This is a genomic window from Sphingobium sp. WTD-1 (assembly GCF_030128825.1).
Taxonomy (GTDB): Bacteria; Pseudomonadota; Alphaproteobacteria; order Sphingomonadales; family Sphingomonadaceae; genus Sphingobium.
The window spans coordinates 731,460-788,440 of sequence record NZ_CP119127.1; the positions used below are offsets into that span (position 1 = coordinate 731,460).

Annotated in this window: 49 protein-coding genes (2 of these 49 cut by a window edge); 25 read left to right on the forward strand and 24 right to left on the reverse strand. The window is 65.7% G+C overall.

Annotation, left to right across the window (positions count from 1 at the left end; genetic code table 11):
- From N6H05_RS03735 to N6H05_RS03755, 5 genes are all read left to right on the forward strand, one after another.
- A protein-coding gene (locus N6H05_RS03735; RefSeq protein ID WP_284112759.1) for a glycosyl hydrolase 115 family protein crosses the window boundary here: on the forward strand, positions 1-254 show its 3' end. The gene continues 2,179 nt to the left of window position 1, outside the view; the window shows 254 of its 2,433 coding nt (coding positions 2,180-2,433); its start codon lies off the left edge, out of view; the stop codon is at positions 252-254.
- Positions 255-362: 108 nt separating this feature from the next.
- Entirely contained in the window at positions 363-1,877 is a 1,515-nt protein-coding gene (locus N6H05_RS03740; protein ID WP_017500972.1) for an MFS transporter, read from the forward strand.
- Positions 1,878-1,906: 29 nt separating this feature from the next.
- Positions 1,907-3,097, forward strand: coding sequence for an SGNH/GDSL hydrolase family protein (locus N6H05_RS03745; RefSeq protein ID WP_284112760.1), 1,191 nt, complete (start codon positions 1,907-1,909; stop codon positions 3,095-3,097).
- Positions 3,094-4,059, forward strand: a complete 966-nt coding sequence (locus tag N6H05_RS03750; protein WP_284112761.1) for a glycoside hydrolase family protein — start codon at positions 3,094-3,096, stop codon at positions 4,057-4,059. Before N6H05_RS03745 ends, N6H05_RS03750 begins: the two co-directional genes overlap by 4 nt.
- Before the next feature lie 46 nt (positions 4,060-4,105).
- Positions 4,106-5,155 carry a LacI family DNA-binding transcriptional regulator gene (locus N6H05_RS03755; RefSeq protein ID WP_099230609.1) on the forward strand — a complete coding sequence of 350 codons (1,050 nt, stop codon included), beginning with the start codon at positions 4,106-4,108 and terminating at the stop codon, positions 5,153-5,155.
- A 92-nt stretch (positions 5,156-5,247) separates the two neighbouring features.
- Here N6H05_RS03755 and N6H05_RS03760 read toward each other — a convergent pair whose 3' ends face one another.
- From N6H05_RS03760 to rhmD, 7 genes are all read right to left on the reverse strand, one after another.
- Positions 5,248-6,066, reverse strand: coding sequence for an alpha/beta hydrolase (locus N6H05_RS03760; protein WP_284112763.1), 819 nt, complete (start codon positions 6,064-6,066; stop codon positions 5,248-5,250).
- Entirely contained in the window at positions 6,053-7,093 is a 1,041-nt protein-coding gene (locus N6H05_RS03765; protein WP_284112764.1) for a glycoside hydrolase family 43 protein, read from the reverse strand. The genes N6H05_RS03760 and N6H05_RS03765 overlap by 14 nt, the downstream gene beginning before the upstream one ends.
- Positions 7,093-8,157 carry an L-rhamnose/proton symporter RhaT gene (gene rhaT / locus N6H05_RS03770; protein WP_284112765.1) on the reverse strand — a complete coding sequence of 355 codons (1,065 nt, stop codon included), beginning with the start codon at positions 8,155-8,157 and terminating at the stop codon, positions 7,093-7,095. Before rhaT ends, N6H05_RS03765 begins: the two co-directional genes overlap by 1 nt.
- Positions 8,154-9,056, reverse strand: a complete 903-nt coding sequence (locus N6H05_RS03775; protein ID WP_284112766.1) for an amidohydrolase family protein — start codon at positions 9,054-9,056, stop codon at positions 8,154-8,156. Before N6H05_RS03775 ends, rhaT begins: the two co-directional genes overlap by 4 nt.
- Before the next feature lie 181 nt (positions 9,057-9,237).
- Entirely contained in the window at positions 9,238-9,987 is a 750-nt protein-coding gene (locus N6H05_RS03780; protein ID WP_004209347.1) for an SDR family NAD(P)-dependent oxidoreductase, read from the reverse strand.
- Positions 9,984-10,841, reverse strand: a complete 858-nt coding sequence (locus N6H05_RS03785; protein ID WP_284112767.1) for a 2,4-didehydro-3-deoxy-L-rhamnonate hydrolase — start codon at positions 10,839-10,841, stop codon at positions 9,984-9,986. The genes N6H05_RS03780 and N6H05_RS03785 overlap by 4 nt, the downstream gene beginning before the upstream one ends.
- Positions 10,842-10,868: 27 nt before the next feature.
- Positions 10,869-12,089 (reverse strand): L-rhamnonate dehydratase, encoded by a 1,221-nt coding sequence (rhmD, locus tag N6H05_RS03790; RefSeq protein ID WP_004209345.1) that lies wholly within the window; start codon positions 12,087-12,089, stop codon positions 10,869-10,871.
- A 134-nt stretch (positions 12,090-12,223) separates the two neighbouring features.
- Here rhmD and N6H05_RS03795 point away from each other — a divergent pair, with 134 nt between their 5' ends.
- The 12 genes from N6H05_RS03795 to N6H05_RS03850 all read left to right on the forward strand — a co-directional run bounded on the left by N6H05_RS03795 (position 12,224) and on the right by N6H05_RS03850 (position 24,837).
- Positions 12,224-13,051 carry an IclR family transcriptional regulator gene (locus tag N6H05_RS03795; RefSeq protein WP_284112769.1) on the forward strand — a complete coding sequence of 276 codons (828 nt, stop codon included), beginning with the start codon at positions 12,224-12,226 and terminating at the stop codon, positions 13,049-13,051.
- Positions 13,052-13,068: 17 nt separating this feature from the next.
- On the forward strand, positions 13,069-13,833 hold the full coding sequence (gene lra1, locus N6H05_RS03800) for an L-rhamnose 1-dehydrogenase Lra1 (protein ID WP_099230597.1): 765 nt from the start codon (positions 13,069-13,071) through the stop codon (positions 13,831-13,833).
- Positions 13,834-13,897: 64 nt separating this feature from the next.
- Entirely contained in the window at positions 13,898-14,704 is an 807-nt protein-coding gene (locus N6H05_RS03805) for a rhamnogalacturonan acetylesterase (protein ID WP_099230595.1), read from the forward strand.
- The gene (locus N6H05_RS03810) at positions 14,701-15,672 is read left to right on the forward strand and encodes an alpha/beta hydrolase (RefSeq protein ID WP_279727237.1); all 972 of its coding nucleotides are present in this window, start codon (positions 14,701-14,703) and stop codon (positions 15,670-15,672) included. Before N6H05_RS03805 ends, N6H05_RS03810 begins: the two co-directional genes overlap by 4 nt.
- Entirely contained in the window at positions 15,669-16,427 is a 759-nt protein-coding gene (locus N6H05_RS03815; RefSeq protein WP_284112770.1) for a (Fe-S)-binding protein, read from the forward strand. Before N6H05_RS03810 ends, N6H05_RS03815 begins: the two co-directional genes overlap by 4 nt.
- Positions 16,424-17,839 (forward strand): lactate utilization protein B, encoded by a 1,416-nt coding sequence (locus N6H05_RS03820; RefSeq protein ID WP_284112771.1) that lies wholly within the window; start codon positions 16,424-16,426, stop codon positions 17,837-17,839. Before N6H05_RS03815 ends, N6H05_RS03820 begins: the two co-directional genes overlap by 4 nt.
- Positions 17,836-18,474, forward strand: coding sequence for a LutC/YkgG family protein (locus tag N6H05_RS03825; protein ID WP_284112772.1), 639 nt, complete (start codon positions 17,836-17,838; stop codon positions 18,472-18,474). The genes N6H05_RS03820 and N6H05_RS03825 overlap by 4 nt, the downstream gene beginning before the upstream one ends.
- Positions 18,475-18,553: 79 nt before the next feature.
- Entirely contained in the window at positions 18,554-19,393 is an 840-nt protein-coding gene (gene kduI, locus N6H05_RS03830; RefSeq protein WP_017500956.1) for a 5-dehydro-4-deoxy-D-glucuronate isomerase, read from the forward strand.
- A gap of 49 nt (positions 19,394-19,442) precedes the next feature.
- Positions 19,443-20,198, forward strand: coding sequence for a 2-dehydro-3-deoxy-D-gluconate 5-dehydrogenase KduD (gene kduD, locus N6H05_RS03835; RefSeq protein ID WP_284112773.1), 756 nt, complete (start codon positions 19,443-19,445; stop codon positions 20,196-20,198).
- A 93-nt stretch (positions 20,199-20,291) separates the two neighbouring features.
- Positions 20,292-22,688, forward strand: a complete 2,397-nt coding sequence (locus tag N6H05_RS03840; protein WP_284112774.1) for a beta-galactosidase — start codon at positions 20,292-20,294, stop codon at positions 22,686-22,688.
- Complete coding sequence (locus tag N6H05_RS03845) at positions 22,685-23,896, forward strand: glycosyl hydrolase 53 family protein (protein ID WP_284112775.1); 1,212 nt, start codon at positions 22,685-22,687, stop codon at positions 23,894-23,896. The genes N6H05_RS03840 and N6H05_RS03845 overlap by 4 nt, the downstream gene beginning before the upstream one ends.
- A complete protein-coding gene (locus tag N6H05_RS03850) occupies positions 23,896-24,837 on the forward strand; it encodes a glycoside hydrolase family 43 protein (RefSeq protein WP_284112776.1) in 942 nt (313 codons plus the stop codon). Before N6H05_RS03845 ends, N6H05_RS03850 begins: the two co-directional genes overlap by 1 nt.
- On the opposite strand, the gene N6H05_RS03855 is transcribed toward N6H05_RS03850, so the two are convergent.
- The 7 genes from N6H05_RS03855 to N6H05_RS03885 all read right to left on the reverse strand — a co-directional run bounded on the left by N6H05_RS03855 (position 24,793) and on the right by N6H05_RS03885 (position 33,206).
- Positions 24,793-26,235: an efflux transporter outer membrane subunit gene (locus tag N6H05_RS03855; RefSeq protein ID WP_284112777.1), complete on the reverse strand. Its 1,443-nt coding sequence runs from the start codon at positions 26,233-26,235 to the stop codon at positions 24,793-24,795. The two genes, N6H05_RS03850 and N6H05_RS03855, sit on opposite strands and share 45 nt — an antisense overlap.
- The gene (locus tag N6H05_RS03860; RefSeq protein ID WP_010337503.1) at positions 26,228-27,130 is read right to left on the reverse strand and encodes an efflux RND transporter periplasmic adaptor subunit; all 903 of its coding nucleotides are present in this window, start codon (positions 27,128-27,130) and stop codon (positions 26,228-26,230) included. The genes N6H05_RS03855 and N6H05_RS03860 overlap by 8 nt, the downstream gene beginning before the upstream one ends.
- On the reverse strand, positions 27,127-27,342 hold the full coding sequence (locus tag N6H05_RS03865) for a DUF1656 domain-containing protein (protein ID WP_004209328.1): 216 nt from the start codon (positions 27,340-27,342) through the stop codon (positions 27,127-27,129). The genes N6H05_RS03860 and N6H05_RS03865 overlap by 4 nt, the downstream gene beginning before the upstream one ends.
- Positions 27,339-29,447 (reverse strand): FUSC family protein, encoded by a 2,109-nt coding sequence (locus N6H05_RS03870; RefSeq protein ID WP_284112778.1) that lies wholly within the window; start codon positions 29,445-29,447, stop codon positions 27,339-27,341. Before N6H05_RS03870 ends, N6H05_RS03865 begins: the two co-directional genes overlap by 4 nt.
- Complete coding sequence (locus tag N6H05_RS03875) at positions 29,444-29,854, reverse strand: MarR family winged helix-turn-helix transcriptional regulator (protein ID WP_251007672.1); 411 nt, start codon at positions 29,852-29,854, stop codon at positions 29,444-29,446. Before N6H05_RS03875 ends, N6H05_RS03870 begins: the two co-directional genes overlap by 4 nt.
- 143 nt (positions 29,855-29,997) lie before the next feature.
- On the reverse strand, positions 29,998-30,300 hold the full coding sequence (locus N6H05_RS03880; protein ID WP_004209325.1) for a hypothetical protein: 303 nt from the start codon (positions 30,298-30,300) through the stop codon (positions 29,998-30,000).
- Positions 30,301-30,323: 23 nt separating this feature from the next.
- Positions 30,324-33,206 carry a M16 family metallopeptidase gene (locus N6H05_RS03885; RefSeq protein WP_284112779.1) on the reverse strand — a complete coding sequence of 961 codons (2,883 nt, stop codon included), beginning with the start codon at positions 33,204-33,206 and terminating at the stop codon, positions 30,324-30,326.
- A 186-nt stretch (positions 33,207-33,392) separates the two neighbouring features.
- Here N6H05_RS03885 and N6H05_RS03890 point away from each other — a divergent pair, with 186 nt between their 5' ends.
- The 3 genes from N6H05_RS03890 (at position 33,393) to N6H05_RS03900 (ending at position 38,463) form a co-directional block, all read left to right on the forward strand.
- Positions 33,393-35,060 carry a M28 family metallopeptidase gene (locus N6H05_RS03890; protein ID WP_284112780.1) on the forward strand — a complete coding sequence of 556 codons (1,668 nt, stop codon included), beginning with the start codon at positions 33,393-33,395 and terminating at the stop codon, positions 35,058-35,060.
- A gap of 95 nt (positions 35,061-35,155) precedes the next feature.
- Entirely contained in the window at positions 35,156-37,735 is a 2,580-nt protein-coding gene (clpB, locus tag N6H05_RS03895) for an ATP-dependent chaperone ClpB (RefSeq protein ID WP_284112782.1), read from the forward strand.
- Positions 37,732-38,463, forward strand: coding sequence for a 2OG-Fe(II) oxygenase (locus tag N6H05_RS03900; protein WP_284112783.1), 732 nt, complete (start codon positions 37,732-37,734; stop codon positions 38,461-38,463). The genes clpB and N6H05_RS03900 overlap by 4 nt, the downstream gene beginning before the upstream one ends.
- Before the next feature lie 116 nt (positions 38,464-38,579).
- Here N6H05_RS03900 and N6H05_RS03905 read toward each other — a convergent pair whose 3' ends face one another.
- The 3 genes from N6H05_RS03905 to N6H05_RS03915 all read right to left on the reverse strand — a co-directional run bounded on the left by N6H05_RS03905 (position 38,580) and on the right by N6H05_RS03915 (position 43,635).
- Positions 38,580-41,555, reverse strand: coding sequence for a TonB-dependent receptor plug domain-containing protein (locus N6H05_RS03905; protein WP_284112784.1), 2,976 nt, complete (start codon positions 41,553-41,555; stop codon positions 38,580-38,582).
- Between the two features lie 483 nt (positions 41,556-42,038).
- Entirely contained in the window at positions 42,039-42,296 is a 258-nt protein-coding gene (locus tag N6H05_RS03910; RefSeq protein ID WP_234792514.1) for a hypothetical protein, read from the reverse strand.
- A 55-nt stretch (positions 42,297-42,351) separates the two neighbouring features.
- Positions 42,352-43,635 carry an aspartyl/asparaginyl beta-hydroxylase domain-containing protein gene (locus N6H05_RS03915; protein WP_069338769.1) on the reverse strand — a complete coding sequence of 428 codons (1,284 nt, stop codon included), beginning with the start codon at positions 43,633-43,635 and terminating at the stop codon, positions 42,352-42,354.
- Between the two features lie 88 nt (positions 43,636-43,723).
- Here N6H05_RS03915 and N6H05_RS03920 point away from each other — a divergent pair, with 88 nt between their 5' ends.
- A complete protein-coding gene (locus N6H05_RS03920) occupies positions 43,724-44,758 on the forward strand; it encodes a hypothetical protein (protein ID WP_284112786.1) in 1,035 nt (344 codons plus the stop codon).
- A gap of 165 nt (positions 44,759-44,923) precedes the next feature.
- On the opposite strand, the gene N6H05_RS03925 is transcribed toward N6H05_RS03920, so the two are convergent.
- The gene (locus N6H05_RS03925) at positions 44,924-47,932 is read right to left on the reverse strand and encodes a TonB-dependent receptor domain-containing protein (RefSeq protein WP_069338767.1); all 3,009 of its coding nucleotides are present in this window, start codon (positions 47,930-47,932) and stop codon (positions 44,924-44,926) included.
- Between the two features lie 393 nt (positions 47,933-48,325).
- Between N6H05_RS03925 and N6H05_RS03930 the strand changes: the two genes are divergently transcribed.
- The gene (locus tag N6H05_RS03930; protein ID WP_284112787.1) at positions 48,326-48,871 is read left to right on the forward strand and encodes a hypothetical protein; all 546 of its coding nucleotides are present in this window, start codon (positions 48,326-48,328) and stop codon (positions 48,869-48,871) included.
- 3 nt (positions 48,872-48,874) lie between these two features.
- Here the strand turns inward: N6H05_RS03930 and N6H05_RS03935 are convergent, their stop codons facing one another.
- From N6H05_RS03935 to xseA, 3 genes are read right to left on the reverse strand one after another with little or no spacing between them, the layout of a single operon-like run.
- On the reverse strand, positions 48,875-49,729 hold the full coding sequence (locus N6H05_RS03935) for a M23 family metallopeptidase (RefSeq protein WP_502958957.1): 855 nt from the start codon (positions 49,727-49,729) through the stop codon (positions 48,875-48,877).
- Positions 49,726-49,938, reverse strand: a complete 213-nt coding sequence (locus tag N6H05_RS03940; protein WP_037508030.1) for a DUF2093 domain-containing protein — start codon at positions 49,936-49,938, stop codon at positions 49,726-49,728. Before N6H05_RS03940 ends, N6H05_RS03935 begins: the two co-directional genes overlap by 4 nt.
- A 23-nt stretch (positions 49,939-49,961) precedes the next feature.
- The gene (xseA, locus tag N6H05_RS03945) at positions 49,962-51,452 is read right to left on the reverse strand and encodes an exodeoxyribonuclease VII large subunit (RefSeq protein WP_284112788.1); all 1,491 of its coding nucleotides are present in this window, start codon (positions 51,450-51,452) and stop codon (positions 49,962-49,964) included.
- Between the two features lie 7 nt (positions 51,453-51,459).
- Here xseA and purD point away from each other — a divergent pair, with 7 nt between their 5' ends.
- Positions 51,460-52,737: a phosphoribosylamine--glycine ligase gene (gene purD, locus N6H05_RS03950; RefSeq protein ID WP_284112789.1), complete on the forward strand. Its 1,278-nt coding sequence runs from the start codon at positions 51,460-51,462 to the stop codon at positions 52,735-52,737.
- Positions 52,738-52,835: 98 nt separating this feature from the next.
- Positions 52,836-53,405, forward strand: coding sequence for a helix-hairpin-helix domain-containing protein (locus tag N6H05_RS03955; protein WP_069338763.1), 570 nt, complete (start codon positions 52,836-52,838; stop codon positions 53,403-53,405).
- Here the strand turns inward: N6H05_RS03955 and N6H05_RS03960 are convergent.
- Complete coding sequence (locus N6H05_RS03960; protein ID WP_284112790.1) at positions 53,402-54,364, reverse strand: acyltransferase family protein; 963 nt, start codon at positions 54,362-54,364, stop codon at positions 53,402-53,404. The two genes, N6H05_RS03955 and N6H05_RS03960, sit on opposite strands and share 4 nt — an antisense overlap.
- A 150-nt stretch (positions 54,365-54,514) precedes the next feature.
- On the opposite strand from N6H05_RS03960, the gene N6H05_RS03965 reads away from it, so the two are divergent.
- Entirely contained in the window at positions 54,515-55,213 is a 699-nt protein-coding gene (locus N6H05_RS03965; RefSeq protein WP_284112791.1) for a GDSL-type esterase/lipase family protein, read from the forward strand.
- Here the strand turns inward: N6H05_RS03965 and N6H05_RS03970 are convergent, their stop codons facing one another.
- Together N6H05_RS03970 and N6H05_RS03975 are read right to left on the reverse strand one after the other, a co-directional pair.
- Positions 55,214-56,011, reverse strand: a complete 798-nt coding sequence (locus N6H05_RS03970; protein ID WP_026109305.1) for a 3'(2'),5'-bisphosphate nucleotidase CysQ — start codon at positions 56,009-56,011, stop codon at positions 55,214-55,216.
- A protein-coding gene (locus N6H05_RS03975) for a TldD/PmbA family protein (protein WP_284112792.1) crosses the window boundary here: on the reverse strand, positions 55,998-56,981 show its 3' portion. It continues 363 nt past the right edge of the window; only the last 984 of its 1,347 coding nucleotides appear in the window; the start codon falls outside the window, past its right edge — the gene reads right to left on this strand; the stop codon is at positions 55,998-56,000. The genes N6H05_RS03970 and N6H05_RS03975 overlap by 14 nt, the downstream gene beginning before the upstream one ends.

Genomic DNA, 56,981 nt, shown 5'->3' on the forward strand with positions numbered 1-56,981 from the left:
ACCGGGATGGCGACGCGCTGCACATGACCATTGGCATCGACGGCGTGACGCAGGCGCTGGAGAGTCGGCGCGAGACCGGTAGTCGCGACTGGGCGATGGGGGTGCTGGACAATCGGGCGACCATGACGTTAACGCAACGACTGAACGGCGGGCAGCATGTCGTGACGCTGGAGCGCGCCGATCCCGGCGTGCTGATCGAGGCGATCCGCTTCGTGCCGGCGACCGCAGAAAAGGCCGAGAACGGCTTGCATTAGTCTCATATCGTGTGATAGCCGTTCACTATGTGGCATATATCTCATATGCCCGCGCGCGTCAGAACAAGAGCCCAAGCGCCGATCATTGCCCTAGGCGGAGGACCTGAATTGCCCGAGACTGCCCCATCCACCGCGCGTCCCGTCCGCCTGCAAAATTACCTCGCCTATGGCTCCAACGACGTGCTGGGCGCGGGATCGATGGCGGTCATTTCCGGCTGGGTGCTGATCTTCTACACGCAATTCTGTGGTCTTAGCGCCGGGCAGGCCGCGACCATCTTTGCCGTCGCGCGCATCCTGGACGCCTTCGCCTCGCCGATGATCGGCTATATTTCCGACCATTTCGGCGGCACCTGGCTGGGCCGCAAGTTCGGCCGCCGCCGTTTCTTCATCCTGGCCGCGATCCCGCTGCTGCCGAGCTTCGCCTTGATGTGGCTGCCGGGTCAGGGCTTCTGGTATTATCTGGTCAGCTATGTGCTGTTCGAGCTGGTCTATGCGATGGAGATCATTCCGTTCGAGACCCTGGCGGCTGAAATGTCGACCGACTATCGCACCAAGGCGAAGTTCGCCGGGTCGCGCATATTGTTCGGCCAGGCATCGGCGATCCTGGCCGGCTTCCTGCCGCTGTGGCTGATCAACGCGCTGGGCCGGGACAGCGCCGACACCTTCTTCTACATGGGCATCATCTTTGCCGCCCTGTTCATGGTGACGGCAGGGCTGCTCTACCTGTTCAGCTGGGAACGGCATCTGCCTGGATCAGCCGAGGCGATCGGCCAGCATCCGGTCGGCGCGGGTGGGCCGGGACAGGCGCTGAAGGCGCTCTACCGCAACCTGTTTTCCACCATGCGCATCCGCGCCTTCCGCCTGCATCTGGGCATGTATCTGGGTGGCTATATCAGCCAGGACATTTTCAACGCGGCCTTCACCTTCTTCGTGATCTTCGCACTCGCCGGATCGACGGCGATCGCATCGGGCCTGCTGGGCACCATGTATATCGTCCAGTTCGTGGCGGTGATCATCGCCATCAACCTGGCGCTGCGGGCGTCGCCGGCCAAGGCCTATCAGGTCGCCGCCGCCGACTTCGCGGTCGGCTGCCTGACGCTGATCGGCCTGTGGTTTGCGGGCGTGCCGGCGACCAGCCCGTGGATCTGGCTGCCGATCATCCTGTGCGGCCTGGGCCGCGGCGCGCTCAACTATATTCCATGGGCAACCTATAATTATATGGCCGATGTCGACGAGATCGTGACCGGGCAGCGCCGCGAAGGCAGCTTCGCCGGGGTCATGACCTTCGTCCGCAAGGCGACGCAGGCGGCGGCCGTCGCCGGCGTGGGCTTCATCATGCAGGCTGGCGGCTTCGTGTCGGGCGCGGCGGAACAGAGCCATGGCGCGATCCTGACCATGGCGTTGCTGCTGGGCGTCGGCACGGTCGGCTGCCTGGGGCTGGGCATCTGGGTGTCGACCAAATTCCGCCTGAGCCCGGCGACGCACGACATATTGATGCGCGAGATCGAGCATCTGCGCAGCGGCGCGCGCACGCCGACGTCGCCGGTCGCGGCCGAAGTGGTCGAGGATCTGTCGGGCTGGCGCTATGACCAGCTGTGGGGCCGCAATCCGGTCGCGCAATAAGGGCCGGTCAGACAATAAGGGAGAGGGACATGGGCAAGAGGATGCTGTTGGGTGCGGCGCTGCTGGCGATGGTCGCCGCGACGCCGGCGCAGGCCCAATATTGGTCGCGCAGCTGGATGGCGGCGCCCTTGGTCAACCGCGCCCCGCCCGAGAAGCATCCCGATCTCAACGACCGCACCGTCCGCCAGGTGGTGCGCCTGTCGAACGGCGGGCAGCGTATCCGCATCCGCCTGTCGAACGAAATGTCGGTCAATCCGCTGCTGGTGGGGAGCGTGCATGTCGCGCTGGCCGGCGAGAATGGCGCGATCGTGCCGGGCAGCGACCATGTCGTGACCTTCAACCAGGCGCAGGGCGCGACCATCCCCGCGCGGGCGCCGCTGTTGAGCGATCCCATCGACCTGGCGGTCAAGCCGCTGACGCGGATCAGCATTTCCATCCATCTGCCGCAGGGCGCGGCGGATGCGACCGTGCATAGCTATTCGGCGGCGACGACCTGGACCGCGCCGGGCGACCAGACCGGCGCGCAGACGCTGACCAGCCCGACCGTCATCGGGCCGCGCGTGGTGATTTCCGCGGTCGAGGTCGACAATGCGAAGCGCGGCACGGCGATCGTGACGCTGGGCGATTCCATCACCGATGGCGTGCGCGCCACCCCCGACAGCAACCGGCGCTGGCCCGACCTGCTGGCCGAACGGCTGCAGAAGGCTGGCCGCAAGAGCGTCGGCGTCGCCAATGCCGGGATCAGCGCCAACCGGCTGCTAAGCGAGGCGGATGGCTATAATGCGCTGGCGCGGTTCGACAGCGACGTGCTGGCAGTGCCGGGCGTCACCCATGTCGTCATCCTGGAAGGGGTGAATGATCTGGGCGGGGCCGCGCGCGACAAGCGCCCGATGCTGACGCCGCAGACCGTGATCGGCGCCTATCGCCAGATGATCGCGCGGGCGCATGACCGCAATATCAAGGTCATTTTGGCGACCATCCTGCCCTATAAGGGCGCAGGATACTGGAGTGCCGAGGGCGATGCCGTGCGTATCGCCGTCAATGACTGGATCCGCACGACCAAGGAGGCCGACGGCTTCGTCGACCTGGCCAGGGCGGTGGCCGATCCGGCCGATCCGTCGCGCATGGCCAAGCCCTATGATGTCGGCGACGCGCTGCACCCCAATGACGAGGGGTTCCGCGTCATGGCCGATGCGTTCGACCTGAGGCTGTTCAAATGATCGCGTCGCTGCTGTTGATGGCCGCCGCCGCGAGCGGGCCGGTGGCGCCCAAGCCGCTGCTGCGCGACCCGGTGCATGATGGTGCGGCCGATGCGTCGACCGTCTATGACCGCAAGAGCGGCGAATGGGTGATGTTCTACACCAATCGCCGCGCCGACCTGCCCATGGAGGACGCCAAGGATGTCCGCTGGGTCCATGGCACGGCGATCGGCACGGCGCGGTCGAAGGATGGCGCCAGGTGGCGCTACAGCGGCACGGCGACGATCCCGACCAGCTGCACCGGCGAGACGCTGTGGGCGCCCGAGGTGCAGTGGCTGGAAGGCCAGTGGCATATGTGGCTGACGGTGGTGCCGGGCATCTATCGCGACTGGAATGCGCCGCGCTTCATCGTCCATCTGACCAGCCCGGACCTCAAGAGCTGGACCTGTGGCGAGCGGCTCGATCTCGGCTCCGACCGGGTGATCGATGCCAGCATATTGGCGTTGCCGGGCGGGGGCTATCGGCTGTTCTTCAACGACGAGCGGATGAACAAGGCGATCCGCACCGCCGACAGCAGCGACCTCATCCACTGGACCGTCAAGGACCGGCTGACCGACACGCCGGGCGAAGGCCCCAAGGCGTTTGCCTGGAAGGGCAAATATTGGCTGATCTCCGACGCGTGGAAGGGGTTGCTGGTGATGCGCTCCGACGACGGGACACACTGGACGCGCCAGCCGGACTATATATTGGCCACGCCCGGCAAGGCACCGACCGACCGGGCCAAGGGCCAGCATCCCGACATCATCGTGTCGCGCGACCGGGCCTATATCATCTATTTCGTCCATCAGGAGGGCGAGGACGAGGCGAAGGCCAATCCCGACTGGAAGCGCCGGTCGGTGCTGCAGATCGCCGAACTGACCGAGAAGGACGGGATCGTCAGCGTCGATCGCGATGCGCCGGCGCATATACGACTAAAGCCCTGATCGCCGCGATTTTCCTTGCCCGTAAAAGTGGCTAGGAAGATGGACGATGCAGAAAGCCGCGAAGAAGAAGCCGCCCACGATCCGCGAAGTCGCCGCCCGTGCCGGCGTGTCGATGATGACCGCGTCGCGCGCGATCAACGGCAAGGCGCTGGTCAGCGCCAAGTCGCAACAGGCGGTCGAGCAGGCGGTCAAGGATCTGGGCTATGTGCCCAATGCGTCGGCGCGCGCGCTGGTGGGCAGTGCCGACCGGCGGGTGGCGTTGCTGCACAGCAATTCGACGACATCGGCCTATCTGGGCGAGCTGCTGCTCGGCGCGCTGGGCGAGGCACCGCAGCGCCATCTGCATCTGGTGGTCGAGCAATGCGCGCCCGGCGCCTTTGCCAAGGAGATCGTCGATCAGGTGTCGAAGGCGCATGTCGCCGGCGTCATCCTGCCGCCGCCGCTGTGCGACTGGGCCGAACTGGTCGAGGCGTTGCAGGCGCGCGACATCGCCGTGGTCGGCATCGCGCCCGATGGCGACGTGCCCGGCATGCTGGCGGTGGGGACGGACGACCGCCATGCCGCCTATGACCTGACCCGGCACCTCATCGACCTTGGCCATCGGCAGATCGGCTTCATCTCCGGCAATATCCGCCACCGCGCCAGCGCCCGGCGCCTGCAGGGCTTTCGCGACTGCCTGGCCGACCGGGGCATAAAACTGGACGAGCGCTGGATCGTGCCGGGCGACTTTTCCTACCGATCAGGGCTGGATGCGGCCGAGCAATTGCTGAGCCTCGACACGCCGCCCAGCGCCATCTTTGCCTGCAATGACGATATGGCGGCGGCGGCGATCACGGTGGCGCATCAGCGGCGGATCAACGTGCCGGGCGACATCACCATCTGCGGGTTCGACGACACCCCGCTGGCGAGCGCGATCTGGCCGGCGCTGACGACGATCCGCCAGCCGATCCGCGACATGGCGCGCGAGGCGATCGGCCTGCTGGGCGCCCATTTCAGCAGCCAGGACGATGGGGCCGGCGAAGAGGCGCTGGGCCGGGTGAAGCTGGATTATCAGCTGATCCGGCGCCAGTCGGATGCCGTGCCCTCACGGCATTGATTACAAGCTGCCAGGATGCTGACGCATCGGCAGCTTGAAACACTCAGGCGCCGCGCGGGCTGATCAAAGCCCGCTTAAGGTGACAGCGAAGTTTACAGGAAGCCGACCTGCCTGAGCCAGGCTTCGCACAGGCGCGGCCAGAGCGAGACGGGCTGATCCGGCGTGTCGAGCGCGAAGCCATGGGGGGCGTCGGCGAAGATGTGCAGCTCCGCGCTGCCGCCCGCATCCTGCCAGGCGCGGCTGAGGCGATGGGCGTTTTCGACCGGCACCACCGGATCATTGCCGGCATAGACGATGAAGGCCCGCGGCGGGCCGGGCCGCAATTGCACGTCGGGCTGGAGCGCATCGTAGAGCGCCTGCTTTTCCACCGGCGGCAGCGGCGGCTTGTCGGCGACGATGGTGCGGCCTTTGGCATTGGTGGAAATGGGCGCATAGCCGATCACCATGACATCGGGCCGCTGCGGCGCGACATCGCCCCAGTCCGCCGGATAATGCGCGGCGAGGCAGGCGGCGAGATGGCCGCCCGAGGAGAGGCCGACGACGCCGACGCCATCAGGCGTCAGGCCGGAGGCGCGGATCATCCGCATCGCGGCGAGCGCATCGTCGAGCGGCGCGGACGGGCCGGTGCCGGCATGGGGGAAGCGGTGGATGAGGACGAAGGCATGATAGCCGAGCGATGTCAGCCATTGCGCGACCTGTACCCCTTCGCGTCCGGCCATCAGCGCGACATAGCCGCCGCCGCCCAGGACGAGCATGGCGCGGCCATTGGGCCGGTCCGGCGCATAGCCGAGCAGCACCGGCCGATCGACGGCGGTGACGATCGCCTGTTCGGGCGCGGCATTGGCGTCTTCCAGCGCGAAGGCGCCGCTTGGCGCGTCGCGCAGCGGCCAGACCAGATCAGCAGCGAGCATTGGATACTCCCATCGGGCAGCCATGGGTGGGATAGGCTTCGCCATCCAGTTCCACGGCCTCGCGCACGACCTCCAGTCGATCGCCGGCGTCGCGCATCTCGTAGAATTTGGCGATCGCCCGCTTGAACGGGCGGTGGAGGACCAGCATCAGCTTGCCATCAAAGGCATGGAACAGCATGCCACGGCCGCTGTCCTGCATGATGAGCGGGCCAAGCTGTTCCCACGGACCGGCGATGGTGCCCGACTTTGAGCGGGCCTGCGCCTGGACATAGCCGCCCTTCCCCCAGCTCGACCAGAGCATCAGCAGCGTGCCGGTCTTGGTGCGATAGAGTTCGGGGCCGTCGGTGACATAGCCCATGTCCCCTTCGGGCTGTTTCTGGCCGATCACCCAGTCGGCCTCATTGGCGCGGAACAGCAATTGCGGCTTGCCGGCGGGCGAGAGATCGTCCTTCAGCGGCAGCGCCTCCATCGTACCGACGCCCATCTGCAGCCATTCATGGGCATAGACCATCCAGGGCTTACCAGCCGGGTCGACATAGAGGCTGCCGTCGAGCGTCATGGCATTGGGCGTAGTGACCGGCTCACCCTTGTGGATAAGCTGATAGGGGCCATCGACCCGGTCGGCCACCGCCAGCAAGGTGGCGCGGCGATAATTGGGGCGCTTGCCGCTGGCCGGGACCGGTGCCTTGTCATTGTGGAAGGTGGCGAAGAGATAATAGCGCCCCTTCCAGCGATGCACCTCCGGCGCCCAGCCGCCGTCATTGGCCCAGCTGTCCTTCGGCAGGGCGAAGGCCAGTTTGGGTGTCTGCCAATGGGCGAGATCGGTGCTGGCATAGGCCATGATGCCGATGCGCGGATCGCCGGTGACGGCCGGGTCATTCTTCGAGAAGAGCCAGTAGGTTCGGCTGCCCTGCTCCGCCACGACGAAGGGATCATGGATGCGCAGATGCGATGTCAGCAGCGGCGCGTCGGCCGCCGCCACCGGGGCGGCGAGCGTCAGCAGCAGGGCGGCGAGCCAGCGACGCATCAGCTCGCCAGCCTGTTGCCATAGCCGATGATGAGGGTGGCAAGGATCAGCAGGCCGACCCCGCTCCACACCATGCGGCGCACCGCCGGCGCGGCATCCTTCCACTCGCGGAAGGCAAAGCCCCAGCAGGTTCCGAAGATGATGATCGAGGCCATGTGCAGCGTCCAGCTGGAGAAGCCGAAGCGGCCCATCTGGCTTTCACCCATGGTGTAGAAGAAGAACTGGAAATACCAGGCCGTGCCCGCCACCGCGCAGAGCAGGAAATTGGGCAGGAGCTTGGGGCGCTGGCCGCTGGCGTCGGGTGCCCCGGCCCATTGGCCCGCCGACTTGTTCCTGGCGATCAGCCAGCCGCACCAGAGCGCGTTGGTGATGAGGCCACCGAACATGACGAGGCAGAGGGTGGGAAGGCCGGTCCACAGGGGGCCGGTGCCGGCGGCGGCCGACAGCGCCTTGACCGGCTCACCGGCGGCGAGGCCGAAGGCAAAGCAGCTCGACATGATGCCGGAGAAGATGGCGACGGCGATGCCCTTCCTAAAATCGAACTCGGCGACGACGGCCGCCTTCTGTTCGGTCGAGAGTGCCGCATCCTTGCGGGCGCCGGCACGGGCGACGACGACGATGCCGAGCACGGTGACGGCCAGGCCCAGCAGGACGATCTGGCCGTGCAGGGTGCCGGCAATTTCCGTCATGAAGCTGCCGTCGAAGATCGGCGGGATGAGCGTGCCGAAAACGGTGCACAGGCCCAGCACCACCGCCATGCCAAGCGAGAGGCCGAGATAGCGCATGGTGAGGCCATAGGTGAGGCCGCCAAAGCCCCAGAGAAAGCCGAAGAAGATGCACCAGCGGACCACCGACGAAGGCACCTGCGCCATCACGCCCATCAGGTCGTTGGTCTGGACCGAGGCGAAGAACCAGGGCGCGATCACCCAGGAGAAGATGCCGCCGGTCAGCCAGAAAATCTCCCAGTTCCAGCGCTTCACGCCGCGGAAGGGGACATAGAAGCTGGCCGAGGCGAAGCCGCCGAGCCAGTGGAAGAGGACGCCGAGCAGGGGATTGGGGGTCATAGCGCAAGTCCCAGACGATAGAGGCGATTGGCGTTGCCGGCGAACATGGCGCGGCGATCGGCTTCGGGGAAATCCGACACGATGGCGTGATAGGCTTCCATATAACGGTCGATCGGGCCGAACAGCTTGTCGGTCGGCGTGTCGCTGGCAAAGGCGCAACGATCGACCCCGAACATGTCGATCGCCTCATGCACCAGCGGCGCGATGCCGGCCATGGTCCAGTCGCGGCGGATGAAGCCCATGCCCGACAGCTTGACCGCGACATGGGGCAGCGCGGCAAGCGCCTTCATGCCCCGGCGCCAGTCGTTGAGGCCATCCGGGTCGGTCAGGACCGGCATGCCCATATGGTTGATGATGACCGGGATGTCCGGGTGGCGCTCGATCAGCGGGACGAGGCCGGGCATCTGCCCCGGATAGCATTGCAGGTCGAAGGAGAGGCCATGTTTGGCGAGCAGGCCATAGCCCGCCTGCCATTGCGGATCGACGGTGAGGTCGACCGGGCCATAGGTGCGCTGGGGATCGGCATGCCAGTTGACGATATGGCGGATGCCCCTGACGCGGGGATGGGCGGCCTGCGCGGCCAGCAGCGCATCGACATCCGGGTCGTGGAGGGCGGCGAAGGCGACGAAGCCGGTGGGAAGGCCATCGACGGCAGCGAGCGTGTCGAGCCACTGGGTCTCGCGCAGCGCGCTTTCCGCGGCCGCGCCGGCATCGACATGGACCGCGCCGATGACGTTCCAGCGGGTAAGGTCTTCGCGATATTGGGCGACGCCATAGTCATGGGCGATCGGCTCGACGCTGCCATTGGGGCCATCGTCCGAAAAGGGCGGGCTCAGCCAGTCGTAGCGGATATGATTGAGATCCCACAGATGGATATGGGCATCGACAAAGGGGATCATGCGTCCTCTCCAGAAACATAAAGTCCGTTCGCCCTGAGCCTGTCGAAGGGTTGGCTGAGCGAAGTCGAAGCCTTCGCCATGCTCAGGCGGGGGCTTCGACTTCGCTCAGCCCGAACGGGGTAGGATGTCTTGCGGCGCGCCGGGCTCTTGGATGGCCGGTCGCGCCGCGTAGAGTTTTGAATCAGAAGGTGGTGCGGCCGCCCGAGGTGTCGAAGGTCGACGCCGTGGTGAAGCTGCATTCCTCGCTGGCCATGAAGCAGACCATGGCGGCCGATTCCTCGACCAGGCCAAGGCGACCCATCGGGATCTTCGAGCGCATATAGTCGACCTGGCTCTGCGGCAGCTGTTCCAGGATCGGGCTTTCGAAGGTGGCCGGGGTCAGCGCATTGGCGATCACGCCCTTGCCCGCCAGTTCCTTGCCGATGCTCTTGGTGAGGCCGATGACCCCCGCCTTGCTGGCCGAATAGGCGCTGGCATTGGGATTGCCTTCCTTGCCCGCGACCGAGGCGAGGTTGACGATCCGGCCATAGCCGTTTTCGAGCATGAAGGGCACGACTTCCCGGTTGCAGTAGAAGAGGCCGTTCAGGTTGATGTCGATCACCCGCTGCCAGCTGTCGACCGGATAGTCCCACACCGTGGCGGTCGCGCCGGTGATGCCGGCCGAGCAGACGAGGACGTCGATCTTGCCCAGCGCATCCGCGCTGGCCTTGGCGGCGGCGGCGACGGCAGCCTGATCGGAGACGTCGAGCGCAACCACATGGGTCGCGCCGACTTCATCCTTGGCAGCGGCGAGGGCGTCGGCGTTCAGATCCCACAGGACCACCTTGCCGCCTTCTTCGACGATGCGCTTGGCGACCAGCTTGCCCAGGCCCGAGGCGCCACCGGTGACGATGGCGCAGCGACCTTCATAGCGTCCGGAAAAGACGCTCATCCGAGCACCTCGTCACCCAGGTGGCGCCATTCCACGACATTCTGCTTCTGACTGCCGAGCTTGGCGATGCCCAGTTCCATGACGTCGCCGGCCTTGAGATAGACGGCCTGCGGCTTCTTGCCCTCGCCCACGCCCGGAGGGGTGCCGGTGATCATCAGGTCACCGGGGTAGAGGGTGATATATTCGCTGACATAGGAGATGAGCTGGGCGACGTTGAAGATCATCGTCCTGGTGTTGCCGGTCTGCATCCGCGCGCCATTGACGTCGAGATACATGTCGAGATCCTGCGGGTTGCCGATTTCGTCGGCGGTCACCAGCCAGGGGCCGACCGGGCAGAAGGTGTCATGGCCCTTGCCCTTGCTCCACTGGGTGCCGCGCTGCTTCTGGTTGAAGCGTTCCGACACGTCGTTGACGAGGACATAGCCCGCGACCTTCGACAGCGCCTCTTCTTCCGACACGAAGCGGCAGGTTTCGCCGATGACCACGCCCAGCTCGACTTCCCAGTCGCCATGGGTCGCGCCCTTGGGCAGCATCACTTCGTCATTGGGACCGTTGAGCGACGACAGCGCCTTCATGAACATCATCGGCTCGGTCGGGATCGGAAGGTTGGATTCGATCGCATGATCCTCATAGTTGAGGCCGATGGCGACGATCTTGCCAATGCCCTTGACCGGCACGCCATAGCGCGGGTCGCCATCGACGACGGGGAGCGACGCGATGTCGACGCCCTTGGCGGCGGCGAGGCTCTCGATCGTCAGGTCGGCGACGACGCCGGACAGGTCACGAATCTTGCCTTCGGCATCGATCACGCCGGGCTTTTCCTGGCCACGCTGGCCGAAACGAACAAATTTCATGGGATCAGTCTTTCTCTGTTCAGGCAATCAGTGGGTATAGGGACGGTGCATCGCGATATCGGGGTTGAGGTCGACGCCGAAGCCCGGCTTGTCGAGCGCGGTCACCTTCATGCGGCCATTTTCCGGCACCGGTTCACCCAGCAATTGCGGGTGGAACATCGGCACCACCTCCGTCGGCCCCGGATGCATCATCAGGAACTCGGCGAAGGGCGAGTTGTGGCGGGTGATGACGAAATGATAGCTGTAGACCGACGAGCCATGCGGCACGACCATCTTGCCATGGGCGTCGGCCAGCGCGCTGATCTTGAGCAGTTCGGTCACGCCGCCGCACCAGCCGACGTCGGGCTGGATGATGTCGCAGCAATCCATTTCCATCAGCATGCGGAAGCCCCAGCGGGTCGCTTCATGCTCGCCGGTGGTGACCAGCATGCCCTTGGGCACGTTGCGCTTGAGCTGCTGGTAGCCCCAATAATCGTCCGGGCTGATCGCTTCCTCGATCCACTTGAGACCCAGCTCATGCGCGGCGATGGCGAGGCGGGTGGCATAGTCGACGTCTAGCGCCATCCAGCAGTCCCACATCAGCCAGAAATCATCGCCGACCTTCGAGCGCATGTCGGCCAGTTCGGCGATATTCTTCTTCAGGCCCTCAATGCCTTCGGCCGGGCCGTGGTGCAGCGCCATCTTGCCGCCGATGAAGCCGAATTCCTTCGCCTTGTCCGGGCGCGCGCCGGTGGCGTAGAATTGCAGTTCGTCGCGCACGGCGCCACCGAGCAGATGATAGACCGGTTCCTGGCGCAGCTTGCCGAGCAGATCCCAGAGCGCAAGGTCGACGCCGGAGATGGCGTTGATGACCAGGCCCTTGCGGCCATAATATTGGGTCGAGAAATACATCTGGTCCCAGATCTTCTCATAGTCGGTCGGCGACCGGCCTTCGAGGAAACGGGCGAGATGCTTTTCGACGATATAGGCGGCGGGCTCGCCACCGGTCGTCACGGCGAAACCGATGGTGCCGTCCTCCGCCTCGATCTCCACCACCAAGGTGCCGAGCACATTGATGCCGAAGCTCTGCCGCGACTGGCGATATTCGGGATATTTCGACATCGGCGTCGCGATGTGATCGTCGATCCAGTGGCCTTCGCCCTGGTCATGATAATCGGCACCGCCGCCGCGCACGGTGAAGGCGCGGACATGCTTGATCTTCGGCAACGTCACGATGGGCACGCTGAAACTCCCTTGGGCCAGACCCATCGCAAGGGGATGGGCAATAACACTTCCACCATATGGACAAAATGCGCACAACGTGGGGCAATTGAGGGGAAGAATCGCGTCCAGCCTCTCCTACACCCTTGTTTTTCTCATTTTGTGGGATAGAGTGTTAGTAGATGAGACAAAATACGTCAAACCCGGAATCGGGTCCGCGAGAGGAAAAGTCGAAGACGCAGGGGTCGCAGACCCTTCAGCGCGGGCTGGACCTGCTCGACCAGGTGATCGACGGGCCGGTGAAGCTCGCCGACCTGTCCGAGCGCATGGGCCTGACGCGCTCCACCACCCATCGCCTCGCCAATGCGCTGGTCGAGCGCGGTTTCCTGACCTTCCTGCCGCGCGAGGGCTATCAGCTTGGCCCCAAGCTGCTGCAGCTCGGCTTCCTGGCGCAGAGCCAGGCCGACGTGGTGCAGATTGCCCGCCCCCATCTGGAAGCGCTGGCCGCCGCGAGCGAGGATGTGGTGCATCTGGGCCGGCTGGACGGCGATCAGGCGCTTTATCTGGACAAGATCCCCGGCCGCCGCCGGGTCGAGATTTCGAGCCGGATCGGCGATCGCCATCCGCTGACATCGACGGGCCTTGGCAAGGCGCTGATGCTGGACGATCCGGAAGCGGGCTGGACCCGACTGCTGGAAAGCGAGCGGGAGAACGGCACCCATGATGCCGACCCGGCGCAGTGGCTGGAGCGGATGCGCGGCTATGTCGCGGCCGGGCGCGCGTTCGACCTGGAAGAGAATGAGGACCAGATACGCTGCGTTGCCGCGCCGATCCGTGATGCATCCGGCGCGATCGTCGCCGCCATCAGCCTGTCGAGCGCCGCCCAATATATGGATGACGAGCGCATGGCATCGCTGAGCGACGAGGTCCGCGCCGCCGCGCAGAAGGTCAGCGCCGATCTGGGCTGGACCCCCGGCGTCAAATCCCCCCGCCGCCCGGTGCGGCGCTAATCCAAGGAAATGCTCGCATGAAGCTGCTTGAAGGCAAGACCGTCCTCGTCACCGGCGCATCGACCGGCATCGGCCGGGCGGCCGCCATCGGCGCCGCCCAGCATGGCGCCGACGTCGTCATCAACTACGCCCATAGCGACGGCCCGGCCGCCAGCTGCGTCGCCGAGATCGAGGCGCTGGGCCAGCGCGCGATCGCGGTGAAGGGCGATGTCGCCGATCCGCAAACCGCGCAGGACTTCGTTGCCAAGGCGGTCGAGGCGTTCGGCAAGGTCGACGTGATGGTCAGCAATGCCGGCATCTGCCCGTTCCATGGCTTCCTCGACATGCCGGTCGACGTGGTGGAGCGCACCTTCAAGGTGAACCTGCACGGCGCCTATTTCATGGTGCAGGCGGCCGCGCAGCAGATGGTGAAGCAGGGCCATGGCGGGTCGATCGTCGCCGTCTCCTCCATCTCCGCGCTGGTCGGCGGCGAGTATCAGACGCATTACACCCCGACCAAGGCGGGCGTGCATTCGCTGATGCAGTCCACGGCGATTGCGCTCGGCAAATATGGCATCCGTTGCAACAGCGTGCTGCCCGGCACCATACTGACCGAGATCAACAAGGATGATCTGGCCGATGTCGAGAAGCGCGAATATATGGAAAAGCGCACCCCGCTCGGCCGCCTGGGCGCGCCCGAAGACCTGGCCGGGCCGATCGTCTTCCTGGCGTCGGACATGGCCGCCTATGTCACCGGCGCGGCGCTGCTGGTCGACGGCGGCATGTATGTGAACCTGCAATAAGATATTGAGCGCCGTCATTCCCGCGAAAGCGGGGATGACGGTATTCAGGAAACAGGACATGCCGATGAGGATCGTCACCAAAGCCGCCGCCGCCCTCGCCCTGCTGGCCACGCCCTTGCCGGCGCTGGCGACGCAGCCGGGTGACACGATCCTGATCGCCAGCGATTCGACCGCGGCCAATTACAAGAAGGGCAATTATCCCCAGACCGGCTGGGGCATGATGCTGGGCTGCGGCCTGTCGCCCGAGGTGCGGGTGTCCAACCATGCGATGGGCGGGCGGTCGACCCGCACCTTCATCGAGGAAGGGCGCTGGACCAAATTGATGAGCGAGCTGATGCCCGGCGACACGGTGCTGATCCAGTTCGGCCATAATGACGCCTATCGCGCCAAGCCGCAGCGCTGGGCGCCGGCGCAGACCGACTATCGCAACAATCTGCTGCGCTTCATCTGGGACGTGCGCAGCGCGGGCGGCACGCCGGTGCTGGTGACGCCGGTGACGCGGCGCAGCTATGGCGCCGACGGCAAGGCCAAGGCCGACTTCGCCGAATATTCCGCGGTGATGCGCGAGCTGGCGGCGAACGCGCATGTGCCGATCATCGATCTGGAAGCGCTGTCGCGTGCCTGGGTCGACCGGGCCGGGCCGGACAAGGCGAAGGCCTATTTCCTCCATTACAAGGCGGAGGACAAGATGCCCGGCTTCCCCAAGGGGATCGATGACGATACCCATTTCAGCGAACTGGGCGCGCGCAATGTCGCCGATCTGGTCGCCGGTGGCCTCAAGGCGCTGAACCTGCCGATTTCGGCCAAGGTACTGGCGAGCCGGCCGGCACTCGATCGGACCACGCCGCTGGGAAGGACCGAATGCCAATGACCATGCTTGACCGTCGCGGCCTGTTGACCGGCGCTGCCGTTGCCGCCGCGCTTGCGCCGATGGGCGAGGCACTGGCGCAGAGCTTTCCGCTGCCCCAGGGATTCGTCCGCTTTCCGATCTGGCCGGGCAAGGCGCCGGGCAGCGAGCATGTGACGGTGAAGGAAGTGGAGACGCTGCGCCGACCCGACAGCGGGCCTGACGATGGCGTGTTCGCCCATATCGTGACCCCGACCCTGACCCTGTTGCGGCCGGCAAAACCCAATGGCGCGGCGATCATGCTGATCCCCGGCGGCGGCTATAGCCGGGTGGCGATCGGCCATGAGGGCTATTCGATCGCGCGCCGCTTTGCCGAGGCCGGCTATGTCTGCTTCGTGCTGCTCTATCGCCTGCCCGCCGATGGCTGGGCCGCCGGGGCCGAGGCGCCGCTGCAGGATGCGCAGCGCGCGCTGCGGCTGGTGCGGTCGATGGCGGCCAAGGAGAAATTCGACGCCAACCGGGTCGGCGTGATCGGCTTTTCGGCCGGCGGGCACCTGGCCGCCTGGCTGACCAGCCGGGCGCCGGTGGAAAGCTACAAGCCGGTCGATGCCGCCGATCGCGAGCCGGTCAAGGCCGCCGTCGCGGCTTACATGTATCCGGTGATCCAGATGGAGGGGCCGTTCGTCCACAAGGGGTCGCGCACGCAATTGCTGGGCGAGAATCCGAGCGCGGAGCGGATGCGCGCCTATTCGCTGGACCAGGATGTGAGCGCGCAGACGCCGCCGGTGTTCCTGGCCCATGCGATCGACGATCCGGCGGTGCCGGTCGACAACAGCATCGCCATGCTGGCGGCGCTGCGGGCGCAGAAGATCCCGACCGAATGCCATTTGTTCGAAAATGGCGGCCATGGCTTCGGCATTACGGCGCAGGCCCAGTCGGCGGCGCCCTGGCCGGATCTGTTCCTGGCCTTTGCCAAGAGGCATGGCGTGTGACCCAGCATAAGGTTGCCCTGTTCGTCACCTGCCTGGTCGACATGATGCGCCCGCGCATCGGCTTTGCCGCGATCCGCGCGCTGGAGGCGGCGGGCTGCGACGTGGTCGTGCCCGAGGGCCAGACCTGTTGCGGCCAGCCGGCGCTCAACAGCGGCGATACCGGCCATGCGATCGCGCTGGCCAAGCAGACCATCGTCGCGCTGGAACCCTATGAAGCGGTGGTGGTGCCGTCGGGATCGTGCGGCGGCACCATCCGTTGCCATTATCCCGAGCTGTTCGAGCATGATCCGGAGTGGCTGCCGCGCGCGCGGGCGGTGGCGGGCAAGACATGGGAGATCATGGCCTATCTGGACGAGATATGCGGGTGGAAGCCCGAGGGCGTGCAGGTGGATGCCAAGGCGACCTATCATGACAGCTGTTCGGGCCTGCGCGAGCTGGGCGTCAAGGCGCAGCCGCGCCGGTTGCTGAAGCCGATCGCCGGGCTGGAGCTGACGCCGCTGGCGGGCGAGGAGACATGTTGCGGCTTTGGCGGCACTTTCTGCGTCAAATATCCCGCCATTTCCAACGCGATCGTCGGCGAGAAGGCGGACGCGATCGAGGCGACCGGCGCCGACCTGCTGCTGGCCGGCGACCTGGGCTGCCTGATGAACATGGCCGGCAAGCTCAACCGCCAGGGCAGCAAGGTCCGCGCCTTCCACGCGATCGAGCTGATCGCCGGCATGGGCGACGGTCCGGCGATCGGGGAAGAGGCATGAGCGGCGCACCGACCGAGGCGACCAGTTTCAAGGCGCGCGCCGATGCGGCGCTGGCCGACCGCATCCTGAAGGTTGCGGTCGAGCGGACGGCGGGCACGGCTGAGGCCAAGCGCGCCGTCGCGGTCGACGCCTTTCCCGATTTCCAGGCGGCGCGCACCCGTGCGGCGGCGATCAAGGACCATGTCGTCGCCCATCTGGGCCATTATCTGGAGCAGTTCGAGGCGAACGCGACCGCCGCCGGGGCGAAAGTCCATTGGGCGCGCACCGCCGACGAGGCCTGTGCCATCGTCATCGCCCTGTGCAAGACGGCGAAGGCGAAGAGCGTCGCCCGCTCCAAGTCGATGCTGGGCGAGGAGATCGGCCTGCCCCATGCGCTGGCCGAGGCCGGGATCGGCCGGGTCGAGACCGACCTTGCCGAACATATCATCCAGCTGGCCGACGAGCGGCCCTCGCACATCATCTGGCCGGCGATGCACAAGACCCGCGAGCAGGTGTCCGCCCTGTTCAAGGCCAAGCATCGCACGCCGCATGAGGAAGAGACGATCGCCGCCATGGCGGAAAGCGCGCGGCGCGAGTTGCGCACCCAGATGCTGGGCGCGGATGTCGGCATTTCCGGCGCCAATTTCCTGATCGCCGACACCGGCGCGATCTGCACCGTCACCAATGAGGGCAATGCCGAGTTGTCGCTCGTCCCGCCGCGCGTCCATATCGTGACCGCCGGGATCGAGAAGATCGTGCCGAGCATGCCCCATGCCGTGCATATGCTGCGGATGCTGGCGCGGTCGGCGACCGGCGCGGCGCTGACCCAGTACACGACCTTCTACACCGGCCCCAAGCGTCCCGGCGACCGGGACGGGCCGGAGGAGATGCATATCGTGCTGGTCGACAATGGCCGCACCCAGATGCGCGAGGAAGGCTTGGCCGAGATGCTGCGCTGCATCCGCTGCGGCGCCTGCATGAACCATTGCGTCGTGTTCCGCCAGATTGGCGGCCATGCCTATGGCGGCACTTATCCGGGGCCGATGGGCGCGGTGCTGACCCCGGTGCTGGACGGGCTGAAGCAGAGCCGCGATCTGCCCAACGCCTGCACCATGAACGGCAAATGCCAGGAAGTGTGCCCGGTGCGCATCCCGCTGCCGACGCTGCTGCGCGGCTGGCGCGAGAAGAGCTGGCGCGAGGGGCTGGAGCCGCAATCGCTGCGCGCGGGGCTCAGCCTATGGGCCTGGGTCGCGACCCGGCCGCGCCTCTATCGGATGGGCACCGGCCTGGCGGTGCGGGCGATGCGGCTGCTGGGCAGCAAGGGCTGGATCCGCACGCTGCCGCTGGCCGGCGGCTGGACGCGCTATCGCGACATGCCAAAGCCCGCGGCGCAGACCTTCATGGAGCAATATCGCAAGGAAAACGGCCGATGAATGCGCGCGAGGCCATCCTTGGTCGCCTGAAAGATGACAGCGACATTGACATAGCAGCGGAGGCTGCGGCGCTGCTCGGCACGCCGGAGCGACCGGCGGTCGATGTCGCTCATGTCGAGGCGGAGTTTCTGGCGCGGCTGGCCCTGCCCAGCGTCAGCGCCAGTCATGACGTTATCGAAACGATATCCGACCTGCCTGCTGCGGTCGCGCGTTATCTGGATGCGCAGGGCGAGGCGCGCGCACTGTGCCTGCCGCCCGACCCGCGCCTGTCGGGCTGCGACTGGAGCGGCTTTGCCCTGCATCAGGATGCCGCGCCGGACGAGGCGGCGGCACTGGCCATCGCGCGCAAGGGCATTGCCGAGACCGGATCGCTGATATTCGAGACCAGCCCGCAGGCGCCGATGCTGCCCAATTTCCTGACGCTGCACCATCTGGTGCTGCTGCGCGTCGCGGACATCGCCCCCTGGCTGGAGGAGGCGCCGCTGGCCGGGCCGCAGCCGCGCGCCCATTACTGGATCACCGGCGTGTCGGGCACGACCGATATCGAGGGCACTTATGTGCGCGGCGCCCATGGCCCCCGCTTCCTGCATGTCATCCTGCTGCGCGGCGATTTTCCTCATATGTCGGAACAATAGTCCACATTCCGGGAAAACAGGCTTACATTCGTCGCCTGCGCCGTTATAAGCTTCGCCAAAGTTTAGATGGAGATTCCCGATGTTCGACAAGACCTATTATGCGACCCACCCCGACATGATGGAGTGCGTGTCGAACGAGGAGCTGCGGGATCGCTATCTGATCGGCGGGCTGTTCCGTGACGGCGAATGCGTGCTGAACTATACCCATGCCGAGCGGTTCGTGATCGGCGGCGTGGCGGTGGCCGATGCCCCGGTGAAGCTGCCGGCACAGACCGAGCCGGCCTCGGCGGCGGGCCATCCCTTCCTGGAGCGGCGCGAGCTGGCGATCGTCAATGTCTCGGGCGTCGAAGGCACCGTGACCGTCGACGGCGAAGTCTTCACGCTGGGCAACAAGGATTGCCTCTATGTGACGATGGGCGCCAAGGATGTGGAGTTCGCCGGCGCCGGCGCGCGTTTCTATCTCGCCTCCTGCCCGGCGCACAAGGCGTTCACCACCCGCAAGCTCGGCATCGCCGACGCCAATGCACTGGAGCGCGGCAGCCTGGAGGAATCGAACGAGCGCACCATCTTCCAGCTCGTCATCCCCGGCATCTGCGACAGCGCGCAGCTGGTCATGGGCCTCACGGTCCTGAAGCCCGGTTCGGTGTGGAACACCATGCCCCCGCACATCCATGAGCGCCGCAGCGAGATTTATTTCTATTTCGAGCTGGATGGCGATGCCGACCGCGTCTTCCACTATATGGGCGAGGGCGACGCGATGCGTCACATCGTCATGGCGAACGAGGAAGCGGTGATCTCGCCGCCCTGGTCGATCCATATGGGATCGGGCACCAAGGCCTATGCCTTCATCTGGGCAATGGCCGGCGAGAACCAGGACTATACCGACATGAACGTGCTGGACATCTGCCAGCTGGCCTGACGGTTTTTTGCCTCTTCCGCGCGAGCGGGAGGGGCCAGGGAGTCCTGACATGAGCACTATCTTCGATCTTGGTGGCAAGGTCGCCATCGTCACCGGCGCCAATACCGGCATCGGCCAGGCGATCGCGCTGTCGCTCGCGGCGGCCGGCGCCGACATTGCGGCGGTCGGCCGCACCCCGGCGGAAGAGACCGTCGAGAAGGTCCGGGCGCTGGGGCGCAAGGCCGAGATCGTCTCGGCCGACCTGTCGAGCATCGAACCGGTGCAGCGCGTCGTCGACGAGACGATCGCAAAGCTGGGCGGGCTCGACATATTGATCAACAATGCCGGCATCATCCGCCGCGCCGACAGCGTCGACTTCACCGAGGAAGACTGGGACGCGGTGATCGACACCAATTTGAAGTCGACCTTCTTCCTGGCCCAGGCGGCCGGGCGGCACATGCTGGCACAGGGTAGCGGCAAGATCGTCAACATCGCCTCGCTGCTGTCGTTCCAGGGCGGCATCCGGGTGCCGAGCTATACCGCGTCGAAGAGCGGCGTCGCTGGCCTCACCAAGCTGCTGGCGAACGAGTGGGCGGCTAAAGGCGTCAACGTCAACGCGATCGCGCCGGGCTATATCGCGACCAACAACACCGCCGCGCTGCAGGCCGACGAGACCCGCAACCGCCAGATCCAGGAACGCATCCCGGCCGGCCGCTGGGGCGACCCGAGCGATATCGGCGGCGCGGCCGTGTTCCTGGCCTCGCCGGCGGCCAACTATATCCATGGCCATATCCTCGCCGTCGATGGCGGCTGGCTGGCCCGCTGATATCCCGTCCTGCGCCCGTTCCTGATGGGCGAGCGCAGGACAACCCCGACCCAAGAGGAGGGCTCAGCCTCCCGTTTCATCACAGGAGGACGGATGCCCGATATCGACCGGCGCACGGCGCTCACTGCCACGGGCCTTGCCGGCCTGGGCCTCGCCCTTCCCGCTGACGCGCTGGCCCAGACGGCCAACAGCCTGGACGCGCGCAAGCCGGGCCTGCCGCTCAAGTCCGGGCATCTCCATATGGGCACCGGCGCCGGGCCGCAGGGGCGGATCGGCATCACCAATCTCTATCTGACCCGCGACGACCGGCCCTGGCTGCCGGTGATGGGCGAGTTTCACTTCACCCGCTTCCCGAGCGCCTATTGGGAAGAGGAATTGCTGAAGATGAAGGCGGCCGGCGTCGGCATCGTCGCCTCATACGTGCTGTGGAACCATGTCGAGCTGGCGCCCGGCACGATCGACTGGACCGGCGATCGGGATATCGGGCGCTTCGTTCGGCTCTGCCAGAAACATGGCCTGCTCTTCTTCCTGCGGCCCGGCCCCTGGGGCCATGCCGAGGCGCGCTTTGGCGGCATTCCCGACTGGATCGCCGGCAACACCCGCACGCGCAGCAACGACCCGGCCTATATGGCGCAGGTCGAGCGCTTCTGGCGCGGGCTGCACGATCAGCTGAACGGACTGATGTGGAAGGATGGCGGGCCGATCGTCGGCATGCAGGTCGAGAATGAATATAATCTGGGTGGGCCCGGCCAGGGTCGGGAGCATATCGCGGCGCTGAAGGCGCTGGCGCTGCGGATCGGCTTCGACGTGCCGCTCTATACCGTGACCGGATGGGACCAGACCGTCTATCCCAAGGGTGAAGTGGTGCCGGTGCATGGCGGCTATCCCGACGAACCCTGGTCGGCAAAGACAGTCAAGCTGCCGCCCAAGGAAAATTACCTGTTCCGCTTCGACAGCCGGGTGAGCGGCGACCTGGGCGCGCAGACGCGCGGCGGGCGGCGCGGCGATGCCGACAGCGACATGGCAGATACGCCGTTCCTGGGCGCGGAATATGGCGGCGGCGTGCCGGTCATGTATCGGCGGCGGCCATTGCTGCAGCCGGCCGACGTGTCGGCGGCGGTGACGACGCAGGTCGGGTCGGGCGTCAATCTGCTGGGCTATTATATGTTCCATGGCGGCGCCAATCCGATGGCGAACGGGCGCATGCTGGAGGAAACACAGCGGTCGGGCGGCTATAATGACTGCCCGGCGATCGCCTATGATTTCCAGGCGCCGATCGGCCAATATGGCGAGGTCAATCCGGTCAGCGCGGCGCTACGCCCGCTCCATTATTTCCTGGCCGCCTATGGCGAGACGCTGGCGCCGATGACGGTGCATGCGCCGGCCGTACTGCCGGCCGACAAGGATGACCTAAAGACGCTGCGCTGGGCGGTGCGAGCGAAGGGGAACAGCGGCTTCCTGTTCGTCAACAATCATGTCCGCCAATATGGCACGGCGGCGCATCCCGGCACGCAGTTCAATGTGACATTGGCCGGCGGCCCGATCCGTCTGCCGAGCCGGCCGGTGACAATCGCGCCGGGCGACAATTTCTTCTGGCCGATCGGCATGGATCTGGACGGGGTGCGGCTCGACTGGGCAACGGCGCAGCCGGTAACGCGCATCGCCGACAGGGACGGGCCGATCCATGTGATGGCGGCCTGCCTGCCCGGCCCGGTGGAGCTGGCCTTCCCGGCCGGGACGAAGGTCGATGCGCCGGCGCGCAGCGAAGGTGGACGGGTGATCGTCCAGGTGCCGCCATCGGCGACGCGGCCGGTGCGGGTGACCGGCGCGGACGGGCGATCGGTGCGGCTTCTGCTGATCGACCGGGAGGCGGCAAAACGCATCTGGGTCGGCGAGATCGGCGGCGAGCGGCGCGTGGTGCTGAGCGCGGCGGATGCGCTGTTCGGGCCGGGCGGGCTGGAACTGCGCCAGCGTGGCGAGGCCCGTTTCGCCTGGCAGATCCTGCCCGGCAAGGCGGCGATGATGACGGCGAAAGCGACAGCCATAACGCCCCTGCCCTTCACCCGGACGCGCGAGGCCGGCACGGCGCCGCCAATCGAGATTGGCGGGCCGGCCAAGGCGGCGATGCAGCCCCTGCCCGAGGCGCACAAGGCAGCGGCGGCGTTCACGTTCACCATCCCCAAGGATGCGTTGCCGCAGGGCGGCGACGCCTTTCTGGAGATTGACTGGCGCGGCGATATCGGCCGGCTGTTCGATGGCCCCGACATGCTGGACGATGCCTATTGGGACGGGCGGGTCTGGCGGATCGGCCTCAAGCGCTTTGCCGCGCGGCTGGGCCGGCCCTGGACGCTGACGGTGATGCCGCTGCGCGCCGATGCGCCCATCTATCTGGACGATGCCGCGCGGGCGAAGCTGCCGGCGGGGGAACAGGTCGCGACGCTGGAGGTGCTGCGCATCGTCCCGGAATATCGCATGGAGGTGAAGGCATGACACGGTTCACACGCCGCAGCACATTCGGCCTCGCCACCCTGCCCCTGCTGGCCCGGCCGGTGCTGGCAGCCGGAAGGAAAAGTGGCGCGCGGCCCGGCCCCTATCTGATCGGCGCCGATGTGAGTTGGGTGCCCGAGGATGAGGCGGCCGGTGCGCGCTATTTCGTGGACGGGGAGCAGAAAGACCCGATCCTGATCCTGCGCGATGCCGGGTTCAATGCGATCCGGCTGCGCATCTTCGTCGATCCGGCCAAGGGCTATTCCAAGCGGGAGCCGGACAAGGGCTGGGCCGGCCTGGCCCAGACGGTGAAGCTCGGCAAGCGGGTGCGCAATGCGGGCATGGGGCTGGTGCTGAGTTTCCATTATAGCGACACCTGGGCCGACCCGGAGCATCAGGCGGTGCCGGCAGCCTGGGCCGGTTATGACCTGCCGGCGCTGGCCAAGGCGGTCGAGGCACATACGCACGACGTGCTGGTGGCGATGCGGGCGGGCGGCGCGCCGGTCGACATGGCGGTGATCGGCAATGAGACGACCTTCGGCATGTTGTGGCCCCATGGCCGGGTGAAGCTGTCGACGTCGACCGGTAATCCGGTGACCGACGCCAATCATGCCAAGGTCGGCGAGGTTGGCGGGTTCGACGGCTTTGCCGCGCTGCTGCGGGCCGGGATCGCGGGTGCGCGCCGGGCCGAACCAGGCGTCGCGATCCAGGTGCATAATCATCTGGGCCGGCACTGGCCGATCGTGCGCGAATGGACCGATGCGCTGATCGCGCGGCAGGTGGATTTCGATGTGGTCGGCTTTTCCTGCTACCAGCAGCGGGCGCAGGGAGACTGGGCCACGACCTTCAGCGAATATGTGCAGCGCTATCCCGACAAGGGGCTGCTGGTCGCCGAATATTCGAGCCGCAAGCGCTATATCAACGATCTGGTCCATGCCCTGCCCGGCAAGCATGGCTGGGGCACGTTCATCTGGGAGCCGATCCGGCACCAGGAGGCGATTTTCGACCAGGATGGCCATAATGCCGGCGAAGGCGCCAAGCCCGACCTGATCAGCCAGGGGCTGAACGGGGCGGAAGCGCCGGGGGGACTCGCGTCGCAGCAGCCGGCCGTGCCGAAACCAGAACCGACCGGGCCGATGGGCCATGGTGGCGACTATGTCGCCAATGACCTCATCAAGCTCTACCCGCAAATGGCCAAGGATTATCGCTGATGAGACGGCGCGACTTCACATTGGGTCTGGGCGCGCTGGCGCTGGCGGGGTGCGCCACCCGGTCGGCGGCGCGCGCCGATGACCTGCTGGTCTTCGCCTATTTCACCACCGGCAAGGGCGAGGCCGACGGCCTCAAACTGGCGGTGAGCGAGGATGGCTTGGCCTTTCGCACGCTGGCGGGCGGGCGCAGCCTGCTGATGCCGCAGGTGGGCGAGAAGAAGCTGATGCGCGACCCCTATCTGTTCGCGGACAAGGGCGTCTATCATCTGCTGTGGACCACCGCCTGGGAAGGGGTGACGATCGGCCATGCGACCAGCCGCGATCTGGTCCACTGGTCGCCGCAGCGCGCCATTCCGGTGATGCAGGACGTGCCGGGCACCCGCAATTGCTGGGCGCCCGAAGCGGTGCGGGATCCGGCGACCGGGCGGCATATCCTGTTCTGGTCGAGCACGGTGGAGGGCCGCTTCACCGAGACGGCGGGCACGTCGGAGTCGGGCTATAATCACCGGCTCTGGTCGGTCAGCACCAGCGATTTCGAGACGTTCAGCGCGCCCGCGCCGCTCTATGATCCCGGCTTCAGCGTGATCGACGGGACGTTCGCGCAGGCTCCGGGTGGCGGCCTCTACCTGATCGTCAAGGACGAGACGGTGCAGCCGCCGCACAAATGGCTGCAGGTGGCGAAGGCGGACAGCCCGACCGGACCATTTGGCCCCCTGTCGCCGCCCTTCTCGCCCGGCTGGGTCGAAGGGCCGATGAGCGCGCAGGTCGGCGATGCGCTGCTCTGCTATTATGACGTCTACAAGGAGGGGCGCTGGGGCGCGGCGATGACGCGCGACATGGTGACATGGGCCGACGTCAGCGCGCGCCTGACCATGCCGGCCGGCGCGCGCCACGGATCATTGCTGCGCGTTCCTCGCGCTCTGGTCGACCGCATCGTCTGAGGTCCAGCCGCCGCCCAGCGCCAGGAAGATGGCGATCTGGTCCTGCACCAGCTGGACGCGGGCGGCCGCGGCCGAGGATTCGGCGCTGGCGAGGCTGCGCTGGGTATCGAGCAGGTCGAGGAAATCGCTGCGGCCGAAGCGGAACAGCTTGTTCGCCTGCCCCGCCGAGACATTGACGCTATCGCGCGCGCGATCGAGCGCGGCGGCCTTTTCCGCGTCGCGGCGATAGGTTTCAAGCGCGGTTTCGGTCTGGCGCAGCGCTTCCAGCACGCTGCCGTCGAAGCTGGCGAGATCGGCCTGCACCTGGGCATCGGCCTGAGCAATCCGAGCGCGGACCACCGGGCGATTGGGGAAGGTCCAGCTGATGAGCGGGCCGAGGCTGAAGCCGAAGGCGGAGCCGGAGCCGAAATCCTTGAGCGGGCCGGACAGGCCGACCGAGCCGCCGATGCTGACCTGCGGATAGAGGTCGGCCATGGCGACGCCCAAGGTCGCGGTGTCGGAGGCGATCAGCCGTTCGGCCTGGCGGATATCAGGACGACGGCGGATCAGGGCGGTGCCATCGCCCACCGGCAGCGGCGCACCGAGCGACGGCAGGGTGGCGCAGCCTTCCACATCCCTGGGATAATCGGCCGGCGGACGGCCGAGCAGGGTGGCGAGCAGATAGAGGCCGCTCTGGCGCTGCGCTTCATAGACGGGCAGCGTCGCCTCACTCTGGTCCACCGCCGCCCGGGCGCGGCTGACGTCGAAGGCGGTGCCGCGACCGCCCTTGAACAGGCGCTGGGTGGCATTGAGCGTATCGCGCTGGAGCGAGACGACCCGGCGATTGACGCCAAGCGCATAATTGGCGGCGCAGACCTGGGCATAGGCCTTGGCGGTGGCGGCGGCGACGCTGACGCGGACATAGTCGCGCGCGGCGGTCACCGCCTCGACATTGGCGCCGCTCGATTCGATCGCGCGGCGGATGCGGCCGTTGAGGTCGAGCGGATAGGAGGCGCTGAGGCCGAAATCATAGCTGATCGAGCCGGGCAGATGCTGGGTCACGCCCGACGGACGCGCCAGCGTTTCGCCGCCGCTGATCGTGGTGCTGATCTGGCGCCCCGCCTCGGTCTCGCGCAGCACGGCCTGCGCCGCGGTGAGATTGGCGTTGGCGACGCGCAGGTCGGTATTGGCGGTCAGCGCTTCGGCGATCAGCGCGTCGAGCCGGGGATCATTATAGAGCTTCCACCAATGGTCGGGCAGGTCCGCATTGCTGAAGCCCGCACCCTGCGCCGACTGGAAAGCGCCCTGCGCGCCCTGCGCGGTCGCGGCCGAATGTTCGGGCGGATGATAGTCCGGCCCGGCGGTGGCACAGGCGCTGAGCGCCAGGGCCAGCAAGGATGCAGCAAGGCCCTTACGCATGGCGGCAGCTTCCCGGCTTGGCGTCCTTCTTCGCCGGTTCGACCGTGACCGTGGCGGTGCGGCCCGAGATCAGCGTGATATTGGCCGGGACATTGGTGAGCTTCACCCGGACCGGGATGCGCTGGGCAAGGCGAACCCAGGAGAAGGTCGGCTCGACCGTGGGCAGGAGATTGCCGGAATCGCTGCGGGTCGAGTCATTGATGCCATAGGCGATGCTTTCGACCTTGCCGTGCAGATCCTGCTTCTCGCCCATCAGGCGGACGGTGACGGGCGCACCGATGCAGACCAGAGGCAGCTTGGTTTCCTCGAAATAGCCCTCGACCCGCAGACTGTCGCTGTCGATCAGCGCCATCGCCTGGGTGCCGGCGCCCAGATAATCGCCCGGATGCAGATCGAGATTGGTGACGACGCCGTTGACGGAGGCGCGGACCTGGGTGCGCTTGAGGTTCAAGGCAGCGGCGTCGCGCGCGCTTCGGGCTTCGGCCAGCGCGGCCTGCGCCGTGGCGACGCGGGCGACATTCTGTTCGTGGCTTTCCTTGGCGACGAGATCGCCCAGCGCCAGATCGCGGGTCGCCTCCCGCCGGGCCTGGCCGAGCGTCGCCTGGGCGCTGGCGATCTGCGCCTCCGCCTGTTCCAGCGCCAGCGCATAGCGCGGCGTGTCGATGACGAAGAGCAGGTCGCCCGCCTTCACCTGCTGATTGTCGCGCACCGCGACCGATGTGACGAGGCCGCCGATATCGGGGGTCACGCGCACCACATCGGCGCGCACGCGGCCGTCGCGGGTCCAGGGGCTGCGTTCATAATGGTTCCACATCCACACCGCGACGATGACGGCGAGGATGACGATGATGATGGTGGCGGCGCTGCGGATCAGCGTCCCGGTCAGGCGGTTCATAGGCGGATTCCCAGCATCGGAACGAGAATGGACAGGCCCCCGAGCGTCAGCACGAACAGGCTGAGGTCGACGAGGGCCCGATAGGCAAGAAAGCGGTAGAGGCCGAACGCCGCGATCAGGCGGGTGAGGCCATAGGTGAGGATGAGCGCTGCCAGCGCCAGCGCCAGCAGCGTGGGGAAGAAGACCCCGTCGATGGACAATTCGCCGGTCATGCGGGAACTCCGGTCAGGGGGGTCTTTGGGGTCAGGGGGGACATCCGATAGCCGGCGCTGTCGGCGAAGAGATTACGGCGCAGGCTGACCAGCGCCAGGATCGCATCGCGGCGGACCGAGGGCGCGGGATTGGCAGCAAGGTCGCCGATGGCGCTGTCGATATCGTCGAGCAGGGCGGGATCGGCCGCGGCCGGCGCATCGGGATCGAGCCGGCGATAATGGTCGGCCACGCCGCCCAGCACCCGGCCAAGCGGGGCGCCTTCGTCAAAGGGAAGATCGACGCGGAGCTGGCGCAGTTCGCCGATGGCGACGCCGGTGCGCAGGTCGCGCAGCGCATCATAGAGCGGCTTACCGCTGTCGGTGCGAATGGCGGCCAGGCGGGGGGCGAGCAGGGCAATGCGGTCGAGCATGCGGTTGATCCAGCCGCGCACATCGGGCTGGGTCATGAGGTTGGCGCGGGTGGCGATATCCGCCCAGCCGGCGCGCACGGTGCGGCGCACGGCGCGCTCCACCCCCGCCGATTGCAGCAGGCCGGCCATGATGATCGCGAACCAGATGCCGACCAGCTGTGCCACCGAGCCATTGGCGTAGGAGGCGAAGGCGCTGACATAGGCACTGGAGAGCAGCACCGGACTGCCGAGGCCGAGCAGCGTCGGCAACGCAATGCCCATCCAGCGCGGCGAGGCCATCATCGCGCCCAATATCAGCAGCGGCGGCGCATAGGCCAAGGCGAGCATGGCGAAACCGTCCAGTCGAGGCATGATGGCATAGCCATAGAGGGCGCCGAGGAAGGTGGCGATGATCGTGCCGATCATGAAGCCCTTGAGCGGGGCGAGCGGATTGTCGGACGCGGAGAAGAGGGCGAGGAAGACACCGGCCAGCATCACCGCGCTGCCGCCGTCATGCCAGCCGCTACCGATCCACAGCGCGCAGCCGATCGTCACCGTCATGAAGGCGGCGAAGGCGCCGCGTGCGGCCCCGGCATAATCGCGATGCAGTTCGCGGTTGCGACGCCCCTCCAGCAGTTCGGCGACGCGCGGCGTCACGGGGCTGCGGCTGTGGGTCAGCATCTGGTCGAACAGGTCGCGGCAGTCGCGATGGACAGCGATCAGCGTGCCGAGCCGGGAATAGAGGCTGAGCCGCATCATGCCGGCCCAGTCCATATGACTGTCGGCCGCCGGTTCGAGCGCGGCGCAGCGGTCGATCAGCGCCTGGGCGCCGGCGGCGCGGGTCGCGCTGTCGGTGCCGGGATGATCGAGCCAGTCGCGCGCATCGGCGATCAGCTGTTCGACCTGTGCCGGGACGATGCCGCCATTGGCCTGTTTCAGCATGGCCAGCCGATCCTCGACCGCGGCGCCGAGCGGCAGCAGCAGCGAGAGCTGGTCCTGCATCGCGCGCACGGTGCGGACGCGCGGCGCGAGGCGGCTGATGTCGAAGGGCAGATGGATCGACATCTGGTGCAGTTCGGTGACGTCCTGCGCCAGGCGGCGGCGTTCGGCATCGAGGCCTGGCACAGGATCGGTCGCGATCGCGTCGCGCGACCAGCGTTCGGCGTCGCGCAGCATGGCTTCGACGCGGGCGAAGAGGTTGCCGGTGATCGAACCGGGCAGGACGACGCCATGGACGATGCTGCCGCAGGCGATGCCGATCCAGATTTCCTGCACGCGCAGGGTGGCGACGGTGAAGATGGTCTGGGGCGAGTCGACGTCGGGGAAGACGATCAGGCAGGCGCTGTAGCCGGCCAGCACGAACATGTAGGAGCGCGGCGTGCGATCGAGCAGCGAGACGAAGACGCAGAGCGCCAGCCAGGCGGCCATGGCAAGGGTCAGGAGTTCGGGCGAATTGACCAGGGGCGGGACGATCGCGACCGAGAAGGCGGCGCCGACGATGGTGCCGATGGCGCGGAAGATCGCCTTGGAAATCACCGCGCCGGCCAGCGGCTGGGCGACGATATAGGAGGTGAGAAAGGCCCAATAGGGGCGTTCCAGGCCAATGCTGAGCGCCACATAAAGGGCCAGCATCGCCGCCAGGAAACATTTGAGCGAGAATAGCGCGGCGGGAACGCCAAGGCGCTCGCTATAGGCTGACAAAGCGGCCTTTTTCATGACTGGCCCCGGCGCTCCCCGATACGGCGTCGCAGCAGTTCTAACAGATTGACCGCCGTCTCGATATCCGCCTCTGGCACACCATCGAGCAGGTCATTGCGCATGTTGCTGAGCCGCGTTTCGATGCGGCCGACAAGGTCGCGGCCGGAGGTGGTGAGCGACAGGCAGTTGGACCGGCGATCCTCCGGATTGGGGGTGCGCTCGATCAGGGCGGCGGCCTGTAGATGGTCGAGGGTGCGGACCAGCGACGGCTGGGTGATGCCCAGCACGTCGGCCAGTTCGATCTGGCGCACATCGGCGCCCAGCCGGTCAAGATAGAGAAGACACCAGCCGGCGGAATTGGAGACGCCAAATTCGGCCAGGGTGGAATCGGCAAGCTGACGCCAGAGGCGCGCGATCTGCGGCATATTATGCGCCAGGGCGCGCTGAAGCTCGGTCCGATTCACGAACGCTTAGATAGCTAACTAATTTTATAGTGCAACGGGCCGACCATGAATTTTTGGTAATGTCGGTTGCGGCCCGGCGTGAACCAGGCCGCAACCGATCGGGATTATGCGCGACGCGTGCCGGTGAAGGGCGCGGCACCAAAGGCGCCGAGCTGCATCGTGCCGGTCAGGCTTTCGCCGGTGATTTCGGCTTCGCATTCCAGCGTCATCGGCATGGGGATGGTCATTTCCATCTTCCAGGTCAGCTTGTTGCCGGCGACCACGCCATCCTTGACGTCGAGCGAGCCCATCATGCCGGCAAAGGTGCCGTTGAAACGGTCGCCCGTGCTGATCACGGTGAACACGCCGGTCTGTTCGCCCAGCGGGGTCTTAGCCACGCAATCATAGGCACCATCCACTGCAGCCATCACTCTTCTCCTTTACGTTAGCGTCAATCAGCCAATGTGCCCATTTCCACCGGCAGGCCGACCGCGTCAAGCTGGGGCTTCACCAATTTCGCATCGCCGACCACGACCCAGATCAGCCGATCGGGGTTGATCGCCGCGCGCGCGGCCTGATCCATCTGCGCCGCAGTGATGGCACGATAGGTTGCCGGCAGGGTGGCATAATAGTCGTCGGGCCGGCCGAGCAGATTGTTGCGCATCATCGCCGAGAGCAGGTCGGACGAGGTTTCGAAGCTGCCGGGCAGCGACAGGATCTGGCCGTTGATCGTCTGGTCGCGCTCCGCCTGGGTCGTGCCCTTGCTGGTCAGGAAATCCTTGATGTCCTGGCGCGCCGCGGTGATCGATTCGCCGGTCTTGTCGGTCTGGACCGGGGCATAGACCAGCAGCGGAATGGTTTCCTTGACGCCGGGCATGCCGGTGCCCGCGCCATAGGCCCAGCCCTTCGCCTCACGCAGGTCCATGGTCAGGCGCGAGGTGGTGCTGCCGCCCAGCACCTCGTTCGCGGTGATGAGGGTGACGGGATTGTCGGTGCCCGACTTGTTGGTGAGCTGGCCGGCGAGGATCATCGACTGCGGGCTTTGCGGCTTGTCGATGAGGACGATGCGCGACGGGCGCATCATGCGGTCCATGCGGAACAGCTTGGCGCCCTTGGCAATGGCCGGCGCCTTCCAGTCGCCGAAGCGCTTTTCGAGCAGCGGCAGCAGTTCGTCCAGCGTCGTGTCGCCGGTCGCGAAGATGGTCGCATTGTCCGGGCGCATCCATGTGTCATGGAAGGCGACCAGGTCGGCGCGGGTCACCGCCTTCACCCCGCTTTCGGTGCCCGAGCCGGTGAAGGGAATGCCATAGGGATGGGCCTGGCCATAGAGCATCGGCGGCAGCATGCGCTGGGCGATGGCCATGGGCTGGGTCTTTTCCGCGGCGATGCGGGTCAGCATCTGGCTGCGCAGCCGTTCCACTTCCTTCGGATCGAAGGCGGGGTTGCGGATGATGTCGGCGAGCAGGCCGAGCGAGGCGTCGAGATTGGGCTTGAGCGCGTAGAGGCCGACATTGGTCGCATCCATGCTGTTGGCCGCGCTGATGCCGGCGCCGAGCCGTTCCTGCTCCTCGGAAATCTGCACCGAGTTGCGGCTGGTGGTGCCTTCGTCGAGCAGGGCGGTGGTGAGCGCGGCGGTGCCGAGCTTCTGCCGGTTGTCGGCGGCATTGCCCGCGTCGAAGGCGACCGAGACCTTCACCACCGGCACGGTGGCGCGGCGCGAGAAGACGACCGACATGCCGTTCGACAGCTTCGCGCGTTCGACCGGCGGGAAGACCAGATCCTTGACCGGCTCGATCGGCGGCTCGGCAACCTTGGTCGGCGGCGGCGGCGTGCCCGCCTTGGGCGCCGGGCCATTGGGATCGCGGAAATGGGCGGGATGCATGGTCGCGCTGCCCGAGGGCGCATTGCCGGCGAGCGCATTATCCTGCGCCGAGCGTTCGCCCGGCGACACGGTCAGGCGGAAGACCGGGCGGCCCAGCCATTTGCGCGCGGCGGCCGAGACGCTGGCGGGCGTCGCGGCGGCATAGATGGCGAGATCCTTCTTATATTTGCCGGGATCATCGGAATAGACCGCGCCTTCGGCCAGGGTCACCGCCTTGCCGGAGAATCCGCCGACCTTTTCGAGGCCGCCGATCGTGCCGGAGAGCTGCTGGGTCGCGGCGCGCAGCACCTCGTCCGCGCTGGGGCCCTTGGCGAGATAGTCGGCGAGCAGCGCGTCGAGCCGCTTGCCTACCGCGACCGGATCCTGGCCCGGCTTCACGTCGACGGTGATCTCGACCATCGACAGCTTCTCGAACGGCTGGATGCTGGCCTTGACCGCAACCGCCACCTTCTCGTCGCGGACCAGGATATTGTCGAGGCGCGAGGAGCCGAGGCCGCCGAATACCGACAGAGCCAGATCAAGCTGCTGCAGGTCGGGCGAATTGACGCCGGGGACGATCCAGTTGCGGTAGAGGCGGGTGGCAGCGACATTGTCGTGCATCACCTTTTCCACATCCTTGTCGAGCGTCGGCACGGTCGCGTCGACATCCTGCGGCGCGGGGCCCGACGCGATGTTGCCGAACCATTTTTCGACCTTCGCCCTGGCGGTCGGCACATCGATGTCCCCGGCCAGCACCAGCGTGGCATTGTTCGGGCCATAGTGAGTCTTGAACCAGCTCTGGACGTCGGCCAGGCTGGCCGCGTTCAGATCCGCCATCGAACCGATGGTCGAGTGGCGATAGGGATGGCCTTCGGGCAGCATGCCGGCAAGCTGGGCATATTCGACCAGGCCATAGGGTTCATTCTCGCCCATGCGCTTTTCATTCTGGACGACGCCGCGCTGGGCATCGAGCTTGGTCTGGGTCACGGCGCCGAGCAGATGGCCCATGCGGTCGGATTCCAGGAACAGCGCGCGATCGAGCGCGCCGGTCGGCACCGTCTCGAAATAATTGGTGCGGTCGAACCAGGTCGTGCCGTTCCAGTCAGTCGCGCCAATATCTTCCAGACGGCCGAAGAAGGGACCGTCGGCATTTTCCGAGCCATAGAACATCAGATGTTCGAACAGATGGGCAAAGCCGGTCTTGCCGGCGGGCTCGAAGCGCGAGCCGACATGATACCAGACCGAGACGGCGACGATCGGCGCCTTGCGATCGGTATGGACGATGACCCGCAGGCCGTTGGGCAGGCGAAATTCCTGATAGGGGATGTCCACCGCCGAAACGAGGCTGGAGAGCGGCGCGGGCGCGGCGGCGGTGGCCGGGGCGGCCTGCGCGGCGGAGCCAAGCGGCGCGAACGCAAGCGCGGACAGACCGAGCATCAGGGGAAGCCGGCGGGACATGCGGGTAAGGATCATGAAGACCTCTAGGACAGGAGGGCAGTCGATGCGGCCGGAACGGACCCCGCCGCGATGGCGCGCAGCATAGCGGGGCGTGATAGCTGCGCAATACGCATGATATCGACAAGCGGAGGCTGGACAGCGACGGGGCGCAGCGGCAAGTCTGCACGCCATCATCCATAGAGACGGAAAGTCCCCGATCCCATGAAACGCCTGGCCCTGCTGGCCGCCACCGCCGCCCTTGTGCTGCCCGCCACCCTGCCCGCGCAAACAGCAACGCCGGCCGCAGCCGATGCGCCGACCTTCTCGGCCGCAGCGGTGCGCGCCCATGTCGAATTCCTGGCCGACGACCTGCTGAAAGGGCGCGACACCGGCAGCGAGGGGCATGAAATCGCCGCCCGCTATGTCGCCAGCCAGTTCGATGGCCTGGGCCTCAAGCCCGCCGGCGACAATGGAAGCTGGCTGCAGCGCATCGGCTTCCAGAAGACCGAGCGCGCCAGGACGCCGGGCACGCTGACCGTCACCGGTCCGGCCGGCAGCAAAAGCTTCACCCATGCCGGCGACGTGCTGATCGGCATGAATGCGGCCGAGCCCAAGCTGGACGTGTCGGCGCCGCTGGTGTTCGTGGGCTATGGCCTGGAAAATGCGCGGCTCGGCCTCAACGACTATGCCGGGCTGGACGTGAAGGGGAAGATCGTCGTCACCCTGCGCGGCTATCCCAAGGGCCTGCCGAGCGAGGAAGGCGCGCATCTGTCCGCCACCAAGGGCAAGATCGCCGAGGCGCATGGCGCGATCGGCATGCTCTCGATCGGCACCCTCCAGTCGATGAAGGCCCGGCCCTGGAACCGCATGGTCCAGTTCGCCGATGAGCCCGACTTCACCTGGGTCTCGCCCGAGGGCGTGCCGTTCGACGCCGCCCCCGGCATCCGGGTCGGCGCCAGCCTGGACGACGCAGCAGCGCAGGCGGTGTTCGCCGGCGCACCGACCAGCATCGCAGCGATCCGCAAGATCGCCGACAAGGCGGGCGGCAAGCCCAAGGGCTTTGCGCTCAAGTCGAATGTCCAGATCCAGGTGGAAAGCGTCAGCGAGCGGGTGACCAGCCCCAATGTCGTCGCCATCCTGCCGGGCAGCGACCCCAAGCTTAGGCAAGAATATGTCGTCCTGTCGGCGCATCTCGACCATATCGGCATCAGCCCGGCAAAGCCGGGCGACAAGCCTGATACCGACCGCATCAACAATGGCGCGCTGGACAATGGCGCGGGCATCGCGACCATGCTGGAAGTGGCCCGCGCCATGGCCCAGTCGCCCAACAAGCCGCGCCGCTCGATCGTCTTCCTGGCCTCCACCGGCGAGGAGAAGGGCCTGCTGGGCGCGGACTATTATGCCCGCCACCCCACCGTTCCGGGCAAGCAGATCGTCGGCAATGTCGACCTCGACATGCCGCTGCTGCTCTATCCCTTCACCGACGTAATCGCGTTCGGCGCCGACCATTCGACCTTGGGGCCGATCGTCGCCAAGGCGGTGGCGCCGATGGGGATCAAGCTGGCGCCCGATCCGATGCCGCAGGAAACCATCTTCGTGCGGTCGGACCATTATATGTTCGTGAAGCAGGGCGTGCCCGCCGTGTTCCTGGCGACCGGCTATGCCAATGGTGGCGAGAAGGCCTGGGGCGAATTTCTGAGCGGCGCCTATCACCATCCCGGTGACGACATGAGCCAGAAGATCGACTGGGACGCCGGCGCCCGCTTTGCCGAGGCCAATTATCGCATTGCACGGGTTATGACCGATAGCGACACCCCGCCCCAATGGTACAAGGCGGACTTCTTCGGCGACCTGTTCGCACCGGAGGCGGCCAAGGCGCCGAAGCAGTGAGATAAATATGCACGGGGCGCGGATTTTTTGCCCGCGCCCCTTGTGTGTCATTTTTGCAACATTACATCGCCAGCAATGCCTTGAAGGGGATGATAATGAACCTCGAAAAATTCACCGACCGCGCCAAGGGTTTCCTCCAGTCGGCGCAGACCGTTGCGATCCGCATGAACCATCAGCGGATCAGCCCAGAACATCTGTTGAAGGCGCTGCTGGAAGATGAGCAGGGCATGGCGTCCGGCCTGATCAAGGCGGCGGGCGGCGATGCCGCGACCGCGCTGCGCGAGACCGATGCCGCGCTGGCCAGGGTGCCGGCCGTATCGGGCAGCGGCGCGCAGCAGACGCCGGGCCTGGACAATGATGCCGTGCGGGTGCTCGATAGCGCCGAGCAGGTGGCGCAGAAGGCGGGCGACAGCTTCGTCACCGTCGAACGGCTGCTGCTGGCGCTGACGCTGGCGACGACCACGACGGCGGGCAAGGCGTTGGCGACCGCCGGCGTACGCGCCGAGGCGCTGAACGGCGCGATCAACCAGCTGCGCGGCGGCCGCACCGCCGATACGGCGGGCGCCGAAGACCGTTATGATGCGCTGAAGAAATTCGCGCGCGACCTGACCGAGGCGGCCAAGGCCGGCAAGCTCGACCCCGTGATCGGCCGCGACGAGGAAATTCGCCGCACCATCCAGATCCTGGCGCGCCGGACCAAGAACAACCCGGTGCTGATCGGCGAGCCGGGCGTCGGCAAGACCGCGATCGCGGAAGGGCTGGCGCTGCGCATCGCCCATGGCGACGTGCCCGATACGCTCAAGGACCGCACCTTGATGGCGCTCGACATGGGCAGCCTGATCGCCGGCGCCAAATATCGCGGCGAATTCGAGGAGCGGCTGAAGGGCGTGCTCGACGAAGTGAAGGGGGCCGAGGGCAACATCATCCTGTTCATCGACGAGATGCACACGCTGATCGGCGCGGGCAAATCCGAAGGCGCGATGGATGCCGGCAATCTGCTGAAGCCGGCGCTGGCGCGCGGCGAGTTGCATTGCATCGGCGCGACCACGCTCGACGAATATCGCAAATATGTCGAGAAGGACCCGGCGCTCCAGCGGCGGTTCCAGCCGGTGTTCGTTGGCGAGCCGACGGTCGAGGACACGATCTCGATCCTGCGCGGCATCAAGGACAAATATGAGGCGCATCATGGCGTGCGCATCGCCGACGGCGCTATCGTGGCGGCGGCGACCCTGTCCAACCGCTATATCACCGACCGTTTCCTGCCCGACAAGGCGATCGACCTGATGGACGAGGCGGCGAGCCGCATCCGCATGGAGGTGGAGAGCAAGCCCGAGGAGATCGAAAATCTCGACCGCCGGATCATGCAGCTGCAGATCGAGCGCGAGGCGCTGAAGAAGGAAAGCGACCAGGCGTCGAAGGACCGGCTCGCCAATCTGGAGACCGACCTTGCCAATCTGGAGCAGCAGTCGGCTGAGCTGACCACGCGCTGGCAGGCGGAGAAGGACAAGATCGCCAGCGAAGCGAAGCTGAAGGAACAGCTCGACGCGGCGCGGCTTCAGCTGGAGCAGGCGCAGCGCGGCGGCGACTATGGCAAGGCCGGCGAGCTGCAATATGGCACCATCCCGCAGCTGGAAAAGCAGCTGGCCGAGGCCCAGGGCGCGTCCAAGGGCGCGATGCTGCGCGAGGAAGTGACGGCCGAGGATATTGCCAGCGTCGTGTCGCGCTGGACCGGTATTCCGGTCGACCGGATGATGGAAGGCGAGCGCGAAAAGCTGCTGGCGATGGAAGCCGAACTGGGCAAGCGGGTGATCGGCCAGGCCGATGCCGTGCGCGCGGTGGCGACCGCCGTGCGCCGCAGCCGGGCGGGTCTGCAGGATCCGAACCGGCCGCTCGGCAGCTTCCTGTTCCTTGGCCCCACGGGCGTCGGCAAGACCGAGCTGACCAAGGCGCTGGCCGGATTCCTGTTCGACGACGAGAGCGCGATGGTGCGCATCGACATGAGCGAGTTCATGGAGAAGCACAGCGTCGCCCGGCTGATCGGCGCGCCTCCGGGCTATGTCGGCTATGAGGAAGGTGGCGTGCTGACCGAGGCGGTGCGGCGCCGGCCCTATCAGGTCGTGCTGTTCGACGAGGTCGAGAAGGCGCATGGCGACGTGTTCAACGTGCTGCTGCAGGTGCTGGACGATGGCCGCCTGACCGATGGCCAGGGCCGCACCGTCGACTTCACCAACACGATCATCGTGCTGACGTCGAACCTGGGCAGCCAATATATCGCCGCCCAGCCCGACGACGAGCCGGTCGAGAAGGTCGAGGACCAGGTGATGGAGATGGTACGCAGCCATTTCCGCCCCGAATTCCTCAACCGCCTGGACGAGATCATCCTGTTCCACCGTTTGGGGGCCGGCCATATGGCGCCGATCGTCGATATCCAGGTGGCGCGGGTGCAGAAGCTGCTGAAGGATCGCAAGGTGGTGCTGAACCTGACCGATGGCGCGCGCGCCTGGCTGGGCCGGGTCGGCTATGATCCGGTCTATGGCGCGCGGCCATTGAAGCGGGCGGTGCAGCGTTACCTGCAGGATCCGCTGGCCGACCTGATCCTGCGCGGCGAGGTGCCGGACGGATCGACGGTGACGGTGGAAGATGGCGACGGCGCACTGAAGCTCAGCGTCGCATGACGACAAAGGTGGCGGATTTCGCGCTGGCCGATGGGATCGACATCGACCGGCTGCGATCCGACTATCAACGCGACGGGCATGTCCGCATCGGTCCCTTCCTGACCGATGCGGCGGCCCGCGCGCTGGCCACGCATCTGGACGCGCGCGAGGATTGGCGGATCGTCCTCAATTCGGACGAGAAACTGTTCGAGATCGATCGCCCAACGGCGCAGTCGATGACGCCGCAGCAATGGGGCGCCCTGAACCAGGCGGTGCATGAAGCGGCACGCCATGGCTTCCAGTTCCGCTATGGCAGCATTCGCGTGCCCGACGAGGAGCAGGCGCGCCGGCAGTCGCCGCATCTGCTCGACGCCTTTGTCCGCTTCATGGCCGGGCCGGAGGTGCTGGCGCTGGTCCGGGCGATCACCGGCAGCGAGGCGATCGGCTTCGCCGACGGGCAGGCGACCCGCTATGTCAGCGGCGATTTCCTGACCGGTCATGATGATGGGGTCGCGGGAAAGAATCGGCATGCCGCCTATGTCTTTGGCCTGACCGAGGGATGGCGGACCGAATGGGGCGGCCTGCTGATGTTCCATGGCGCCGATGGCGGCTTTTCCGGCCGGGTTCCGGCCTTCAACAGGCTCGATCTGTTCCGCGTGCCGCAATTGCACAGCGTCAGCTATGTCGCGCCTTCGGCGGGTGCGGCCCGGACGTCGGTAACCGGCTGGTTCCGGTCGGCGATGGGGTGAAGACGGCGACGGCGCACGGAGACCCAGTGTCGGCTAAGTCAGGCGCGCCGCGCGCCAGTTGGTCCTGAAAGGAGGGCGGCCCCGCAAGGGAGGGCCGCCCTTTTATATTATCTGGCTTAGAAGCTGGCCTTGGCGCCGATGCGGAAGGAGCGGCCCAGGATCGCCGACTCGCCAACCACCGGGTTGTAGAGATAGGCGCCATAGGTGGTCGCATCGATCGGCGGCTTGTTGTTGAAGACGTTCATGACATTGGCATAAAGCTCGAACTGGTCATTGACCTTGATCGTGCCCGTCATGTCGACGCTGATGAACGACTTCACACGGCAGCCCTGATAGGCGTCGCCATTATAGTTGGTCGGCACCAGGCTGCAGTCGCCGGCAGTGCCGCCCTGATCCTCGGCCGAATAATCATAGCCATCGGTATAATAGGCGGTGGCGCTGATCGAACCCCGGCCGAAGTCCAGCGTATTTTGCCAGCTGCCCCGCCATTGCTGCGTGCCCGAACCGGCCGTCAGGTTGAAGTTGCCGAGCGTGTCGACATAATGTTCAACCGTCCCGTCGGGATATTCGGTGTTCAGCTTGATGACATAGGTCGCATCGATCGAGGTCGAGAAGGTGATATTGTCGCTCAGGCGGAACTTGCCCATCGCGTTGAAATCGATACCCGACGTCTTGATCGTGTTGGCGTTGATGAAGCTACCCTGCACGAAGGCGATGCGGCGCTGCGAACCGGTATGTTCCTGATCGACTTCATCCGGGATCACCGTCACGCCATCATAGGAGGTTTCCCCGGTGGCGTAATAGTTGGCGATCGCGTTCGAGAAGTTCACCGAGGTGATCGCGCCGGTCTTCTTGATATTATAATAGTCGACGCTGAACGACACATTGTTGAGCGGCTGGAAGGTCGCACCAAGCGTGATGTTGCGCGACTTTTCCGCCTTCAGGTCCGGATTGCCCACCGTCGTCTGACCGATCGAATAGTTGGTCAGATAGGTGTTGGGACCGGTGCCAGCCGCGTTCAGATGCTGGTCGATGAATTCCTGCGGCATCGAACCGATCGACTGGGTGACATAGCCGGTGGTCGGCAGGGCGCCCATTTCCGCGAAGCTGGGGATACGGAAGCCCTTCGAGAAGGTGCCACGGAACATCAGTTCGCGGATCGGCTTGAACTTCGCGCCGAACTTGGGCGAGAAATTCTCCTGCCCGGTCGAATAGCGATCATAGCGTCCCGCCGCCGTCAGTTCAAGCTGCTCGACGATCGGTGCGCTCAGTTCGAAATAGGCGGATTCGACGTCGCGATGGCCCTTGGCGCCGAAGGCGTTCAGGCGGAAATAGCGCTCGGTCTGACCGTCATAGTCGGGGTTGCCGCTGGGATTGTTGAGCGATTCATAGCGGGCGGCGACGCCAACCGCGACCTGCAGCGGACCACCCGGCAGGTCGAACACTTCCTTCGAAATGCTGGCCTGGCCCTGATAAAGCTGGGTCTTGCTGTGGTTGATCTGGGTCGGGGTCAGATAGTCGAGCGTCTCCTGCGAGGTCGCCGACGGGTTCATGAAATTATACGAACCGTCCGCGATCACATCGAGCAGATGCTGGATATAGACATAGCCCTTGGCCGTGGTCTTGAGCTTCGAGACCATGGCGGTGCCGTCGACCTGATAATGCCAGTCGTCGCCGAAATCGCCCTTGATGCCGGCGGCAGCGCGGAAGACCTGGCTGACCGATTCATTATATTCGGTGCTGGTCGGCAGGCGGCCGATGATGGCGGCTTCCTGGCCTTGGGCGGCATAGGGGTTGTTCGGGTTCAGCGTGCCGTTGCTGGCATCACAGCTGGCGGTGCCGCGGGCGCAGACATAGACGGGCAGACGCAGCAGGCCGGCGCCGGTCGAGGTCGAATAGGCCGAATAGTCGATGCCGGCCGGCGCATTGGCGCGGATGATCGAGGCAAGGCCGGTATAGGAGGACTTGCTGTTCTCATAGTTGAGTTCGAGATAGGCTTCACCGCTGTCGCCGACGATCTTGGTGAAGCGACCCGAAATGCCCCAGCGCTGCTGTTCCGGCAGAACCTGGCTGTAATCGTGGGTGATGTCCTGCTGGCAGACGGTATGCGGTGCGGTCTTGTTGGCCGCATATTCGTCGTCGGTCAGCGTGTAGGGATTGAGGCTGCCGCAGCCGGCTGCGGCATTGAGCAGCTCGTAGCGGCCAGTGCCCGCGCCAGTGGCAGCATCATACGGACGGGCCATGAAGACATTGGTCGCGGTCGACAGGCCGGTGAAGCCGATGCTGGGATCGACGCCATTGGCCATGTTGTTGGGACCGCAGACGCCGTCATGGCAGATGCCGGACAGGTCGTCGCTGTTGTAGGGATAGCCCAGATCCTTGTTATAGACCGCAGCGCTCTTGAGATAATGGGCGCTGACATAGGCGTTGAAGCCCTGTTCGGCGAGGTCGCCATAGCCATAGGTCGCCGACAGGCGCTGGTTGGCGCCATAGCCCTTTTCAGCGACGCCGGCTTCGGCCTGAAGGTGCAGCCCCTTCACTTCGCGCTTGGTGATGATGTTGACCACGCCGGCCACCGCGTCGGCGCCATAGGTGGCGGACGCGCCGTCCTTCACCACTTCGACCCGATCGACGATGGCGTCGGGGATGGTGTTGAGGTCGACGAAGTTGCGCGTGCCGTCATCGGCCAGCGGATAATAAGCAGCACGCAGGCCGTCGAACAGCACCAGCGTCGAAGAGGTCGACAGGCCGCGCAGCGAGACCGCCGACGCACCACCGGCAAAGGCGCCATTGGCCGAGAAGCCGTTGGTCAGTGCCGGGCCGTTATTGGCCGACAGATTCTGGATGCCCTGCTGCACCGTGGTGATGCCGCGGATCGCCAGATCTTCCGACGAAACGGTGGTGATCGGCGAAATGGTTTCCTTGTCGATGCGGCGCAGCAGCGAGCCGGTCACGACGATCGTATCGTTCGCGCCGTCATCGGCCTGGGGGGCGGCATCCTGAGCATGGAGGGGCGCCTGGAACAGCGCGGTAGCGAGAATGACGGGCGCGACTCCGGCCCGCAAGAATGCGGCAATCGATGCGTTCTTCAAATTTCCAGTCCCTTATCTGGAGCGGCAGATTGGTCTGCCTGCTGTGACCAGTGCGACCCTGCGGAACCACAAGGCGGGGCATGGGTGCGCCTCATGGAACCGGCTGTAAACCCGGTTGCGTTACGAAACGTTACGATTTTTACAAATGTGCAACATTACAGCAACACCATTACGGTGTTGAAACTAAATCATATTCCTCTGAATCTGTCCGTCACCGACGGTCGAAAAGCGCGCAATTATCGGTATTTTTGCGCAACAGGACTGGCGAGAGAAGACACGCCCTTCGCACGCTTGCGTAATTATATTACAGGAATCGATCGTTAAAATTTCGCACATGGACTGGGTCGAAAAAGATCAAATCACGCGCATGCGTGACCAGATAAAATGACTGCGCACATGAAAACGGGGGCGCGCGCCCATAGCGCCCGCCCCCGTCAATTCGGTACATATTGTTCCTATCGCCCATATGGGCGACGCGCAGATTCAACCGTTCGGATTCATGCCGGCGCGGCTGCGCGTAATCAGATCATCGGCATCGCGATTCTGCTGTTCACTGATGGCGCGCCATTCTGCGTTCGTCTTGCAGACGCGCTCCTTCTTCACCAGCGAACCCGTTATCGGGAAGCTGCGGCAGCGCGTTGCATTAGGATCATTGCGGTCGAGCTTGGGCTTGTCTTCAGCGAGGGCGGGATAGGCCATCGCGAACAGGCCGGTCACGACCAAGGCTTTGACGATACGCATCTTAAATCTCCCAGATGACAGGCGATCCGGCGCAATGGCCGTCGCGTCCAATATCTTAAACCCCGGCCTCCAGAGCATCCTGCGCCCTGCTGGCATCAGCTGTGGCATAGAATTGCTTCAAGAGCTGCTGCTCGGCAAGTGACAAATGCGGATTCCACACGTCGAAGATCAGGACGACGCGAAGATGATCGCTGTCATTCCAGGCTTCATGTTCGATCGTGTCGTCAAAGGCAAAGGCCTGTCCTTCCTGCCAGGCACGGGTTTCACCGCCGACGCGGAAGAAACAACCCGGCGGAACAATGAGCGGCAAATGGATGATCGCCCGCGTATTGGTAACCCCAGTGTGGGCCGGAATACGGCTGCGAGGCTTGAGCAGCGAGAAAAAGGCGGATGGCGCTCGGCCGGGGATGTCGGCCCGCGGCAATGCTTCCAGCGCCGCGACGGTCTGGGGACAGGCATCGCAGACGGCTTCGTTGCGCACGCCATATTCCCATAGGAAAGCCGCACCCCAATCGAGCGAGCCATCGAGCGCCGTCCATTTATTTTCGGGCGTGCCCGGATCCTGACGAACATAGGGACGCACATTGCCGCCCTGCTGTTCGATCAGGCCCAGAAATTCGGCCCGGATGACGTCGGTCTTCGCTTCCAGTTCCGCCATCCAGGGGAAATGGTCGGGCTCGAAATATTCATCGGCCGGCAGGAAGGGGTAATGGAGCCCGGAACACTGGTTCTGGTAGAGCGGACGCCGCCCGAATTCATGATCGAGACACGCCTGGAAGCGGCGCTGGCTCCGCACATCCGCATCCGCCAGCAGCGGCGCGACACCATCTTCCACGAAGCTTGCCAACCGCGCCTGATGATTGGTGACGAAGCCACGCGCTTCGGCCAACGTGTCGACCAGTTGCGGCGGCAAATCGCCCATGCCGGACGACATCGCCAGCACCTTGCTCCAGCTATCGGCGGCAGCCTGGACTTCGCCCAGACGCTGCTGCAATTGGGCCAGGCGCATCTGCGCCATGAAATTACGCTGATCGATGTCGATCGCGCGTTGCAGAGCGGCCCTCTCACCCTCGACATCGCCCAGTCCTCGCTGTGCGGCTGCCACATTCATCCACAGGGCGGGTTCACTGCCATCACTCTGGGTGGCGCCCAGAAAATGGCTGCGGGCAGCACCAAAATCGCCGACTTCCAGTGCCATCATGCCCAGCATGTTGAGCGCCTGAGGCTCGCCGGGCTGGAGCGCAAGAACATGCGCAAGCACAGCCCGCACCTCGTCATGGTGGCCGGTGCGGCGGGCTTCGGCCGCCTGTTGCAAAAATCGTCCGATCTGCTGGTTCATCCCATCCTGCTATCATATGCGACGGCCCAAACAAGACGGCTGCCTGCGGCCTTGCTCCCCGCCCCCATGCCGTGCGAAGGCTGGGTCAATGAGCGCTTCCTCGACCCAGCCCCTGACCATGTTAATGGCGGATGCCCGCTGGCTGGCCCACCGCTATGATCCGGGCCATGATGCCTTTCAGTTTCTACAGGTATCGCGCGCGCGCCACGCCGATGTGCCGTTCCTGACAGACGAATATATCGCTCAGGGCGTCGAGCCGATCGTGGTCCGACGCGAGGAAGCCGTGAGCGCCGCACCGCCGCCCGCGCCGGTGCATTTCATCTTCCATTCGGCCTATTGCTGTTCGACCCTGCTGGCCGCCGCCTTCGACCGTCCCGGCGTCGCCATGGGCCTCAAGGAACCCGTGCTGCTGAACGACATTGTCGGCTGGCGCCATCGCGGCGCGAAGGGACCGGAGGCTGCCCGCGCGCTGGATCATGGCCTGCGACTGCTCGCCCGCCCCTTCACAGCCGGCGAAGCGGTGGTGGTGAAGCCGTCCAACCTGATCAATCCGTTGATTCCAGGCATCATGGCGCTGCGCCCCACGGCCCGCGCACTGCTGCTCCATGCGCCGCTGGATGCCTATCTGGCGTCGATCGCCCGCAAGGGCATGTGGGGCCGGTTGTGGGTGCGCGACCTGTTCGGCAAGCTGCTGCGCGAGGGCATGGTCAATCTGGGTATCGCCCCGTCCGATTATCTGGGGCTGACCGATATCCAGATTGCGGCGCTGGGCTGGCTGGCACAGCAGGCCCAGTTCCAGGCGCTGACCGGGCAATTGGGCGAACGCGTCCTGACCCTGAACAGTGAAACATTGATCGCGCATCCGGCCGAGAGCCTGACCGTTCTGGCCCGCCATTTCGATATCGCGCTGAGCGACGCGGACATTGCCGCCATCGTTGCCGGGCCGATATTCGGCCGGGATTCCAAGACCGGCGCCAATTTCGGCCAGGGCCAGCGCGAACGCGCCGCCCAGGATGGCAAAACGCTGCATGCCGAGGAGGTAGAGAAGGTCGGCGAATGGGCCGGCCTGATCGCCCGCAACAATGGCATCGCCATGGACCTGCCCCGCTCGCTTTTGGGCTGAGGCGCCTATCCCGCCCGCGGGCAGGACAATAGCCAATCGACGGAAGACCGAGCGCTGCACGCAGTGGCGCGGCATCGCATGTCCGGCGCAGGCGCTGAGGACGGCATGAAAAAAGGGCCGGCTTTGCAGCCGGCCCTCCTTTTTTCATTCGGCGTTGCGCTTCGATTAGAAGCGGAACTTGGCCGAAACAGCGTAGCGACGGCCCAGCGGGTCGTAGGTCGACGGATAGACGTTGCCGCTGTTGAAGCTGGTCGAACCGATCGAGTTGCCAACCACGGTCGGCTTGTTGTCGAACAGGTTCTGCACGGTCAGCGTGAAGGTGATTTCGTCCGAGGCGTGGAAACGGCCGGTCAGATCGAAATAATGTTCAGCCGGGATACGGTTGAAATCGACCTGCTTACCGTTGAGTTCGCCAACGAACGCATCGCCATCCTCATACTTCACACCGTCGATGTAGCGCCACAGCAGCGAAACATCGGCCATGCCGAAGGACAGGGTGTTACGAACCGACCACTGGAATTCCGGCTGGATCGAACCGCTGTAACCGCAGTTGACCGAGTAGAGGCCGACGCAGTCGCGGTTGACCGAAGTCGGCGTCGCCTGGAACTTCGAGCTGTTGGTCCAGTTGCCGTTGGCATTCATCGACCACTTGGCGAAACCGATGTCCTTCGAATAGTTGATCGAGACATCGATACCGTCGGTCTTGAGCTTACCCAGGTTCGACAGCGGCTGGTACAGACCGCCAACGACGGCAGCTTCACCATAAAGACCACCGGTCGACGGATCGCGACGGATGACCGTGCAAGCCGAGCTCGAAGCGCTGGCGGCAGTGATGTTGTCGAAGCAAGCATTGATAACATCGTCCGGGGTCGGCGTGGTGATCGCACCCGTGATCTTGATGTTATAATAGTCGACGGTGATCGCCAGACCCGGGAGGGCCGAAGGCTGCAGCACCAGACCCAGGGTATAGCTGTTCGACTTTTCCGGACCCAGGGCGAGGTTGCCACCGGTGGTGGTGTTCACCTGGCCAGCCGGATCGTTGATGATCGAACCAAGCTGCGAGGCCAGAGCACCCTGAGCGACGCAGATCGCGGCCAGATTGGCATTCTGGGTCGGCGCAGCGCCGGCGCAGGGATCGGAAGCAAGGTTGGTCAGGACGGTGTTCAGCGGCGAGAAGAGCTCCGAAATGTTCGGGGCACGAACGGCATGCGAATAGTTACCGCGCAGCTTCAGACCGTTGATCGGGGTCCAGTTCAGACCGGCCTTCCAGGTGGTGGTGTTGTAGCCAGCACCGCCCTGAACGCTGTAGTCCGAATAGCGGATGCCCGCTTCGGCGGTCAGGTCTTCAAAGAAGGGCTTGTCCTGAACCAGCGGCAGGATGAGTTCGCCATAGGCTTCGTAGACGTCATAGCCGCCGTCCACGTTGGGAGCCGCACCACCGGCGCCGCCCAGGTCACCCGACTGCGACAGCAGATCGGATTCGCGCGAGGCGGTGTACTTGCGATATTCGCCACCGACCGCGAAGGCCACGGCGTCGGCCGCGAACGGCACAGCGACGCCGAAGTCGCCGCTGACCACGCCCTTGACCTGCGCCAGCGAGGTCTTGGTCGCGACCTGGCTGTTGGCAGTCAGATAGTTGTTCATCGCATCGGTGATCGAGCCGTCGGCGCCGAACACGTTGAGCGGGACGCAACCATTGGTGTCGGTCAGGCAGGTGGCGGTGTTGGTCGCCAGCAGCGCCTGACGCACGCGCGAGGTCAGCCAGTAGCCCTGCTGGGTCTGGATCTGCTCGCTCTCACCATAGGAGCCCGACAGATCCCAGCTGATCGAGTCGGTGATGCCGCCACGCGCGCCGACCTTGTAGTCGAAGAAGGTGGTGGTGAAGTCGGAGACACGCGGCCCCAGTTCGGTCGCACGACGCGACAGGGTCGTCGTGACGGTACGATAGTTGGGATCGTTCGGATCGGTCGCAACAGCGGCTGCGTCACACTGAGCCTGAGTGAAACGGGCCGTGTAGCCGACGCCGGGGTTGGTGTCGAAAGCGCAGAAAGCGTTACGCTGAGCAGCCGTCAGATAGGGGTTGCTGAGCGGAACAGCGACCGAAATGCCGAAGGCACCCGACGGCGCGATGATCGTGCTGACGGTGTTCTTCGAGAAGACGCCACGGGCGTAGACTTCGACCGCATCGCTGACTTCATAACGGCCAGCGCCGTACATGTTGAAGCGCTTAAAGGGCGTCTGGAAGATGTTGTAGGGGTTGAAGTTATAGGCGTCGAACGCCGAGGTCGGGCGGAACGCACCGCCGGCCGCCGTCACCTGACGGTTGCCCTGAACAGCGTTACAGGCGACCTGATCGGCGGCGCCGCAACCCGTGGTGATCGAGTCGGCGCCGGTCACGTTCACGTTGGTGAAGCGTGACGGGGTCGAGGTGCCCGAACCGCCATTTGCACCGGTGAAGGAATCGATCGAAACCTGCGAGAAGGAACGGTCGCCCTGATAGACGGGGTCAGCCTGCTGATAGCCGACCGAGAAGACCACGTTGCCGCGGCCGTCGTCGAAGTTGGCGCCCAGGGTCACGTCGGCACGGAAATAGTTGCCGTCGCCCTGTTCGGTCAGCTGGTTCGAAACATTGGCTTCGAGACCCGAGAAGTCCGACTTGGTGATGAAGTTCACCACGCCCGAGATGGCGTCGGCGCCGTAGGTGGTCGATGCACCACCGGTCAGCACTTCGACGCGCTCGACGAGAGCGAGCGGAATGTTGTTAAGGTCGAACTGGCCAGCGAGGCCCGAGGGAGCCAGACGCGAACCGTCGATCAGAACGATGTTACGGAACGAGCCGAGGCCGCGAAGGTCGACCAGCGACGCACCGCCGTTGCCGTTGTTGACGGCCGAACCGATGCTGGGGACGACGCCCGGAATTTCGCGCAGAATTTCTTCGGCGGTGTTGTTCTGCTTCAGTTCGATCTGGTCCGACGTGGTCGCGGTGACCGGAGTCGAGCGTTCCAGGTTCGGGTTCTTGATGAGCGAGCCGGTAACGACGATGGTGTCGGTGGCTTCAGCTTCGGCGCCCTGCGGCGCTTCCTGCGCGAACGCGGCAGTCGCGATCAGCGACGCACCGAGAATCGCCGGAGCGGCGCTGGCACGCAGCAGTGCCCTCTTCGAAAATGTCTTCACGTTTCCAGTCCCTTGCTCTGGAGTTGGGCAGTCACCTGCCTTCATATGCACCTACAAGGGGATATGGTGCCCGACAGCGATCCCCCCGTATGGATTGCGGGAACCTGCGCGGTGGGAAAGCCGCTGTAAAGCGCGGGAAATCGCGCCTTGCTGCTTTTGAACGGGCCTGTATCAAAAATGCAACAAGACGAAACATGTGGAATTTTACGGTCGCAAAGCAAGATAATTTCAAGGTCGCAACAGAAGGCGACGCAATGCTGCAATTGCGAGCGATGCTCTGTCAGTTTGTGACCAATGGCGGGATATTGCGGAGGCTGCCACCCTCTATTGACGACAGACTCGCGGGGTGCATGGTGGCGCCCATTGGCTGCAGATCGACGGAGAATCAAGCATATGAAGGCCCATCATGCGATGATTGTGGCACTACCGCTGTGTCTGGCCGCAACTGGCACGGTTGCGGCAGAGCGTCAGCAGCCGCGCGCTGAAATATTTACCGACCTTCTGAAATGTCGTGCAATCACCGAAGATCAGGCCCGCCTGGCCTGTTATGATCGGCAGGTCGGTGCCATGGACAGCGCCGCCCAGCGCGATGAGGTGGTGGTGCTGGACAAGACCGAACTCAACAAGACCCGGCGCACGCTGTTCGGCTTTTCCTTCCCCAAATTGCCGTTCCTGGGCGGCGGCAACGAAGACGAGAAGAAGGAGGGTGCCGAGGCCGATGCCATGACGCAGATCGAAGCGACGATCGCGACGGCCAAGAATGTCGGCAACGGCAAATGGCTGATCACGCTGGAAGACGGCGCGGAATGGATGACTACCGAGGCGGTTACCTATCGCGATCCCAAGCCCGGCATGACGATCGAGATCAAGCGCGCCAGCATGGGCAGCTTCATGATCAAGATTGCCGGCCGGGCGGTGCGGGCGAAACGGGTCGGCTGATCCCTATCGCGCCTGCGGCATCGGCCCGGCGAGCAACAGCGGGTCGATGCGCGCGTCGTTCCATTTCATGCCCCAGTGGAGGTGGGGGCCGGTCGCACGGCCTGTGGCGCCGATCGCGCCGATGCGTTGCCCCTGTGCCACATGGTCGCCGGGCTTCACATCGATCCGCGACAGATGCAGGAAGGCGCTGTTGAGGCCATGGCCATGGTCGATCATCAGCAGATTGCCCTCCAGCGTGAAGGGATGATCGGCGGCCAGGATCACCACCCCGTCGGCCGGCGCCACCACCGGTTCGCCGGTCGCGCCGGCGACATCGACGCCGCCATGATAGGCGCCGGGCTGCCCCTGATAGATGCGCTGCGACCCGAACAGGCCGGAAATCCGGCCGAGGCGCGGCCAGATGAAGCGCTGACGCCAGCCCTGCGCGTCCGTCACCGTGTCGCGTGCGGCGGCAATCTGCTCCAGTTCGGGCTTGCGCAGGGCGAGGAAGGCCTCGCTGCTCTTTGTCGGACGCAGCGGCGCGTTGATCCGTTCCAGCCGCCATTCGCGCGGCGCGACGGTCAGCGCGCGATCGATGACCCGGCCGTCCGACAGGCGTGCGCTGAGCTTCGCCGGTGGCGGCGCGTCGCGATCGAAGGCGATCAGGAAGCGGCCATCGGCATCGACGGGCACCAGCTGGTCGCCGAAATGGAGCGCGACCGTGCCGGCCGGCGCAGTGCCGAGCAAAGTGCCGCCCTGGATTGCCGGGCCGGACAGGATGAAATCGGCCGTGGCAACACTGGCCGGCGCCGCGCGCAGCATCGCCGGGGCAAGCGGCAGCGCGGTGAGGGCCAGCAAAGCGGCGAACCGACGTATCATCCGGCCGGGCGCGCCTTCAGTTCCGCCTCGACCGACAAGGCGGCGCTGGCATAGGGCTCCTGCCGGGCGATCGACCAGTAGCGCAGATCCTCCAGCGGGATGCGCTGGCCGGACACGGCGCACAGCACATGGTCGCCGGCCTGCAGCACGCGAAAGCTGTAGGGCATATAATGCAGCCGGGCCGGGCGGTCGCGGTTGGACATCAGCATGAATCAGGCCTTTCTGCGGCGCATCAGGAGAAGAGGTCCTGCTGGCCACCTTCGACGGTGTCGCGCGGCTTGCGCGCGGGACGGGATGGGGCGGATATAGCGGGCGCGGGCGCGGCCTCAAGGGGCGCGGCGTCGATCGCGGCGGCCACGGCGCCATCTGCGAAGTGCAGGCTGACCTGGCCTGCGGCCTGCGCATCGACCACCGAACGGACCAGCCGGTCGCCCGCCATCACCCGCGCAAAGCCGCGCTGCAACGGCAGGTCGGGATTGACCGAGGTGAAGAGGCGCGAGAGGCGATCGAAGGCGATGGCGCGGTCGCGATAGACGCGGGTCAGATAATCGGGACGCAGCCGCAACCGGTCGACCCGCTCGGCCGCGCGGCTGACATATTGGCGCAGCAAGGCCGGGCGCAGCGCGCCACTGACCTGACCCAGATGGGCGCGGGCGTCGGCCAGCCGGTGGCGCAGGCCGCTGTTGAGACCGTCGGACAGAAGGTCTAGCCGCTGCCGCTGCGGCGCGAGCAGAGTGTCGGGCGTCGGCATCAGCCGCGCCTGCATCTCCAGCCGTTCGCGCGCCTGCATCGCCCCGCGCCGCACCGCCCGGCTGGAGCGCAGGCCCATTTCGCCCAGCATCGCCAGCAGTTCGGCGCGGACCGGCACGGCCATTTCGGCGGCAGCGGTCGGTGTGGGCGCACGCATGTCTGCGGCATAGTCGCACAAGGTCGTGTCGGTTTCATGCCCGACCGCCGAAATGGTCGGGATCGAGCATTCGGCGACAGCCCGGACGACGATTTCCTCGTTGAAGCTCCACAGATCCTCGATCGAGCCGCCGCCGCGCGCGACGATGACGAGATCGGGCCGGGGCAGCGGGCCGCTGCCGTCCATGGCGGAAAAGCCGCGCACGGCGCGGGCGATCTGTTCGGCTGCGCCCTGCCCCTGGACCAGCACCGGCCAGAGCAGCACCTGGGTCGGGCAGCGATCCGCCAGGCGATGGAGAATGTCGCGGATCACCGCGCCGGTAGGCGAGGTGACGACGCCGATGGTGCGCGGCAGGAAGGGCAGGCGGCGCTTGCGATCGCGATTGAACAGCCCTTCGGCCGCGAGCTTCGCCTTGAGCTTTTCGAGCAGCGCCATCAGCGCGCCCTCGCCCGCCAGCTCCATCCGGTCGATCACGATCTGATATTTGGACCGGCCGGGATAGGTGGTGAGCTTGCCGGTGGCGATCACCTCGACCCCGTCCTGCGGCTGGAAGGCGAGCCGCTGCGCCCCGCCCTTCCACATCACCCCGTCGAGCACGGCATTGTCGTCCTTGAGCGCCAGATAGAGATGGCCCGAGGCCGCGCGCTTGAAGCCGGAAATCTCGCCGCGCAGGCGGACATGGCCGAAGCGATCCTCCACCGTGCGCTTCAACAGGCCCGACAATTCGCTGACACTGAGCGGCGGCGCGTTGTCCCCCGCCCTTTCCTCGGCTAACAGGCGGCCCGAACTGTCATAGGCATCAAATTCCGGGGACATGGCCGAGATGAACATCCTTCTGCTTGGCGGCGGCGGCCGCGAACATGCGCTGGCGTGGAAGCTGGCACAATCGCCACGCCTCTCGACGCTCTATGCGGCGCCTGGCAACCCCGGCATAGCCCAGCATGCCACGCTGGTCGACCTCGACGCGACGGATCATCGCGCGGTGCTGGATTTCTGCACCCGCCATTCGATCGCGCTGGTGGTGATCGGGCCGGAAGCCCCGCTGGTCGACGGCCTGGCCGATAATCTGCGCACCATGGGCGTCGCCGTGTTCGGCCCCGACAAGAAGCCGGCGCAGCTGGAAGGCTCCAAGGGCTTCACCAAGGATCTGTGCCAGCGCGCCAACATCCCGACCGCCGGCTATCAGCGCGTCACCAGCAAGGATGGCGCGATCGCCGCGCTCGACGATTTCACCCTGCCGGTGGTGATCAAGGCCGATGGCCTGGCCGCGGGCAAGGGCGTGATCATCGCCGAAACGCGGCAGGAAGCGCTGGACGCGCTCGACACCATGTTCTCCGGCGCATTCGGCAAGGCCGGCGAGGAAGTGGTGCTGGAAGAGTTCATGACGGGCGAGGAAGCCAGCTTCTTCGCCCTGACCGACGGCAGCGCGATCCTGCCCTTCGGTTCGGCGCAGGACCACAAGCGCGTCGGCGATGGCGACACCGGCCCCAATACCGGCGGCATGGGCGCCTACAGCCCGGCCCGCGTGCTGACCCCCGAAATGGAAGCGCAGGTGATCGAGCGGATCATCAAGCCGACGGTCGAGACGCTGGCCGCAGAAGGCATGCCCTATTCGGGCGTGCTCTATGCCGGGCTGATGCTGACCGAGGAAGGCCCCAAGCTGATCGAATATAATGCCCGGTTCGGCGACCCCGAATGCCAGGTGCTGATGATGCGCTTCGACGGCGACTTGGTCGAGCTGCTGCTGGCGGTGGCCGAAGGCCGGCTGGCCGAGCAAGGGCCGGTCGCGCTGGCGGATCGCACCGCGCTGACCATCGTGATGGCGGCCAATGGCTATCCCGGCACGCCGGAGAAGGGCGGCGCGATCAACGGCATCGAAGCAGCCGAAGCACAGGGCGCCCGCGTCTTCCATGCCGGCACGGCAGAAAAGGATGGTGCGATCGTCGCCAATGGCGGGCGCGTGCTGAACGTCACCGCGACCGGCGATACGGTGGGCGCGGCGCAGGCCGCCGCCTATGCCGCGGTCGACGCGATCGACTTCCCGACCGGATTCTGCCGCCGCGACATTGGCTGGCGCGAGGTTGCCCGCGAGGCGCAATAAGGGCCAAACCGGCGCGGGATCGGGACATGTCCCTCTTGTCCCGCGCCGCCAAGCGTCCTTAAATAGGGCGACATATCCATTCCGGGAGGCAAAGGGCGATGCAGGAATTCTTCATGGACTATGGCCTGTGGCTGCTGATCGCGCTGCTGGTCGTGATCGGCCTGGTGTTCCTGCTGTCGGGCAAGGGCAAGTCGGCTGCGGTGGAAGACCCCGCCCCGGTGGCGCCGCCCGTGGCCGCCGAACCGATTGCCGAGCCCGTGATCGCGCCGCTGGTGGCCGCGCCCGACCCGGTGCCGGTTGCCGCGCCCGTCGCGGTCGAGCCGGTAGTGGTCGAGCCGGTGGTCGAGAAAGCGCCGGCGCCCGCCCCTGTGGTCGAACCGGCCCCTGCACCGATCCCGGCATCGCCTGCCGTCGCGGCACCAAACGATGGCGCCGACGACCTGCTGAAGCTGAAGGGCGTTGGCCCCAAGCTGGGCGCGCTGCTGACCGAGCTGGGCGTGACCCGTTATGCCCAGATCGCCGGCTGGAGCGACAGCGACATCACCGCGATCGACGCGAAGCTGGGCAATTTCAAGGGGCGGCCGGTGCGCGACCAGTGGATCGACCAGGCCAAATATCTCGCTGCTGGCGACATTGCCGGCTTCGAAGCGAAATATGGCAAGATCTAAACCGTGACCGTTGCCGGTTCCGGTGGCATGGCGACCGGGGCCGGCCTGCGATGCGGCACCGCGCCCAGCAACAGGGGCGGCAATCGCCCCTGCCCCGCAAGCGCGCTGGCGATGTAGAGCAGCAGCACTGCTCCAGCGAGAATGACGGCGCCATGCGGGTCGAGCATCGCCACCAGCCCCATCACCAGCGGATGCCAGAGATAGAAGAACAGGCTTTCGCGCCCGATCCGGTTGATCGGGCCGAAATGCAGGCGCACCGCCGAGATGCTGGGCAGCAGCGCGATCAGCGCCAGGCACATCAGCAAGCGGGCGGGCACGAAGGCGAGCGCATTGCCGGTGCCATAAAGATCCGACCACCAGAACAGCCCCAGCGCCCCGACCAGCAGCACGGGCCATAGATAGCGTTTGGGCATGCCCCGTTCGGCCATCAGCATGCCGAAGAAGAAATAGACCGGATAGCGCAGGAAGCGGCTGTCGGGCGACAACAGGCTGCCACCGACCGCGCCATGGTCGAGGCCGAAACTATACATGGTGGCCAGGCTGACGGGCGCGCCGATCGCCAGCAGCAAGAGCGGCGAAAGCGGCAGCAGCCGGGTCACCAGGATCAAAAGGAACAGCGCCGGCACATACCAGAGATGGAAAGGCGGACGCAGCAACAGGTCGAGCGGCGTCTGCCAGGAAAGCAGGCCGCCGCTGGCGAGCCAGTAGACGATCATCGCCACGGCCCAGGGCAGCAGCATGCGTCGGCCATAGCGGCTGAACATCTCGCCCGTCGGCATGGAGCGGGTACGAGTGACGTTGAGCAGGTAGCCGGAAATGCCGATCATCAACGGCATGCGGAAACCCGAGCCGATCCACAGCAGGACATGCTGCTGATGCGTTACTTCCATCGCATGCCCGCCCATGACGAGCAGGATCAGCAAGCCTTTCAGCAGGTCGATCGACGGGTTCTTGGTCACGATATGCTCGCAAAATTTGCCATCGAAACGATAGCGTCACAATATTGCCAAGCTCTTAAAATCCGCAATGGCATCATTCTGTCGCAGCCATCTTTTCTTAAGGAAAATATCGTTTAGACTTCGGCCATTAGCAGGAGGGTCGCCATCATCTTGCAGAGACTGGATTCCCCATTGGGCAAGCGGTTGCTGGCCCTGTCGATTTTTTGCGTGATCGTCGGAGGCTGGTTCGCCTTCACCCATTATCGCGACGCCAGCCAGACCCTGCCGGATGGGCAGGGTCGCGAGGGGCCGTGCGCCCTGTGGTTCGTTGGCAGTTCGTCGATCAAGCGGTGGACCAGCCTGGAACAGGACATGGCGCCCTGGATCGCGCATAATCGCGGCATCAACAGCGCCACCTTCAACGAGATAGTGCCGCGCTTCGCCAATATCGAGCCGGGAACGCCCAAACCGGCGGCGATCATCCTCTATGCCGGCGAGAATGACCTGGCAGGCGGGCGACAGTTGCGGCCGATCTTCCACGATCTGGCGCGCTTCCTGGAGTTGCGCAGCGACATGCTGGGCGACGTGCCGGTCATCATATTGTCGATGAAGCCCAGTCCGGGGCGCTGGGCGATCTTTCCGCAGCAGCAAATCTATAATGATGCGACCCGGCGGCTGATCCCGCACATGCAGGACGTCCATTATGCCGACATCACCACGCCGCTGCTGAAGGACGGCAAGCTGGGCGACAATTATCAGCCCGACAAGGTGCATATGAATCCGGCCGGTTACCGCATCTGGGCCGATGTGGTGCGGGCCAAGCTGCACGACGTTCTGCCGGAGAAGACGGTGAAGGCCTGCGCCGGCTGATCAGGCCTTGCCCAATATCTCCTTCGCGCGCGGCGCGAGGCGGGCAGCGGCGGCGGCATGGATGCCCGGCGCCGCGCAGAGCAGGCCGAAGGCGACCGGCTGGGGCCGGTTGAAGGCGAGCGGATCGCCCAGCGCATCGGTGACGATGGCGCCGGCCTCCTGCGCGATCAGGGCGGAGGCAGCGACGTCCCATTCATTGCCCCAGCGCACGGTGGCGACCAGATCGGCCTCGTCGGCAGCGACCATCGCCATGCGCAGCGCGATGCTGTTGGGCTTGTCCACGGTGACGAGATCGCGGTCCGCGCGCGGCAACTGATCGGCGGGCACGCGGGCGCCGGGCAGCATGGTGCGATTGCCGGCATGGAGCGGCACGCCATTGCGGGTCGCCCCCTGCCCTGCCTGCGCAATCCACAATTCCTTGCGCGCGGGTGCCGCCAAAATGCCGAGCCTGACCGCCCCATCCTCGACCAGGGCGACCGAGACGGCCCAGCCGGGCCTGCCGCGCAGATAGTCGCGGGTGCCGTCGATCGGATCGACCACCCAGACGCGCGATACGCCGAGCCGATGCACGGTATCGGCCGTTTCTTCCGACAGCCAGCCGGCCTGCGGATCGATCGCCGCCAGCCGTTCGCGCAGCATGACGTCGATTTCCAGGTCCGCCTCGCAGACGGGATGGCCGGGCACCTTTTCCCACTGGCGCACGCGCGTTTCGCCATCTGCCCATAGCGCCAGCGCGCGATCGGCCGCATCGGTGACCGCCGCGACGACGGCCGGCAACAGAGGCTCAGCCGCCGGCAACGGTCATCCCGTCGACGCGCAGGGTCGGCACGTTCATGGCATAGCGGAACATCAGGTCATTGGCCGGCACCAAGGTGCGGAACATGTCCTTCAGATTGCCGGCGATGGTGATTTCCGACACGGCCGGGCCGACCGCGCCATTTTCGATCAGGAAGCCGGCGGCGCCGCGGCTATAGTCACCGGTGACGCCATTGACGCCCATGCCGATCAGTTCGGTGACATAGATGCCGCGCTTCACATCGGCCATCAGTTCGCCGACCGACAGGCTGCCCGCTTCCATATGGACATTGGTGATACCCGCGCCCGGCGCACCGGCGCCGCCCCGGCTGGCATGGCCGGTGGGTTCCAGGCCAAGCTGGCGGGCCGAGGCGCTGTCCATCAGCCAGCCGGTCAGCACGCCATCCTCGATCAGCGCGCGGCGCTCGACCGGCAGCCCTTCGCCGTCGAACGGGCGCGAGCGCAGGCCGCGCAGCAGCAGCGGATCGTCGATGATCGTGATCTTGCTGTCGAACAATGTTTCGCCCAGCGAGTCCAGCAGGAAGCTGGAGCGGCGAGCGATCGCCGGGCCGACCATGCCGCCGATCAGATGACCGACCAGGCTGGAGCCGATGCGCGGATCGAAGATGACCGGCATGACGCCGCTGTCAACCTTGCCGGGATTGAGCCGGGCGACCGCGCGCTGGCCGGCGCGCAGGCCGACCGCTTCGGCATCGTCCAGATCCTTGAGATGGCGGCTGGCATGGCTGGCATGGTCGCGCTGCATGTCGGCGCCGCTGCCCGCGAGCACGCTGGCCCAGGTCGAATGATTGGTCGCGGCATAGGCGCCGGCAAAGCCATGGCTGGTGGCGAGCGCGACCTGGCTGCGGCCGCTGGCGGCGCCGCCGCCTTCGCTGTTGGTGATGCCGGGGATGCTGCGCGCCGCTTCTTCCGCGATCAGCGCGCGTTCGCGCAGCGCGGCGGGTTCGGGCTC

What these genes read in the sequence shown, in the direction of transcription:
- N6H05_RS03745 (WP_284112760.1), top strand. Translation starts at nt 1,907, where the DNA reads ATGGGCAAGAGGATGCTGTTGGGTGCGGCGCTGCTGGCGATGGTCGCC.
- N6H05_RS03750 (WP_284112761.1), top strand. Translation starts at nt 3,094, where the DNA reads ATGATCGCGTCGCTGCTGTTGATGGCCGCCGCCGCGAGCGGGCCGGTG.
- N6H05_RS03755 (WP_099230609.1), top strand. Translation starts at nt 4,106, where the DNA reads ATGCAGAAAGCCGCGAAGAAGAAGCCGCCCACGATCCGCGAAGTCGCC.
- N6H05_RS03760 (WP_284112763.1), bottom strand. Translation starts at nt 6,066, where the DNA reads ATGCTCGCTGCTGATCTGGTCTGGCCGCTGCGCGACGCGCCAAGCGGC.
- N6H05_RS03765 (WP_284112764.1), bottom strand. Translation starts at nt 7,093, where the DNA reads ATGCGTCGCTGGCTCGCCGCCCTGCTGCTGACGCTCGCCGCCCCGGTG.
- rhaT (WP_284112765.1), bottom strand. Translation starts at nt 8,157, where the DNA reads ATGACCCCCAATCCCCTGCTCGGCGTCCTCTTCCACTGGCTCGGCGGC.
- N6H05_RS03775 (WP_284112766.1), bottom strand. Translation starts at nt 9,056, where the DNA reads ATGATCCCCTTTGTCGATGCCCATATCCATCTGTGGGATCTCAATCAT.
- N6H05_RS03780 (WP_004209347.1), bottom strand. Translation starts at nt 9,987, where the DNA reads ATGAGCGTCTTTTCCGGACGCTATGAAGGTCGCTGCGCCATCGTCACC.
- N6H05_RS03785 (WP_284112767.1), bottom strand. Translation starts at nt 10,841, where the DNA reads ATGAAATTTGTTCGTTTCGGCCAGCGTGGCCAGGAAAAGCCCGGCGTG.
- rhmD (WP_004209345.1), bottom strand. Translation starts at nt 12,089, where the DNA reads ATGGGTCTGGCCCAAGGGAGTTTCAGCGTGCCCATCGTGACGTTGCCG.
- N6H05_RS03795 (WP_284112769.1), top strand. Translation starts at nt 12,224, where the DNA reads ATGAGACAAAATACGTCAAACCCGGAATCGGGTCCGCGAGAGGAAAAG.
- lra1 (WP_099230597.1), top strand. Translation starts at nt 13,069, where the DNA reads ATGAAGCTGCTTGAAGGCAAGACCGTCCTCGTCACCGGCGCATCGACC.
- N6H05_RS03805 (WP_099230595.1), top strand. Translation starts at nt 13,898, where the DNA reads ATGAGGATCGTCACCAAAGCCGCCGCCGCCCTCGCCCTGCTGGCCACG.
- N6H05_RS03810 (WP_279727237.1), top strand. Translation starts at nt 14,701, where the DNA reads ATGACCATGCTTGACCGTCGCGGCCTGTTGACCGGCGCTGCCGTTGCC.
- N6H05_RS03820 (WP_284112771.1), top strand. Translation starts at nt 16,424, where the DNA reads ATGAGCGGCGCACCGACCGAGGCGACCAGTTTCAAGGCGCGCGCCGAT.
- N6H05_RS03825 (WP_284112772.1), top strand. Translation starts at nt 17,836, where the DNA reads ATGAATGCGCGCGAGGCCATCCTTGGTCGCCTGAAAGATGACAGCGAC.
- kduI (WP_017500956.1), top strand. Translation starts at nt 18,554, where the DNA reads ATGTTCGACAAGACCTATTATGCGACCCACCCCGACATGATGGAGTGC.
- kduD (WP_284112773.1), top strand. Translation starts at nt 19,443, where the DNA reads ATGAGCACTATCTTCGATCTTGGTGGCAAGGTCGCCATCGTCACCGGC.
- N6H05_RS03840 (WP_284112774.1), top strand. Translation starts at nt 20,292, where the DNA reads ATGCCCGATATCGACCGGCGCACGGCGCTCACTGCCACGGGCCTTGCC.
- N6H05_RS03845 (WP_284112775.1), top strand. Translation starts at nt 22,685, where the DNA reads ATGACACGGTTCACACGCCGCAGCACATTCGGCCTCGCCACCCTGCCC.
- N6H05_RS03850 (WP_284112776.1), top strand. Translation starts at nt 23,896, where the DNA reads ATGAGACGGCGCGACTTCACATTGGGTCTGGGCGCGCTGGCGCTGGCG.
- N6H05_RS03855 (WP_284112777.1), bottom strand. Translation starts at nt 26,235, where the DNA reads ATGCGTAAGGGCCTTGCTGCATCCTTGCTGGCCCTGGCGCTCAGCGCC.
- N6H05_RS03860 (WP_010337503.1), bottom strand. Translation starts at nt 27,130, where the DNA reads ATGAACCGCCTGACCGGGACGCTGATCCGCAGCGCCGCCACCATCATC.
- N6H05_RS03865 (WP_004209328.1), bottom strand. Translation starts at nt 27,342, where the DNA reads ATGACCGGCGAATTGTCCATCGACGGGGTCTTCTTCCCCACGCTGCTG.
- N6H05_RS03870 (WP_284112778.1), bottom strand. Translation starts at nt 29,447, where the DNA reads ATGAAAAAGGCCGCTTTGTCAGCCTATAGCGAGCGCCTTGGCGTTCCC.
- N6H05_RS03875 (WP_251007672.1), bottom strand. Translation starts at nt 29,854, where the DNA reads ATGCCGCAGATCGCGCGCCTCTGGCGTCAGCTTGCCGATTCCACCCTG.
- N6H05_RS03880 (WP_004209325.1), bottom strand. Translation starts at nt 30,300, where the DNA reads ATGGCTGCAGTGGATGGTGCCTATGATTGCGTGGCTAAGACCCCGCTG.
- N6H05_RS03885 (WP_284112779.1), bottom strand. Translation starts at nt 33,206, where the DNA reads ATGATCCTTACCCGCATGTCCCGCCGGCTTCCCCTGATGCTCGGTCTG.
- N6H05_RS03890 (WP_284112780.1), top strand. Translation starts at nt 33,393, where the DNA reads ATGAAACGCCTGGCCCTGCTGGCCGCCACCGCCGCCCTTGTGCTGCCC.
- clpB (WP_284112782.1), top strand. Translation starts at nt 35,156, where the DNA reads ATGAACCTCGAAAAATTCACCGACCGCGCCAAGGGTTTCCTCCAGTCG.
- N6H05_RS03900 (WP_284112783.1), top strand. Translation starts at nt 37,732, where the DNA reads ATGACGACAAAGGTGGCGGATTTCGCGCTGGCCGATGGGATCGACATC.
- N6H05_RS03910 (WP_234792514.1), bottom strand. Translation starts at nt 42,296, where the DNA reads ATGCGTATCGTCAAAGCCTTGGTCGTGACCGGCCTGTTCGCGATGGCC.
- N6H05_RS03915 (WP_069338769.1), bottom strand. Translation starts at nt 43,635, where the DNA reads ATGAACCAGCAGATCGGACGATTTTTGCAACAGGCGGCCGAAGCCCGC.
- N6H05_RS03920 (WP_284112786.1), top strand. Translation starts at nt 43,724, where the DNA reads ATGAGCGCTTCCTCGACCCAGCCCCTGACCATGTTAATGGCGGATGCC.
- N6H05_RS03930 (WP_284112787.1), top strand. Translation starts at nt 48,326, where the DNA reads ATGAAGGCCCATCATGCGATGATTGTGGCACTACCGCTGTGTCTGGCC.
- N6H05_RS03935 (WP_502958957.1), bottom strand. Translation starts at nt 49,729, where the DNA reads ATGATACGTCGGTTCGCCGCTTTGCTGGCCCTCACCGCGCTGCCGCTT.
- N6H05_RS03940 (WP_037508030.1), bottom strand. Translation starts at nt 49,938, where the DNA reads ATGCTGATGTCCAACCGCGACCGCCCGGCCCGGCTGCATTATATGCCC.
- xseA (WP_284112788.1), bottom strand. Translation starts at nt 51,452, where the DNA reads ATGTCCCCGGAATTTGATGCCTATGACAGTTCGGGCCGCCTGTTAGCC.
- purD (WP_284112789.1), top strand. Translation starts at nt 51,460, where the DNA reads ATGAACATCCTTCTGCTTGGCGGCGGCGGCCGCGAACATGCGCTGGCG.
- N6H05_RS03955 (WP_069338763.1), top strand. Translation starts at nt 52,836, where the DNA reads ATGCAGGAATTCTTCATGGACTATGGCCTGTGGCTGCTGATCGCGCTG.